This is a genomic window from Motilibacter aurantiacus, from assembly GCF_011250645.1.
GTDB lineage: Bacteria > Actinomycetota > Actinomycetes > Motilibacterales > Motilibacteraceae > Motilibacter_A > Motilibacter_A aurantiacus.
Genome location: NZ_JAANNO010000002.1, coordinates 451,741 through 509,132 on the forward strand (window position 1 = coordinate 451,741; position 57,392 = coordinate 509,132).

The 57,392-nt window shown below is 73.7% G+C and carries 48 protein-coding genes (2 of these 48 only partly in view); 20 read left to right on the forward strand and 28 right to left on the reverse strand.

Annotated features, from left to right (window positions below; translation table 11 throughout):
* Positions 1-862, reverse strand: partial view of a glycosyltransferase family 39 protein gene (locus G9H72_RS06015; protein WP_166168836.1) — the 5' portion only. 608 nt of this gene lie to the left of the window's left edge; the window shows 862 of its 1,470 coding nt (coding positions 1-862); the start codon lies at positions 860-862; its stop codon lies off the left edge, out of view.
* Between the two features lie 133 nt (positions 863-995).
* On the opposite strand from G9H72_RS06015, the gene G9H72_RS06020 reads away from it, so the two are divergent.
* Positions 996-1,844, forward strand: a complete 849-nt coding sequence (locus tag G9H72_RS06020; RefSeq protein ID WP_166168838.1) for a DUF2804 family protein — start codon at positions 996-998, stop codon at positions 1,842-1,844.
* A gap of 4 nt (positions 1,845-1,848) precedes the next feature.
* Here G9H72_RS06020 and G9H72_RS06025 read toward each other — a convergent pair whose 3' ends face one another.
* Positions 1,849-2,949 (reverse strand): type IV pilus twitching motility protein PilT, encoded by a 1,101-nt coding sequence (locus tag G9H72_RS06025; protein ID WP_331272034.1) that lies wholly within the window; start codon positions 2,947-2,949, stop codon positions 1,849-1,851.
* Between the two features lie 71 nt (positions 2,950-3,020).
* On the opposite strand from G9H72_RS06025, the gene G9H72_RS06030 reads away from it, so the two are divergent.
* Both G9H72_RS06030 and G9H72_RS23365 read left to right on the forward strand, forming a co-directional pair.
* Positions 3,021-3,632: a DUF5317 domain-containing protein gene (locus tag G9H72_RS06030; RefSeq protein ID WP_166168840.1), complete on the forward strand. Its 612-nt coding sequence runs from the start codon at positions 3,021-3,023 to the stop codon at positions 3,630-3,632.
* Between the two features lie 39 nt (positions 3,633-3,671).
* Positions 3,672-3,746 (forward strand): 50S ribosomal protein bL37, encoded by a 75-nt coding sequence (locus tag G9H72_RS23365; protein WP_407939554.1) that lies wholly within the window; start codon positions 3,672-3,674, stop codon positions 3,744-3,746.
* Between the two features lie 76 nt (positions 3,747-3,822).
* Here the strand turns inward: G9H72_RS23365 and rsrA are convergent, their stop codons facing one another.
* From rsrA to G9H72_RS06050, 4 genes are all read right to left on the reverse strand, one after another.
* The gene (gene rsrA / locus G9H72_RS06035) at positions 3,823-4,101 is read right to left on the reverse strand and encodes a mycothiol system anti-sigma-R factor (RefSeq protein ID WP_166168842.1); all 279 of its coding nucleotides are present in this window, start codon (positions 4,099-4,101) and stop codon (positions 3,823-3,825) included.
* On the reverse strand, positions 4,098-4,739 hold the full coding sequence (locus G9H72_RS06040; protein ID WP_196790790.1) for a sigma-70 family RNA polymerase sigma factor: 642 nt from the start codon (positions 4,737-4,739) through the stop codon (positions 4,098-4,100). The genes rsrA and G9H72_RS06040 overlap by 4 nt, the downstream gene beginning before the upstream one ends.
* 227 nt (positions 4,740-4,966) lie before the next feature.
* Positions 4,967-5,677, reverse strand: coding sequence for an alpha/beta hydrolase family protein (locus tag G9H72_RS06045; protein ID WP_196790791.1), 711 nt, complete (start codon positions 5,675-5,677; stop codon positions 4,967-4,969).
* Positions 5,655-6,404 (reverse strand): SOS response-associated peptidase, encoded by a 750-nt coding sequence (locus tag G9H72_RS06050; RefSeq protein WP_166168846.1) that lies wholly within the window; start codon positions 6,402-6,404, stop codon positions 5,655-5,657. Before G9H72_RS06050 ends, G9H72_RS06045 begins: the two co-directional genes overlap by 23 nt.
* 44 nt (positions 6,405-6,448) lie before the next feature.
* On the opposite strand from G9H72_RS06050, the gene G9H72_RS06055 reads away from it, so the two are divergent.
* Genes G9H72_RS06055 through rsgA form a run of 3 tightly spaced genes read left to right on the forward strand, consistent with a single transcriptional unit; the run spans position 6,449 to position 9,449 of the window.
* The gene (locus G9H72_RS06055) at positions 6,449-7,057 is read left to right on the forward strand and encodes a DoxX family protein (protein ID WP_231126446.1); all 609 of its coding nucleotides are present in this window, start codon (positions 6,449-6,451) and stop codon (positions 7,055-7,057) included.
* A 19-nt stretch (positions 7,058-7,076) separates the two neighbouring features.
* On the forward strand, positions 7,077-8,381 hold the full coding sequence (gene aroA, locus G9H72_RS06060) for a 3-phosphoshikimate 1-carboxyvinyltransferase (protein ID WP_166168848.1): 1,305 nt from the start codon (positions 7,077-7,079) through the stop codon (positions 8,379-8,381).
* A 12-nt stretch (positions 8,382-8,393) separates the two neighbouring features.
* The gene (rsgA, locus tag G9H72_RS06065) at positions 8,394-9,449 is read left to right on the forward strand and encodes a ribosome small subunit-dependent GTPase A (protein ID WP_166168850.1); all 1,056 of its coding nucleotides are present in this window, start codon (positions 8,394-8,396) and stop codon (positions 9,447-9,449) included.
* A gap of 7 nt (positions 9,450-9,456) precedes the next feature.
* Here rsgA and G9H72_RS06070 read toward each other — a convergent pair whose 3' ends face one another.
* Genes G9H72_RS06070 through G9H72_RS06080 form a run of 3 tightly spaced genes read right to left on the reverse strand, consistent with a single transcriptional unit; the run spans position 9,457 to position 13,726 of the window.
* Positions 9,457-12,573, reverse strand: a complete 3,117-nt coding sequence (locus G9H72_RS06070) for a SpoIIE family protein phosphatase (protein ID WP_166168852.1) — start codon at positions 12,571-12,573, stop codon at positions 9,457-9,459.
* On the reverse strand, positions 12,566-13,297 hold the full coding sequence (locus tag G9H72_RS06075; RefSeq protein WP_166168854.1) for an HAD family hydrolase: 732 nt from the start codon (positions 13,295-13,297) through the stop codon (positions 12,566-12,568). The genes G9H72_RS06070 and G9H72_RS06075 overlap by 8 nt, the downstream gene beginning before the upstream one ends.
* A gap of 24 nt (positions 13,298-13,321) precedes the next feature.
* On the reverse strand, positions 13,322-13,726 hold the full coding sequence (locus tag G9H72_RS06080; RefSeq protein ID WP_166168856.1) for a hypothetical protein: 405 nt from the start codon (positions 13,724-13,726) through the stop codon (positions 13,322-13,324).
* Positions 13,727-13,960: 234 nt separating this feature from the next.
* Here G9H72_RS06080 and G9H72_RS06085 point away from each other — a divergent pair, with 234 nt between their 5' ends.
* Entirely contained in the window at positions 13,961-14,761 is an 801-nt protein-coding gene (locus tag G9H72_RS06085) for an inositol monophosphatase family protein (protein ID WP_407939555.1), read from the forward strand.
* Between the two features lie 55 nt (positions 14,762-14,816).
* On the opposite strand, the gene lepB is transcribed toward G9H72_RS06085, so the two are convergent.
* The 9 genes from lepB to G9H72_RS06130 all read right to left on the reverse strand — a co-directional run bounded on the left by lepB (position 14,817) and on the right by G9H72_RS06130 (position 22,305).
* Positions 14,817-15,380, reverse strand: a complete 564-nt coding sequence (lepB, locus tag G9H72_RS06090) for a signal peptidase I (RefSeq protein WP_331272037.1) — start codon at positions 15,378-15,380, stop codon at positions 14,817-14,819.
* A gap of 471 nt (positions 15,381-15,851) precedes the next feature.
* Complete coding sequence (ppgK, locus tag G9H72_RS06095; protein WP_166168858.1) at positions 15,852-16,667, reverse strand: polyphosphate--glucose phosphotransferase; 816 nt, start codon at positions 16,665-16,667, stop codon at positions 15,852-15,854.
* Positions 16,668-16,743: 76 nt separating this feature from the next.
* The gene (locus G9H72_RS06100; protein ID WP_166168860.1) at positions 16,744-16,932 is read right to left on the reverse strand and encodes a hypothetical protein; all 189 of its coding nucleotides are present in this window, start codon (positions 16,930-16,932) and stop codon (positions 16,744-16,746) included.
* 123 nt (positions 16,933-17,055) lie between these two features.
* Positions 17,056-17,241, reverse strand: a complete 186-nt coding sequence (locus tag G9H72_RS06105) for a DUF4184 family protein (RefSeq protein WP_166168862.1) — start codon at positions 17,239-17,241, stop codon at positions 17,056-17,058.
* A gap of 161 nt (positions 17,242-17,402) precedes the next feature.
* On the reverse strand, positions 17,403-18,653 hold the full coding sequence (locus tag G9H72_RS06110) for an ABC transporter ATP-binding protein (RefSeq protein WP_166168864.1): 1,251 nt from the start codon (positions 18,651-18,653) through the stop codon (positions 17,403-17,405).
* Between the two features lie 47 nt (positions 18,654-18,700).
* Complete coding sequence (locus G9H72_RS06115) at positions 18,701-19,534, reverse strand: carbohydrate ABC transporter permease (RefSeq protein ID WP_166169058.1); 834 nt, start codon at positions 19,532-19,534, stop codon at positions 18,701-18,703.
* Positions 19,535-19,542: 8 nt separating this feature from the next.
* Complete coding sequence (locus G9H72_RS06120; RefSeq protein WP_166168866.1) at positions 19,543-20,496, reverse strand: carbohydrate ABC transporter permease; 954 nt, start codon at positions 20,494-20,496, stop codon at positions 19,543-19,545.
* The gene (locus G9H72_RS06125; protein WP_166168868.1) at positions 20,493-21,836 is read right to left on the reverse strand and encodes an extracellular solute-binding protein; all 1,344 of its coding nucleotides are present in this window, start codon (positions 21,834-21,836) and stop codon (positions 20,493-20,495) included. Before G9H72_RS06125 ends, G9H72_RS06120 begins: the two co-directional genes overlap by 4 nt.
* 148 nt (positions 21,837-21,984) lie before the next feature.
* The gene (locus G9H72_RS06130) at positions 21,985-22,305 is read right to left on the reverse strand and encodes a hypothetical protein (RefSeq protein WP_166168870.1); all 321 of its coding nucleotides are present in this window, start codon (positions 22,303-22,305) and stop codon (positions 21,985-21,987) included.
* Between the two features lie 273 nt (positions 22,306-22,578).
* Between G9H72_RS06130 and G9H72_RS06135 the strand changes: the two genes are divergently transcribed.
* Complete coding sequence (locus G9H72_RS06135) at positions 22,579-23,598, forward strand: chemotaxis protein CheB (protein ID WP_331272038.1); 1,020 nt, start codon at positions 22,579-22,581, stop codon at positions 23,596-23,598.
* A gap of 23 nt (positions 23,599-23,621) precedes the next feature.
* A complete protein-coding gene (locus tag G9H72_RS06140) occupies positions 23,622-25,493 on the forward strand; it encodes a CheR family methyltransferase (RefSeq protein ID WP_166168874.1) in 1,872 nt (623 codons plus the stop codon).
* Between the two features lie 18 nt (positions 25,494-25,511).
* On the opposite strand, the gene G9H72_RS06145 is transcribed toward G9H72_RS06140, so the two are convergent.
* The 4 genes from G9H72_RS06145 to G9H72_RS06160 form a co-directional block, all read right to left on the reverse strand.
* Positions 25,512-26,780, reverse strand: a complete 1,269-nt coding sequence (locus G9H72_RS06145) for an ANTAR domain-containing protein (RefSeq protein ID WP_166168876.1) — start codon at positions 26,778-26,780, stop codon at positions 25,512-25,514.
* Positions 26,777-27,052 (reverse strand): hypothetical protein, encoded by a 276-nt coding sequence (locus G9H72_RS06150; protein ID WP_166168878.1) that lies wholly within the window; start codon positions 27,050-27,052, stop codon positions 26,777-26,779. The genes G9H72_RS06145 and G9H72_RS06150 overlap by 4 nt, the downstream gene beginning before the upstream one ends.
* Positions 27,049-27,393 (reverse strand): hypothetical protein, encoded by a 345-nt coding sequence (locus G9H72_RS06155; protein ID WP_166168880.1) that lies wholly within the window; start codon positions 27,391-27,393, stop codon positions 27,049-27,051. The genes G9H72_RS06150 and G9H72_RS06155 overlap by 4 nt, the downstream gene beginning before the upstream one ends.
* A 222-nt stretch (positions 27,394-27,615) precedes the next feature.
* On the reverse strand, positions 27,616-28,809 hold the full coding sequence (locus G9H72_RS06160; RefSeq protein ID WP_166168882.1) for a zinc-dependent alcohol dehydrogenase: 1,194 nt from the start codon (positions 28,807-28,809) through the stop codon (positions 27,616-27,618).
* Between the two features lie 213 nt (positions 28,810-29,022).
* On the opposite strand from G9H72_RS06160, the gene G9H72_RS06165 reads away from it, so the two are divergent.
* A complete protein-coding gene (locus G9H72_RS06165) occupies positions 29,023-30,264 on the forward strand; it encodes an AGE family epimerase/isomerase (protein WP_166168884.1) in 1,242 nt (413 codons plus the stop codon).
* A gap of 38 nt (positions 30,265-30,302) precedes the next feature.
* A complete protein-coding gene (locus G9H72_RS06170) occupies positions 30,303-30,974 on the forward strand; it encodes an acVLRF1 family peptidyl-tRNA hydrolase (protein ID WP_166168886.1) in 672 nt (223 codons plus the stop codon).
* On the opposite strand, the gene G9H72_RS06175 is transcribed toward G9H72_RS06170, so the two are convergent.
* Positions 30,971-31,357, reverse strand: coding sequence for a hypothetical protein (locus G9H72_RS06175; RefSeq protein ID WP_166168888.1), 387 nt, complete (start codon positions 31,355-31,357; stop codon positions 30,971-30,973). The two genes, G9H72_RS06170 and G9H72_RS06175, sit on opposite strands and share 4 nt — an antisense overlap.
* 224 nt (positions 31,358-31,581) lie before the next feature.
* Here G9H72_RS06175 and pgm point away from each other — a divergent pair, with 224 nt between their 5' ends.
* Together pgm and G9H72_RS06185 are read left to right on the forward strand one after the other, a co-directional pair.
* On the forward strand, positions 31,582-33,222 hold the full coding sequence (gene pgm / locus G9H72_RS06180) for a phosphoglucomutase (alpha-D-glucose-1,6-bisphosphate-dependent) (RefSeq protein ID WP_166168890.1): 1,641 nt from the start codon (positions 31,582-31,584) through the stop codon (positions 33,220-33,222).
* 6 nt (positions 33,223-33,228) lie between these two features.
* The gene (locus G9H72_RS06185; RefSeq protein WP_166168892.1) at positions 33,229-34,527 is read left to right on the forward strand and encodes an aspartate aminotransferase family protein; all 1,299 of its coding nucleotides are present in this window, start codon (positions 33,229-33,231) and stop codon (positions 34,525-34,527) included.
* A gap of 95 nt (positions 34,528-34,622) precedes the next feature.
* Here G9H72_RS06185 and G9H72_RS06190 read toward each other — a convergent pair whose 3' ends face one another.
* Together G9H72_RS06190 and G9H72_RS22270 are read right to left on the reverse strand one after the other, a co-directional pair.
* Complete coding sequence (locus G9H72_RS06190; RefSeq protein ID WP_166168894.1) at positions 34,623-35,549, reverse strand: alpha/beta fold hydrolase; 927 nt, start codon at positions 35,547-35,549, stop codon at positions 34,623-34,625.
* Positions 35,550-35,635: 86 nt separating this feature from the next.
* Complete coding sequence (locus tag G9H72_RS22270; RefSeq protein ID WP_456238352.1) at positions 35,636-45,409, reverse strand: Calx-beta domain-containing protein; 9,774 nt, start codon at positions 45,407-45,409, stop codon at positions 35,636-35,638.
* 375 nt (positions 45,410-45,784) lie between these two features.
* Here G9H72_RS22270 and G9H72_RS06200 point away from each other — a divergent pair, with 375 nt between their 5' ends.
* The 5 genes from G9H72_RS06200 to G9H72_RS06220 all read left to right on the forward strand — a co-directional run bounded on the left by G9H72_RS06200 (position 45,785) and on the right by G9H72_RS06220 (position 52,735).
* Positions 45,785-49,102 (forward strand): ATP-binding protein, encoded by a 3,318-nt coding sequence (locus G9H72_RS06200; RefSeq protein ID WP_166168898.1) that lies wholly within the window; start codon positions 45,785-45,787, stop codon positions 49,100-49,102.
* Positions 49,099-49,521 (forward strand): helix-turn-helix domain-containing protein, encoded by a 423-nt coding sequence (locus G9H72_RS06205; protein WP_166168900.1) that lies wholly within the window; start codon positions 49,099-49,101, stop codon positions 49,519-49,521. The genes G9H72_RS06200 and G9H72_RS06205 overlap by 4 nt, the downstream gene beginning before the upstream one ends.
* A 10-nt stretch (positions 49,522-49,531) precedes the next feature.
* On the forward strand, positions 49,532-49,954 hold the full coding sequence (locus tag G9H72_RS06210; protein WP_166168902.1) for a VOC family protein: 423 nt from the start codon (positions 49,532-49,534) through the stop codon (positions 49,952-49,954).
* Between the two features lie 163 nt (positions 49,955-50,117).
* Positions 50,118-51,557, forward strand: a complete 1,440-nt coding sequence (locus tag G9H72_RS06215; protein WP_166168904.1) for a M20/M25/M40 family metallo-hydrolase — start codon at positions 50,118-50,120, stop codon at positions 51,555-51,557.
* On the forward strand, positions 51,554-52,735 hold the full coding sequence (locus G9H72_RS06220; RefSeq protein WP_166168906.1) for a carboxylate-amine ligase: 1,182 nt from the start codon (positions 51,554-51,556) through the stop codon (positions 52,733-52,735). Before G9H72_RS06215 ends, G9H72_RS06220 begins: the two co-directional genes overlap by 4 nt.
* A gap of 79 nt (positions 52,736-52,814) precedes the next feature.
* On the opposite strand, the gene G9H72_RS06225 is transcribed toward G9H72_RS06220, so the two are convergent.
* From G9H72_RS06225 to pgi, 3 genes are all read right to left on the reverse strand, one after another.
* Positions 52,815-53,513, reverse strand: a complete 699-nt coding sequence (locus G9H72_RS06225; RefSeq protein ID WP_166168908.1) for a TerD family protein — start codon at positions 53,511-53,513, stop codon at positions 52,815-52,817.
* A 1-nt stretch (position 53,514) separates the two neighbouring features.
* On the reverse strand, positions 53,515-54,090 hold the full coding sequence (locus G9H72_RS06230; RefSeq protein WP_166168910.1) for a TerD family protein: 576 nt from the start codon (positions 54,088-54,090) through the stop codon (positions 53,515-53,517).
* 134 nt (positions 54,091-54,224) lie between these two features.
* Entirely contained in the window at positions 54,225-55,859 is a 1,635-nt protein-coding gene (gene pgi / locus G9H72_RS06235) for a glucose-6-phosphate isomerase (RefSeq protein WP_166168912.1), read from the reverse strand.
* A 126-nt stretch (positions 55,860-55,985) separates the two neighbouring features.
* On the opposite strand from pgi, the gene G9H72_RS06240 reads away from it, so the two are divergent.
* Together G9H72_RS06240 and G9H72_RS06245 are read left to right on the forward strand one after the other, a co-directional pair.
* The gene (locus tag G9H72_RS06240) at positions 55,986-57,221 is read left to right on the forward strand and encodes a DUF1015 domain-containing protein (RefSeq protein ID WP_166168914.1); all 1,236 of its coding nucleotides are present in this window, start codon (positions 55,986-55,988) and stop codon (positions 57,219-57,221) included.
* A gap of 119 nt (positions 57,222-57,340) precedes the next feature.
* Positions 57,341-57,392, forward strand: partial view of an MMPL family transporter gene (locus G9H72_RS06245; RefSeq protein WP_166168916.1) — the start only. The gene runs 2,186 nt beyond the window's last position; the window shows 52 of its 2,238 coding nt (coding positions 1-52); the start codon lies at positions 57,341-57,343; the stop codon falls past the right edge of the window.

A 57,392-nucleotide genomic window follows, 5' to 3' on the forward strand; every position in this document is an offset into this window, starting at 1 on the left:
AGTACGGCTTGCCCCCGAGGGCCAGGTGCACGCCGACGAGCACGACGGCCGCGACCCCGATCGACCGGTACGCCCGCAGCCGCCGGGCGCGCAGCAGCGACGTCAGCCCTGCCGCGGCGAGCGGCGCGAGCGCAGGCCCGAGCATGACCAGCTGCATCGGGAGGAACGCCTCCCGCCCGCCCATGGCCGCGTCGTCGCGGATGGCGCCCGCCATCTGCAGCTGCGGCCATCCGTGATGCGCCTGCCAGAGGATGTTCGGCGCCCACAGCAGGAGTGCCAGGGCCGCGCCGGCCCACGGCTCCGGTCGCCGGAGCAGGGGCCGCGGGCCGGCCAGCAGGATCCCCAGCCCGAGCGCCACGGCCACGAAGCCGATGAGCTGCTTGTTCTGCAGGCCCACCCCGAGCACGAGGCCGGCGACGAGCAGCAGGCGCGGGCTGCCCCCGCCGAGCACGCGCGCCACCAGCAGCACGAGCAGGGCCGACAGGGCCAGGTCGGCGGTCGTGGTCGACAGCAGGTGCCCCACCACGAGCACCACCGAGCAGGCGGCTGTCGAGGCGGCCGCGACCGCCTGCGCCGCCCGGCCACCGCCCAGCTCACGCGCGGTCAGCGCCGCGAGGACGACCGTCAGCCCTGCCAGCAGGGCGCTCGGCGTGCGCAGGGCGAGCAGTGAGCCCGGGAGCAGCAGGTCGACCCCGTGCGCGAGCAGCGGGGTCAGCGGCGGCTGGTCCGGGTAGCCCCAGGCCGGATCCGCCCCGGCCCGCAGGAAGTACAGCTCGTCGCGGTGGTAGCCGTAGCGCGCAGCCACCGCGACCAGCAGCCCGACCACCAGCCCGGCGGCGCAGAGCACGGGCGGCCAGGCCACGGGCCGTCGTGCCGGAGCTGCGGAGGAGGGCGGGGCGGCACGTATCAGCACGCCGCCCAGCGAACTCCTGCGCAGGATCCGCACGACAGGGCCGCGAGAGCGAGAGCACTCTCCCCCGCGAGAGGGAGGCACCATGACCGGGCTGCACTACCGGGGCGACGGGACCGGCCGCCCCGCGGGCCTGCCCCTGCCGCCGCAGCGCCTGCCCTGGCTGGCGCGGTCCCGACGACTGCGCCTCGGCAAGTCCTGGCGCTACGTGTCCGTGTGGAGCCCGCAGGTGTCGCTGTGCGTGGCGAGCGTGCAGGTCGGGCCCGTCCCGCAGGAGTTCTGGGCCGTGTGGGACCGCTCGACCGGGCAGCTGACCGAGCGCACCCGCCGCTGGAAGGGCCGGGTCGACGTGACCCCGGGCCGGGTGGTCGTGCGTGACGGCGAGGCCCACGTCGAGCTCACCCTGGACGAGGGGCCGGAGACGGCGTTCGAGGTCGTGACCCCGGTGGACGGCGCCTGGACGTGGACCCGCAAGCAGGCCGTCCGGGCGTACGGCGTGGCCCGGGTCGGGGACAGCGTGACCGAGGTGGACGGCGTTGCCCTCGTGGACGAGAACGCGGGCTACCACCCGCGCCGCACGGCCTGGCAGTGGTGCGGAGGCTGCGGCACCACGAGCGATGGCCGGCGCGTCGCGTGGAGCGTGATCGTGGGGCTCAACGACCGCCCGCCGCACACGGAGAACACCGTCTGGGTCGACGGAGCCCCTCATCAGATCGGCGACGTGCGATTCGGGCAGGACTTGTCGGAGGTCGAGTTCGACGACGGGAGCCGGCGGGGCTTCAGCGAGGAGGCGGCCCGGGAGCGCTCGGACAACCTGCTGCTCGTCCGCTCGAGCTACCGGCAGCCGTTCGGCCGCTTCACGGGCACCCTGCCCGGGGGCCTGTCGATCACCGGCGGCCATGGCGTGATGGAGCGCCACGACGCGCTCTGGTGAGCGGTCAGGCCCCGATGCCCGCCGCCCGCAGGCCGACCGTGAGGTCGTGCGGGCTGCTCGCGGCCTCCAGGGCCGCCTCGACCGCGACCACGCCGTCGCGTACCAGCGCCAGGAGGTGCTGGTCGAACGCCTGCATGCCGTAGAACCCGCCCTCCGACACCAGCTGGGTCAGGGTGCTCGTCCGCGCCGGGTCCGCGACCGCGTCGGCCACCCTCCCGGTCGCGACGCAGATCTCGAGCGCGGCGACCCGGCCGTTGCCGTCGGCGCGCGGCACCAGCCGCTGGCAGACGATGCCGCGCAGCGAGCCGGCGAGCGACAGCCGGGCCTGCTGCTGCTCGTGCGGCGCGAAGAAGTCGACGATCCGCGCCACGGTCTCCACGGCGTCGGACGTGTGCAGCGTCGACAGCACCAGGTGGCCGGTCTCCGCCGCCGACAGCGCCGCGCGCACGGTCTCCTCGTCGCGCATCTCCCCCACGAGGATCACGTCCGGGTCCTGGCGCATCGCGGCGCGCATCGCGACCGCGAAGCTCTCGGTGTCCGTCCGGACCTCGCGCTGGTTGACCATGCCGAGCTTGTCCGGGTGGAGCACCTCGATCGGGTCCTCGATGGTGACGATGTGCGACTCGCACGAGGAGTTGATGGCGTCGACCATGGCGGCCAGGGTGGTGGTCTTGCCCGCTCCCGTAGGCCCGGTCACGAGCACCAGGCCGCGCTTCTCCATCGCCAGGCTGCGCACCGCGGGCGGCAGCCCGAGGTCGTCGAGCCCCAGGGCCGCCACCCCGACGCGCCGGAACACCAGGCCCACCGACCCCCGGGAGCGGAAGGCGTTGACGCGGAACCGGCCCACGCCGCTCATCGAGTAGGCAAAGTCCGCTTCGCTGGTGCGCTCGAACTCGGCCGCGAGCCCCGCGGGGAGCAGCTCGCCGGCCATCGCCGCGGTGTCGGCGGGCGACAGCACGGGCGCCGCCAGCCGGCGCAGCCGGCCGTCGATCCGGATGCGCGGCGGGGAGCCCACCTTGCAGTGCAGGTCCGACCCGCCGAGCTCGCACAGCGCGAGCAGGAACGGCAGGACCGACAGCGGGACCTCGGACGGCGCGGCGCTCACACCGCAGGATCGGCCGACGCGCCGGGCCGGTCGATGCGCCGATCGGGTCGCCGGGCCGGAAGACTGGGACCGTGGGGCTCGTACTGACCGTCGCAGCGCTCGCCGCGGCGCTCGGCGTCGCGACGGGCGGCGCCCTGCGCCGGCTCGGCCACGTCAGGGTGCTCGGCGTCCCACTGCTGGTGGCCGCGGTGGCCCTGCATGCGCTCGCCGCGGTCCTGGGGGCCACCGGCGTGCTGCGCGGCCTGCTCGTGGGGCTCGCCGCGCTCGCGGCCCTCGCGGTGGTCGTCGCGAACCGCTGGCGCCCCGGGGTGCCCCTCATCGGCCTCGGCCTGGTGCTGAACGCCGCGGTGGTCGTGGCCAACGGGGCGATGCCGGTCTCGCTGGTCGCGGCGGAGCGGGCCGGCGTGCCGTACGAGCGGCTCCACCTGGACGCGGACCCGGCCCACGAGCCGGAGACGCCGTCCACCCGGCTCCGGATGCTCGGCGACGTGGTCCCGGTGGCGTCCCCGCTGCGGCGCGAGGTGGTCAGCGCCGGCGACGTGATGGTGGCGGCCGGGGCAGGGTTGTTCCTCTTCTCCGGCACGCACTCGCGCCCGGGCCGGCGGCGGCGCCGGCCGTCACGAGACGTGGCAGCGGGGGCCAGGCGGCCGACCGGCCGGCAGGCGGCTACCGTGGACGCCTGATCGACCGGCCACCGAGGCCGTTCGGCGAGGGAGGCACATATGAGCAAGAGGGGCCGTCGGCGCAAGTCCCGCGCGAAGAGCAACGCGAACCACGGCAAGCGACCCAACGCCTGACGTCGCTCGCGCACGAGCGAACGGCCCGGCCCCTTCCGCGCGGAGGGGGCCGGGCCGTCGACGTTCGCCGGGCTGGTCAGCCCACGGTGGTGTCCGGCGCCAGCTCGATCTGGGCCTGGCGGATGCGCAGCAGCACCTTGGCCTTGAGCTCGTCGGGCGCCGGGTCGGAACAGGACCGCTTCACGACGATCTTGACCTCCTCCTCGATGCCGAACTCGCGCAGGCACGGCCCGCACTCGTCGAGGTGGTGCTTGACGGTCGCGCAGTCGGAGCTGTCGAGCTCGCCGTCGATGTACTCGTAGACCCGTGCCAGGACCTCGACGCACGGGGTCTCGTGGTGCCGACCGCAGCTCATGACGTCACCTCCGAGGACGAGCCGGAGCGGACGAGCCCGCGCTCGCGGGCGTAGTCCTGCAGCTGGGTGCGCAGCAGACGACGGCCGCGGTGCAGCCGCGACATCACGGTCCCGATCGGGGTGCCCATGATGTCGGCGATCTCCTTGTAGGCGAAGCCCTCGACGTCGGCGAGGTAGACCGCGATCCGGAAGTCCTCCGGGATGCTGGCCAACGCGTCCTTGACGTCGGAGTCGGGCAGGTGCTCGAGCGCCTCGGCCTCGGCGGACTTGAGCCCGCTCGACGTGTGCTCCCCCGCTGCCGCGATCTGCCAGTCCTCCACCGTCTCGGTGTCGGCCTGCAGCGGCTCGCGCTGCTTCTTGCGGTAGGTGTTGATGAACGTGTTGGTCAGGATGCGGTAGAGCCAGGCCTTGAGGTTGGTGCCGACCTGGAACTGGTGGAAGGACGCGTACGCCTTCGCGAACGTCTCCTGGACCAGGTCCTCGGCGTCGCTGGGGTTGCGCGTCATGCGCAGCGCCGCCGAGTAGAGCTGGTCGACGTACTGCAGCGCGTCGCGCTCGAACCGCGCGGTCCGCTCGGCCGGCGTCTCCGCCCGCTCGGCAGCTCCGTCGCTCGCGCCCGTGCTCGCATCCTGGGTCATCGAGCCCGAGCTTACTGTGCGGGCTCCGGCGCCACCCGTCGGCCACTCGGGCCACGAGAGGTACGGCGCCTCCCCCCGCTTGAGAGTGCTCGACGCGAGCATCCGGCCTCCGCTCCACCCGGGGCGACATGGAACCGCCGCCCGTAATGCACCGAACAACAGCGGCGCCCGCGCCGGCGATTCCCGCGCCCGGCAGGCGCATCACCGCCCGGCCCGGGGCGTGGTGGTCAGCCGCGGGCCCGGGGCGGGCAGGAGCCGTCGGCCAGGAAGCCGCTCCTCCCCGCCCAGTCGAGCACCGCGCTCACCAGCCCGTCGAGCACGGCCTGCTGGGCGCCGGGGCCGGCCGACCGCAGGACCGCCAGCGAGTGGTCCGCGCCGGGGACCGGCACGACGAGCGCCGTCCCGTCCTCGAGCTCGTCCGGGCGGCCGAAGCTGTCCCGCTCGCCCTGCAGCACGAGTGTGGGACCGGCCGCGCCGGCCAGCTCGTCCGCCCGCGAGCGCTCCGGCCGGCCCGGCGGGTGCAGCGGGAACGCCAGGCACACCGTCCCGGAGGCGCCGAGCCCCCGCCCGGTCCGGCAGGCGACGCGGGCGCCGGCGCTGCGCCCGCCGACGAGCAGCAGCCCCCCGACCGGCAGCTGCGGCAGGGCGGCCAGCCAGGCCTGGTCCAGCGCGACCGGCGTGGGGGCGACCTTCCGCCCGGCGACGACCCACGGCTGGTCCAGCCGGATCACGCCGATGCCGTGCGGCGGCAGCCCGGCCGCCAGCGCGAGCAGGTCCGGGGTGTCGCTGCCGCGGCCGGCGCCGTGCCCGAGCACCAGGGTGGCGCGGGCGTCCGCCGCCGGGCAGACGTACGCCCGGGCCGGCCCGGCCGGCGTCCCGACCTCCAGCGGGTAGGGCGCGGGCGGCGGCGCGGGCTCAGAAGAGCGTCGGCGCGGCACCGTCCACCTCCTCGGCGACGGGAGCCGGCTCGACCAGGTGCGGGCCGTTGTTGCGCACGTTCCCGACCGCAGGCGAGACCGGGTACGCCTCGAGCACGCCCGGCCCGGCCGGGCCCAGGAGCCCCCGCACCTGCTCGGCCGCGTCGAGGGCGGGGTCGAGCCACTCGTGCCACCGGTCGCGCTCGACCAGCATCGGCATCCGGTCGTGCAGCCGGCCGAGCTCGTCCACGGCCGACGTCGTGATGATCGTGGCCGTCCACAGCCACGGGGACCCCTCGCCGGGCGCCCGCCACATCTCGTACAGCCCGGCCATCGCCAGCGGCCGCCCGTCCCGCCGCCGGATGAAGAAGGGCTGCTTCGCGCCGTCGTCACGGGTGTGCCACTCGTAGTAGCCGTCGGCGGGCACCAGGCAGCGCCGCGCGCGGAACGCCGCCCGGAAGGCCGGCTTCTCGGCCACGGTCTCGAGCCGCGCGTTGATCATCCGCGCCGCGCCGGAGGGGTCGCGGGACCAGGAGGGGACCAGGCCCCAGCGCACCGTCCGGAGCTGACGCTCGCTGCCGCCCTGCGCCACCGCACGCTCGAGGACGACGCGCACGGGGTCGGTGGGCGCGACGTTCCACGACGGGGGCACGGCCGCGGCCTCGGCCCCGGCGTCCGCGTCGACGTCGGCCTCGAACTCCTCGACGAGGTCCTCGGGGCGCCTGCTGGCCGCGTACCGTCCGCACACGGCCCCCAGCTTGCCGCGTCGCCGAGGCACCCGCGGCACGGGACATGAGCACGCCCCGACCGGGGAAGGGCACCGCCATGATGATTGCGCGCCGCCTCGCCCGCCCCATGATCGCCGGGATCTTCATCTCCGGCGGCATCGACCAGCTGCGCAACCCCACGTCCAAGGTCGAGAAGGCCGAGGACGTCGCGCCGCCCATCGCCCGTTACCTGCCCTACCTGCCCGAGGACCCGGTACAGCTGGTCCGCATCAACGGCGCTATCCAGGTGACGGCCGGCACGCTGCTGGCCCTCGGCAAGTTCCCCCGGCTGTCGGCGCTCGCCCTGCTCGCGTCCCTCGCCCCCACGACCGCCGCCGGCCACCGCTTCTGGGAGGAGGAGACCCCCGGCGCCAAGGCCCAGCAGAAGGTCCACTTCTTCAAGAACCTGTCGATGATGGGCGGGCTGCTGCTCGCGGCCGTCGACACTGCTGGCGACCCGTCCCTCGCATGGCGGGCGCGTCACCTGGCGAAGGCGTCCAGGCACGCGGCGAGGGCGACCAAGCGCGAGGCGAAGATGGCCGCGCGCGAGGCCCGGTTGGCGGCCAAGGCGTCGGCGCACAAGGGCTCGACCAAGGCGATCAAGGCGGCCGGCAAGGCGCTGCCGGTCGGATGACCCGCTAGCCTCGGCCGGCGTGACCGACGTGCCCGCCGGAACCAGCCAGCCGCCCGCAGCCGCGACCCCGTGGCCGGCCCCGACAGGGACCGGTCCCGTGGACGCGACCGTCCGGCTGCCCGGCTCCAAGTCCGTGACGAACCGCGCGCTGATCCTGGCCGCGCTCGCCGACGGCCCTTCCGTCGTGGCGCGGCCGCTGGCCGCGCGCGACACCCGGCTGATGGCGGGGGCGCTCACGGCCCTCGGCTCCTCCGTCGACGCGACGGGCGAGGACTGGGCCGTGACGCCCGGCCCGCTGCGCGGCCCGGCCGCCGTCGATTGCGGGCTCGCGGGGACGGTCATGCGCTTCGTGCCGCCGCTCGCGGCGCTCGCCGACGGCACCGTGCGGTTCGACGGCGACGAGCGGGCGCGCGTACGCCCCATGGGCGGCGTCCTCGGGGCGCTCCGCGCGCTCGGCGTCGGGCTCGAGGACGCCGGGCGCGGGACGCTCCCCTTCACCCTGCACGGGCAGGGGCACGTCCGCGGCGGGGAGGTGACGATCGACGCGAGCGCCTCCAGCCAGTTCGTCAGCGGGCTGCTGCTGAGCGGCGCCCGCTACGACACCGGCCTCACCGTGCGGCACGCCGGTGACCCGGTGCCCTCGCTGCCCCACATCGAGATGACCGTCGACATGCTGCGCGCGGCCGGCGTCGCCGTCGACGACACCACGACGGACGTGTGGCGGGTCGAGCCCGGGCCGGTCCGCGCCCGCGACGTCGTCGTCGAGCCGGACCTGTCGGGCGCCGCGCCCTTCCTCGCAGCCGCGCTGGTCACCGGCGGCCGGGTCGTGGTGCCGGACTGGCCCGAGCGCACGACGCAGGCCGGGGACGCGCTGCGCGGCCTGCTGACCGACATGGGCGCGTCGGTGCAGCTGCTGCCCGAGGGGCTGGAGGTCCGCGGCACGGGCCGCATCTTCGGCCTCGACGCCGACCTGCACGACGTGGGCGAGCTGACCCCGGTGCTCGTCGCCCTCGCCGCGCTCGCCGACGGGCCCTCGACGCTGCGCAACATCGGGCACCTGCGCGGTCACGAGACCGACCGGCTGGCCGCGCTGGCCAAGGAGGTCAACGCGCTCGGCGGCGACGTCACCGAGACGCCGGACAGCCTGCACATCCGTCCACGCCCGCTGCACGGCGGGCTCTTCGGGACGTACGACGACCACCGCATCGCGCACGCGGCTTCCGTCCTCGGGCTGGCCGTCCCCGGGGTGCTCGTGGAGGACGTCACCACGACCACCAAGACGCTGCCGGACTTCGTGGGCCTCTGGGCCACGCTGCTCGGCTGAGGCGTCGCCCCGATGCCCGGACAGCGCCGCCGCCGCGAGCTCGACGAGGACGACATCCGCGTACGCCCGGGCCGGGGCAAGTCCCGGCCGCGCACGAAGGACCGGCCCGAGCACGCCGGCGCGACCGAGGGGCGGGTGGTGGCGGTCGACCGGGGCCGCTACACGTGCGTCGTCGACGAGGAGAGCGAGCCACGCGAGCTGACCGCGATGAAGGCGCGCGAGCTCGGCCGCAAGGGCGTCGTGGTCGGCGACCGGGTCGCGCTCGTGGGCGACCTGTCCGGCGGGGCCGACGCGCTCGCGCGCGTGGTGCGGGTCGAGCCGCGGTCCAACACGCTGCGCCGCACCGCCGACGACACGGACCCCGTCGAGCGGGTCCTCGTGGCCAACGCCGACCAGCTCGTCGTCGTCACCGCCACGGTCAACCCCGAGCCCCGCCCCCGGCTGCTCGACCGCTGCCTGGTTGCGGCGTACGACGCCGGGCTGGACCCGCTGCTGTGCATCACGAAGACCGACCTGAAGCCGCCGGCCGAGCTGATCGAGGCGTACTCCGCCCTGGACGTCCCCTGGATCGCGAGCCGTCCGGGCGACGGGCTGGCCGAGCTGCGGTCCCGCCTGCGCGGCCGGACGAGCGTGCTCGTCGGGCACTCCGGGGTCGGCAAGTCGACGCTGGTCAACGCCCTCGTGCCCGGCGCGAGGCGCGCAGTCGGACACGTGAATGCCGTTACCGGAAGGGGACGTCACACGTCGTCGTCCGCCATCGCGCTGCGGCTCCCGGACGGGTCCGGCTGGGTGATCGACACACCGGGTGTGCGCAGTTTCGGCCTCGCGCACGTCGACCCCTCGCGCGTCGTCGGCGCCTTCCCCGACCTCGCCGCCGGCATGGAGGAGTGCCCGCGCGGGTGCACCCACGACGAGCCCGAGTGCGCGCTCGACGAGTGGGTGGGGAGCGGCTCGGCGGGGCCGGCGGGGCCAGCCAGGCTGGAATCGCTGCGGCGGCTGCTGCGGGCACGGTCGGGGGCCGTCGACGACGTGCCGGAGACGGACGACCTGCCGCAGGCCGAGGACTGAGCCAGGCTCAGGCCCCCGGCATGGGCTCCGGCGGCAGGTCGACCTCGAACCAGATCCGCTTGCCGACGGGCAGCCGGTCCACGCCCCAGCGGCTGGCCAGCAGCTCGACGAGCCGGAGGCCGCGCCCGCCCTCGGACACCGCGTCGAGGGCGTCGGCGGAGTCCTGGGACTGCCCCCGCGGCGCGGGCAGCCGCGGGCTCTCGTCGGTCACCGCCACCCGCACGTGCTCCGTCGTCGCGCTCAGCTCCAGCAGGAGCGGGGAGTGGGCGTGCACGACCGCGTTGGTGACCAGCTCGTCGGTGAGCAGCACGACTGCGTCGACGGCCTCGAAGCCCCCGGGGCCGCCGGCGTCCTCGGATCCGCCGTGCCCCCACTCGGTGAGCGCGGTGAGCACGCGCCCGCGGGCAGTGCGCGCGGCGTGCAGGCTGGGTGAGAGCTCGACCTCGAGCGCGCGCCGCTGCCCCGGCGTGCCGGGCTGCTCGCCCGCCGCCCGCACGGCGAGCACCGCGACGTCGTCCTGCCCGGCCGGCGCGCTCAGCCGCTGAGCGGCCTCGAGGGCCAGGTCGAGCAGCTCGCGCGGGCCCCGGTCGGCCTGCCCGTCCAGGGCGTCGCGCAGGGCCGCCATCCCCTCGTCCGCGACGACGTCATGGCGCTCGACCAGCCCGTCGGTGTAGAGCAGCACCGTCGCGTCGGGCCGCAGCGCGACCACGTGCTCGCGGTACGGCTCGTCCTGTGCCGACAGGCCGGGCCCGACGCCCAGCGGCAGGCCCGGGTCCAGGTCGAGGAAGCGGGCCGGACGCCCCGGCTCGAGCACCAGCGGCGGCAGGTGCCCGGCGGACGCGACCGAGAGCCAGCGGGTGCGCGGGTCGTAGACCGCGTAGACGCAGGTGGTGAGGCGCAGCTCGTCGAAGGCCTGCACGACCAGGTCCAGGCGGCGCAGCACCTCGGCCGGGTTGTGGCCCTCCAGCGCGTAGCCGCGCAGCGCCGCGCGCACCTGGCCCATGACGGCGGCGGCGGCCACGCCGCGGCCCATCGTGTCGCCGACCGCGATGCCGACCCGGCCGCCGGGCAGCTCGAACGCGTCGAACCAGTCGCCGCCGACCTCGGTGCCGTCGGCCCCGGGCACGTAGTGCGCGACGAACTCCAGCCCCTCGACCGCGGGCAGCGTCTGCGGCAGCAGGGAGCGCTGCAGGGTCACCGCCGCCTCCCGCTGGGCGGAGTAGAGCGTGGCGTTGTCGACGGCGAGCGCCGCCCGGCGGGCCAGGTCCTCGGCGAACACCAGCTCCTCCGGGCCGTACGCCCGGCCGCCCCGGGCGAGGGTCAGCGCGCCGAACGCCCGGCCGCGTGCGGACAGCGGGACGACGAGCGTGCTCGGGCGCGCGCCGAGCGCGGGCGGCAGCGGGCCAGGCCCGCCCGCAGGCGTCACCGGCCCGCCCTCGAGCCGCTGCGACCGGCCGGTCGCGACGACCGCGCCGGCACCCTCGGGCTCGCCCACGGCCACGGGGAACTGGTCGAAGAAGAGGCGCAGGTCGGCGGCGACGACCGGGTCCTGCGCGGCCACGGCCGTGGCCCGCAGCGCCGGCCCCTGGCCCTCGACCAGGTGCACGACCGCCCAGTCGGCCAGCTGCGGCACGACCAGCGCGGCCAGCTCCTCGAGCACCTCCTCGCGCTCGAGGCTGCCGGACAGCCGGTCGGCCGCGTCGAGGAGCAGGGTCTGGCGGGCCGCGCGCTCGGCCAGCTCGTCGTAGAGCCGGGCGCGAGCCACGGCCGAGGCGCACTGGGCGGCGACAGCGTCGAGGAACGCCCGCTCCTCGTCCGAGCGCTCCCGGACGCCCGGCCACGTCAGGGCGATCGCCCCGACGGGCCCGGCGGGGCTGGGCAGCGGCAGCAGCGCCCAGGTCGAACCGCCGGCCCCCAGTGCCTCGGCGAGCGGGTCGCCGGGCGCGGCGAAGCGCGCAGTCCCGCCGCGCACGATGGCGGCCAGAGCGTCGGCCAGAGCGCCCGGCATCCGCGCCTCGGGCACCGCGCTGCGCTCCCCCGCCAGCACCAGCGCGCAGCGCTCGGCGGCCAGCAGGGAGCGCGCCGGCCCGATGACGACGGCCCGGACGTCCGCGGTGGTGAGGGCCTGGGCGAGCGCCGCGGTGACCTGCTGCAGGATCTCGACCCGCCGGGTAGCGGCGGCTGCGAGACCGGAGAGGTCCCGATGCGCCCGCTCGGCCAGCACCAGGTCGGTGATGTCGCTGCAGCCGCCCACCCAGCCGGCCACCGGGCGCTCCTCGCCCTCCTCCCCCACGACCGGCACGCCGCGCGCGCGCAGCCAGCGCTCGCGCCCGTCGCGGCCGGTGACGCGGTACGTCGCCTCGTAGCGCTCCCCGCCGGCGACCGCCCGCTCGACCGCCGCGACGACGGCCTCCCGGTCCTCCGGGTGCACGGCGTCGAGCCAGCCGAGGCCGAGGTCCTGCCCCGGCTCCTGGCCGGTGAGCGCGCGCCAGGACGGCTGATCGCCCACGATGCGGAACCCCGCGTCGACCGTCCACACCGCGTCGCTGGTGGCAGCGACCAGGGCGCGGTAGCGCTCCTCGCTCACGGCGAGCGCCTCGGCGTCCTCGCGCGACTCGATCGCGACCGCGAGCAGCTGGGCCAGCTGGGCGGCCACCGCCTCGTCGGCGGGGGTGAACGCGCCCGGCTTGTCCGACAGCTGCAGCACGCCGAGGTTGCGCCGGTCGCGCGCCACCAGCGGAACGGCGAGCAGCCCACGGACGGGCGGCTCCTCCCTCGATCCGCCGTCCCCGGCCGCGCCGCTCCAGGCCGGGTGCGCCCGCAGCTCCGCCTCGTCCAGGCGCAAGGGGGCGTTCGTGCGCACCACGACCTCGTGCAGGGCGCGCAGCGGCCCGGTCAGGCTCGCGGCAGCATCGTCCCCGCCCCCGGCCGCCGACGCGGCCAGCGGCTCCCCGCCCACCCCACCGGCCGGGACGAGCACGGCGTGCGCGGCACCGACGATCTCGCGGGCACGCTCGACGATGCGGCGCACCTGCTCGTCGGCCCCGGAGATCGAGCGCAGCTCGACCGCGGTCTTGGCCAGCACCCGCAGCTGCGCCGCCGGCGGCGGGCTCTGGTCAAGCACCCGGGCCACCTCCGCTGCGTACGCCGACCTCGTGCAGGTGCAGGAGCATCTCGGCCGGGTCCGCGTAGACGCGAAAGGCCCCGGACCGCTCCAGCTCCTCCCGACCGTAGCCGCCGGAGAGCACCCCCACGCCCAGCGCTCCCGCCCGCCGGGCGGCGAGCAGGTCCCAGACGCTGTCGCCGACGACGAAGGTCGTGGACGGAGCCACCCCGAGGGCGGCCGCCGCGGCGAGGAACAGGTCCGGGTCCGGCTTGGCCCGGCGGACGCGGTCGCGGGTGACGACCGGCACCTGCGGCGGCACGCCGAGGGCGTCGAGGCCGGGGCGGGCGGTGGCCTCGCGCCCGCTCGTCGCGATCGCCCACGCGACCCCGCGCTCGGTGAGCTCGGCCAGCAGCTCGCGGGCGCCGGGCAGCGGGCGGACCGTCCCGTGCAGCTGCGCGAAGGCCTGCGCGTGCGACTGCTGCAGCTGCTCGATCTCCTCGCCGGACAGCCGCACCCCGGTCTCGGCCAGCAGCGCGTGCACGAACAGCCCACCGCTCATGCCGATCCGGCGGTGCAGCCGCCACACCGCGACGTCGATCCCCACCGACGCGAGCGCCTGCCGCCAGGCGACGACGTGCTGGTAGACGCTGTCGATGAGCGTGCCGTCGAGGTCGAACAGGAACGCCGGCGGCGCCGGCTCGACATCGAACGTCCGCTGCGGCGCACCCGGCTCACTGCTCACGAACGGCCCTCCCGGTCCCGGCCCTCACCCGTTGGCCCGCTCGACGTCGAGCTGCCGCTCGCTCGACGCCAGCCGTCCCTCGACGCGCTCGTGCGTCCTCGTCAGCGAGCGCGTGGCGGCCGCGTGCTCGGCCGCCCGCGACGCCGGGTGGCGCAGCCAGGCCGAGGTGACCGCGTGCGCCTGGGCGAGCTCGCCCACGGACAGCAGTATCTCGGCGGCCCGCGAGTACGTCCACGGGGTGTCGACGCGCCCCGCGACGCTGTGCAGCAGGTGCGCGAGCTCGCGCTGGTCGCCGCGCGGGACGCTGCGGGCCAGCCCGGTGCCGTCGAGGACCCAGCCGTCCAGGGTCTGCCGGGGAACGACCAGCGGAGCGGGCTCGACCGGGCCCGCGGCACGACGGCGTCCGAAGATGCGCCCGAGTGCAGCCATGTCCCCTCCCCTGCCCCGCGAGCCCTGCTCGCCGCTGTCCGGCTCCGGCCGGCCCTGCTCGTCCCTGCTCGCCGGGCCCGGCTCGCGCCGAGCCGGCCCGAGCCAGTCGTGCGCCCATGGTTCCGGCCGAGCGAAGTATGCGCCAGCCCGCGCCCGGTGGGCGGCAGCACGGTCGATAGCGTCCCATCCGTGTCCTCCTCCGTGACGCCGCCCGGCGGCGCTCCCGCCCCCTCTGTGCCCGCGCCGTCGCCCTGGCTCGCCGGCGCGTACGCCGACGACCTCGCGCTCGCGCTGCGGCTGGCCGTCGCGGCCGACACGATGACGCTCGCCCGCTTCCGCGCGCTGGACCTGCAGGTCGAGGCCAAGCCGGACGCGACCCCGGTCACGGACGCCGACCGCGCCGTGGAGGAGCAGGTGCGCAGAACGCTGGCCGCCGAGCGCCCGCATGACGCGGTCCACGGCGAGGAGCTGCCCGACACCGGCCAGGGCCCGCGCCGGTGGGTGGTCGACCCGATCGACGGCACGAAGAACTTCGTCCGCGGCGTGCCGGCGTGGGCGACGCTCATCGCCCTGCTGGACGCCGACGCGGTCGTCGCATCGGTCGTCTCGGCCCCCGCCCTCGGCCGCCGCTGGTGGGCGGCCGCGGGCGCCGGGGCGTGGGCGCAGGACGGGCAGGGCGCGCCGCGCCGGCTCGCGGTGTCCGCGGTGGCCCGGCTGTCCGACGCGTCGGTGTCGTACTCCTCGCTCGACGCCTGGGGGCGGCGCCGCCAGGCGTTCCTCGGGCTGCTCGACACCGCCTGGCGCACCCGGGCGTTCGGCGACTTCTGGTCCTACTGCCTGGTCGCGGAGGGCGCGGTCGACGTCGCTGCCGAGCCCGAGGTGGCGCTGCACGACCTCGCCGCCCTCGACCTGCTCGTCCGGGAGGCGGGCGGCCGGTTCACCGACCTCACCGGGCAGCCCGGCCCCGCGGGGGGCAGCGCGCTGGCCACCAACGGCCTGCTCCACGACGACGCGCTGGCCGCCCTCCGCCCCTGAGCCGAGCCGCCCTCCGCAGAAGCGGGCATCGGGCGATGCGCCGGTCGGACGAGGCTCAGTGCAGCAGGCCGAGCCGGCCGAGCGGCCAGACCCGGACGAAGGCCCGCCCGACCACGTTGTCCACGGGGATCGGGCCGACGTAGCGCGAGTCCTGCGAGTCCCCGCGGTGGTCCCCCATGACCCAGAGCTGCCCCTCGGGCACCGTCAGCGGCCCGAACGCCAGGTGGTTGTCCTGGTAGACGTACGGCTCGTCCAGCGGCTCGCCGTTGACGACGACCCGCCCCTCCACGTCGCAGCAGCGGACCTCGTCGCCGCCGACCCCGATCACCCGCTTGATCACGTCGCGTTCGGACGAGACCTCGGCGTACCTCGTCCCCTCGGTGCCGAAGACGACGATGTCCCCGCGCTCCGGGTCGCCGAGCCGGGCGCCGAGCTTCCACACGAGCACGCGGTCGTTTCCGGAGCAGCCCTCGCAGCCGTGCAGGGTCCGCTCCATGCTGCCGGAGGGGATGTAGAACGCCTCGACCAGGAACCCCTTGATGAGCACCGCGCCGAGGACGGCCGCCAGCACGAGGAAGACGGTCTCGCGGACGGCCAGCGCCCGGCGCCGCCGGGCCACCCGTCGGGCGCGTGCCCGGCGGCCCCGGGGCCCCAGCGGCGAGCGGGCCGGGGCGGCCGGCCCAGGCGTGGTCGGCTCCGTGACGGGAGGCTCCGTGACGGGAGGCTCCTTGACGCGTGCCTCAGTGACGGGAGGCTCACCCACGGGCGGCTCGACCGGGGCCGGAGGAGCGACGGGCTCCGGCCGGGCACGCCGCGGGACGTACGTCGGCGCCGCGGCGGCCGCCTCGTCGGCGCGCGGCGCCCGGTCGCCACGCGGCCAGACAGCACGCGCAGCGGCAACAGGCCCGTCGACCGCGGGCGCGGCGACGTCGGGCTCGTCGACCACCGGCTCCGGGCGGCGGTGCCTGCCCCCACTCACGCGGCCTCCCCGTCCGTCCGTGCCCACGATCGAGGGGACGACGACGCGCGGCCCCCCCGGCGTTCCCGGCCGCGCGCCGCTCGTCGGGCCGGAGCCTCCCGCGACGATCTCCTAGCCGCGGCTCGCGGCGAGCAGCGCCGCCCCGGCGATGCCCGCGTTGTTGCGCAGCTCGGCCGGGATGACCGGCGTCTGCAGCGTGAGCAGCGGGAGGAACTTCTCGGACTTCTTGCTGACGCCGCCGCCGAGGACGAACAGCGACGGCGAGAACAGCATCTCGACGTGCGTGAGGTAGCGGTCGAGGCGTCCCGCCCACTCCTTCCAGGACAGGTCGTCGCGCTCGCGGGCGGCGTCCGAGGCGCGCTTCTCCGCGTCGTGCCCGTCGAGCTCGAGGTGGCCGAGCTCGGTGTTCGGCACGAGGACGCCGTCCACGACGAGGGCGCTCCCGATGCCGGTGCCCAGCGTCAGCATGATGACGACCCCGCCGCGGCCCTTCGCGGCGCCGTACGCGACCTCCGCGATACCCGCGGCGTCGGCGTCGTTGACGGCGGCCACCGAGCTCGAGCCGGTCGCCTCGCGCAGCAGTGCCTCGACGTCGGTCCCGATCCACGACTTGTCGATGTTGGCCGCGCTGCGGGCCACACCGGAGGTGACGACCGCCGGCACGGTGCAGCCGAGCGGGCCGGTCCAGTCGAAGTGTGCGCACACCTGCGCCACGGCCTCGGCCACCGCCTCCGGCGTGGCTGGCTGCGGGGTCGGGATCCGGTAGCGCTCGTCGAGCAGCTCCCCCGTGGCGAGGTCGACGGGGGCGCCCTTGACGCCGCTGCCGCCGATGTCGACGCCGAAGCCGCGGCCCGTCGCGGGGGCGGCGCCGCGCCCCGCGGTTCCCGCGGTGGCAACGGATGTGGGAGGAGCGATCTCGTCGGCCATGGCACATGCATACCCGACGACCCCGGGTCGCTCTCCTCCGGTCGGCTGCGCGTCGGCCGCAACCGGGGGCGGACGGCTACCGGCGCCGCAGGCGCCACCCCAGGGCGGCCGTGGCAAGCGTCCCTGGCAGCACCGAGCCAGCGCTCGTGATGCCCTCGAACGCCGCTTCCCGCAGGTCTCCGGCGCGCACCTCCCCCGCCACCGCAGGGCCCGCGACGGCCACCGCCGCCGTCAGCGCGGCGCCGACGGTCAGGACGGCCGGCAATGGCCACGAATACGGCCGCTCGAGCCCCTGCCGACGCCATCAGGCCGCCGCCCGGGCCAGCAGCACCAGCAGCCCGAGCGGGCCGCTGGCGTACTGCGCCCGGCGACAGCCCTCCAGCGGGCCCTACTCGCGCGCGAGCACGCCGAGGTGGGCCGTCCCCCAATGGCCGGCGTGGGTGAGCTCGTCCCACAGCACGTGCGTGGCGGCCCCTGCTGCGGGACAGCCGAGGACGCCCCCGGTTCGTCGCAGCGGGCGCAGCCGCCGGGCCAGGGGCAGCACCGCCGCGGCGTGGCTGAGCGTGAAGGGCACGCGGGCAGGCTCCCGGAGGTCCCCGAAGGACGGGCGGAACCAGGAGGGCTCGCGCTTTGGGCGGGAAGGAGGCGTCCCCGCGCCAGCAGGAGCTGGGGCCTCGGGCGAGCGCAGGACGAGCGGCCCGACGCCAGGTGCCGTCGGGCCGCTCGTCGAGTGGCTCAGCCCGTGGCGACCCGGCCGCCCTGCACGGCGCCGAGCTGCTCGGCGCGCTCCTGGGCCACTTCCTCGGTCATCCGGGCGCCGGCCTCGGCGTCACGGGTGAGGTTCTCGCCCGTCGCGGGGTCGAACACGTGTGCCTTGCGGGTGTCCACCCAGAACTCGGCCTCGCGGCCCTCGCGCAGCCGGCTCATCGCGTCGATCTCCACGATGGCCTGCGTGCGCAGCTGGTCGCTGTCGAGCTCGCGGCTGAGGTCGCGCAGCTGGCTGGTGATCTCCGCCGGCGCCTCGAAGGGGATGTAGGCGTACTGCTGGTCACCCAGCCACTCGGTGACGTCGACCATCGCGCGGAAGACCGAGCCGTGGCGCCGCTTGTCCTCCTCCACCAGGGCGGCGTCCTCGAAGTGGCCGGGGCGGAGCCCGACGATGACCAGGTCCTTGCCCGCGACCGCCTTGGCGCGCCGGTCGTCCAGGTGCAGGTCACCGAAGGGCGTGCGCAGCGCGTTGCCGGCCACCGTCGCCGGCAGGAAGTTCATGGGGGGCGAGCCGATGAACCCGGCGACGAAGAGGTTGACCGGCTGCTCGTACAGCTCGCGCGGCGACGCGACCTGCTGCAGGACACCCTTGCGCAGCACCGCGACCCGGTCGCCGAGGGTCATGGCCTCGGTCTGGTCGTGGGTGACGTAGACGGTGGTCACGCCGAGCCGGCGCTGCAGGCGCGCGATCTCGGTGCGCATCTGCCCGCGCAGCTTCGCGTCGAGGTTGGACAGCGGCTCGTCGAAGAGGAACGCGTCGGCCTGGCGGACGATCGCGCGCCCCATCGCAACGCGCTGGCGCTGGCCGCCGGACAGGTTGGCGGGCTTGCGCTTCAGGTGCTCCTGCAGCTCGAGGACGTCGGCGGCCTCCTCGACGCGCTTCGTGACCTCGCCGTCGGGGACCCCGGCCAGCCGGAGCGGGAAGGCGATGTTCTCGAAGACGGTCAGGTGCGGGTAGAGCGCGTAGTTCTGGAACACCATCGACAGGTTGCGCTCGCGCGGGGACTTCTCGTTGACGCGCTCACCCCCGATGAGCATGTCCCCGGACGTGATGTCCTCGAGGCCGACGATCATCCGCAGCAGGGTGGACTTCCCGCAGCCGGACGGCCCGACGAGGATCATGAACTCGCCGTCGGCGATGTCGAGGCTGACGTCGTTCACCGCAGGGAAGCCGTCGCCGTACCTCTTGACGATGTGGTTCATCGTGATGGCAGCCATGTTCTGCTCCTGTGTCTGCTCGGCTGGCTGGTCGACCGGGAAGGCGATCAGCCCTTGACGGCGCCGTTGGTGAGGCCGGCGACGATGCGCCGCTGGAAGAGGATGACGAGCAGGACGACCGGGATCGTGACCACGACGGCGGCCGCCGTGATCGCGCCGGTCGGCTCCTCGAACTGCGATGCGCCGGTGAAGAACGCCAGCGCTGCGGGAACGGGGCGGGACGCCTCCGTCGAGGTCAGCGAGATGCCGTAGATGAAGTCGTTCCACGCGATGAAGAACGAGATGATCGCGGTCGTGAACACACCGGGCGCGGCCAGCGGGACGATCACCTTGCGGAACGCCTGCCACGACGTGGCGCCGTCGACCTGGGCCGCCTGCTCCATCTCCCACGGGATCTCCCGGAAGAAGGCCGCGAGCGTCCAGATCGAGATCGGCAGCGTGAGGGAGAGGTACGGGATGATGAGCCCGGGCCAGGTGTCGTAGAGGCCGATCCCCCGCCACAGGTTGAACAGCGGGGTCACGATCGAGATCGCCGGGAAGATCGCGACGACGAGCGCGGTCGACAGGATGAGCCGCTTGCCCGGGAAGTCGAGCCGGGCGATCGCGTACGCCGCGAACATCGCCAGCACCACCGATACGAACGTCGCGATGAGGCAGATGCCGAGGGAGTTGCGCAGCGCGGGGAGGAAGAGGTCCTTCGCATTGCCCGAGAAGATCTCCTGGTAGTTGTCCCAGGAGGGGTTGCGCGGCAGGAAGTTCCGGTCGGTGAGGTCGCCCTGGGACTTGAAGGAGAGCGACAGGATCCACGCGACCGGGAAGAGCGCGTAGATCACGATCACGATGGCGCCCAGGATCCAGAGGACCCGCTCGCGCCGGGACATCACGCCCATCACCGCTCACCCCTCGCCGAGGCCAGGTCCACCTTGAAGCCCTTGATGAAGATGACGGCTATGAGCACCACGCACAGGAACACCAGCACCGAGAGCGCCGACCCGAGCCCGATCTCCAGCCGGCTGATGGTCTGCCGGTAGGCCAGGAACGACACGGACTCGGTGTTGTTGTTGCCGCGCGTCATGATGAAGATGTTGTCGAAGATGCGGAAGGCGTCGAGCGCGCGGAAGAGCAGGGCGACCATGATGGCCGCCTTCATGTTCGGGATCGTGACCTTCCACAGCCGCTGGAGCCACGTCGCACCGTCGACCTTCGCGGCCTCCTGCAGCACCTCGGGCACCTGCGCGAGCCCCGCCAGCAGCAGCAGCGAGATGAACGGGGTCGTCTTCCAGATCTCCGACAGGCAGATGACGGCCAGCGCCGACCACTGGTGGCCGAACCAGTCGTAGTCCCCGAGCCCGGTCCAGGTGTTGACGAAGCCGGACGTCAGGTTGAAGGCGTACCACCACGAGAAGGCCGAGACCACGGTGATGATCGCGTACGGGATGAGGATCGCCGTGCGGACGAGCGGCCGCACCGCCTTGAGCGCCTTGTGCATGACCATCGCGAGGGCGAAGCCGAGCACGAGCTCGACGGCGACGGTCACCACCGTGATGAAGAGGGTGACCGCGAGCGCCTTCCACCAGATCGAGTCACCGAGGATGACGGCGTAATTGCTGAACCAGGTGAACTCCCGGTTGTCCGGGTCGGTCAGGCGGTAGTCGAAGAGGGACTCGTAGAACGCCTGCAGGATGGGGTACGCCGTGACGAGCAGCATGACTGCGAAGGCCGGCCCCGCGAGCATCCACCCGAGCCGGCGCTCGCCCTTCGCGCGGTCGCTCAGCGCGCCCTTCGGAGCGGACTTCGGCTCGGTCTTCGGCGCCTTGGTCGGAGGCATCGTCGTGGTGCTCATAGCAGCTTCTCCTTGCGCAGGACACCCTGGATGAGCGAAGTGGCCTCCTCCGGCGTGCTCTCGGGGGTGACCGCCTCGGGAGGCGACCAGGTGCGCTGGATGCCGACGGAGACCTCGTTGTAGTACGGCGTCTGCGGCCGGGGAGCCGCGTTCTGCAGCGACTCACGGATGACCGGCGCCTGCGGGAAGTTCTCGAGGACCTCTGGGTCGTCGTACGCCGCCTCCTTCGCCGCCGGATTGCCGTTGGTGATGAAGTAGTAGGCCTGGTTCTCGGTGCTCGTGATGCACTGCGTCGCCTCGAGCACGAAGTCCTTGTGCTCGCTGAAGGCTCCCACGCCGAGGTTGATCCCGCCATAGGGCGGTCGGCTCCGCTCGCCCTCCACGACCGCGGGGTAGAGCGTCCAGCCGTAGTCGTCGAGCTGCTCCTGCGTCATCGCGCCCTCGGCCACCTTGCCCTGCGCGCGGGGCCAGACGAAGGGCCAGTTGACCATGAAGTCGGCGCCGTCGCTCTCGAAGAGCGTCGCGGAGGCGTCCTCGTTGCGGTTGGACAGGCCGGGCCCGGCGACCCCCTCGTCCACGATGCTCTGGATGACCCGCGCCGCCTCCTGGCCGGCCTCGGTCTCGAGGCCGAGCGTGACGTCGTCCGGGTTGGCCTCCGGGTTCTCCAGGATCTGGCCGCCGGCGGAGGTGACGAGCGCGTTGACCCACACGGTCAGCGACTCGGCCCGGATGCCCTGCGCGGCGATCGACGAGCCGTTCTGCTTGGCCGCGGCGATGATCTGGTCCCAGGTCACCGGGCGGTCCATGTCGAGGCCGGCCTGCTCGGCCGCCGACTTCTTGTACCAGAGCAGCTGGGTGTTGGCCCAGAACGGGACGGTGACCAGCTTGCCGTTCCAGGTCGCCCCTTCGACGGCGCTGTCCACCACTCCCTCGGTCACCTGCGCGGCGACGTCCTCGGGGATGTCGGCGAGGAAGCCCGCCTCGGCGAACTCGGGGATGAAGGGGGGGTCCAGGCTGATCAGGTCGATCGAGGAGTCGTTCGCGGCCAGCCGGCGTACCAGCTGCTCGCGCTGCGAGCTCGCGTCCCGGGGCAGCAGCGTCGTCTCGATGCTGTAGCGCCCACCGGACGCCTCGGTGCACCGTCGGGCGAGCTCGGCCTGCCCACCGGAGTCCGGGTTGATGTACCACGTGAGGGTCGGGGGCCCGGTCTCTCCCCCGCAGGCGGTCAGGAGCCCGGCACTGATCGCTCCGACCGCGAGAATGGAAATCGGGGCTCGCCTGCGGCGCCGGCTGATTCCGGCCCCACGGTGCCCACGGCTCGTCCTTGCGCCAGGACCCATCGGATCGCCTCCTTGCGGCAACAGGAGGTCAATCCCCTAGAGGTGGCCCGCCGACACCATGATTCAGGATCAAGGTTTCGTCACAGCGACACCAGCCGTTCATGACGGCGTGACACGACGCGAACGACGCGCTCCCCGACGGGTGCGGCTACTTGGTGCGGCGCGAGGCCCCCGGAGGCGGCACCGGGTCCGTGCGCTTGCGGTCGCGCAGGTCCAGGCCGGTAGCACCCGGCTTGGTCGCCAGGTCGACGACCTTCTGCAGGGGCAGCCGCTCCGCGCCCTCCCACCAGGACCGGGTGTCGCAGTTGCTGCAGCTGATCATCGTGACCGGCGTGCCGTCGGTCAGCGTCATGGCCAGGTGGGTCACCTTGGCGCTGCGACAGTCCGGGCAGGCCTTGGGCACGTCGGGGGCGGGCACCGCGGGCGTCGGCGCCGCCTTGGCCGTGCTCCTGCGCCTGGGCGTGGTCATGCGTCCGCTCCAATGCCGGGATGGCAGCGACACCTTCTGTGCTCACTGCTTGTCATCGCAAGATACCTCTACGTGCAGAGGCTGGCTCCCTCATTCCCCGGGAGGGTGGGCACTCACGCCTTCGGGTTGCCCACGTCGCGGCAATTCACCGTATGGCAAGCTGACGACGTCCTCCTCGGGGCCATTCGTCGGCTCGGCCGCGTGTCGGCGGCCGGGGCGAGAGCGGACGTTGTGCGAGCGCGTCCGGCATCGGCTTTCGGACGAGGAGACGGCGTGGCGCAGCGGGACATCATCACAGTGGCCGCCTCGGCCGGAGGCCTCGAGCCGCTGCGCGCCCTGGTCGCCGGGCTGCCGCCGGACCTTCCCGCGAGCGTTCTCGTCGTCCTGCACGTCCCCGCGCACGGGGTGAGCGCGCTGCCGGCCATCCTCGACCCTGCCGGTCCGCTCCCGGCCGGCACGGCCGTCGACGGGGAGCCGCTCGGACGGGGCCGCGTCCACGTCGCCCCGCCCGACCACCACGTGCTCGTGCTCGACGGACACGTCACGCTCTCGCGCGGCCCTCGCGAGAACGGGCACCGCCCGGCGGCCGACCCGTTGTTCCGCTCGGCGGCACTGGCGCGCGGGCCGGGCGTGGTCGGCGTCGTCCTGAGCGGAGCGCTGGACGACGGGACCGCGGGGCTCGCGGCGATCCGGGCCCGCGGAGGCGTGGCCGTGGTGCAGGACCCGGAGGAGGCGGCCTACCCGGGCATGCCGCGCAGCGCGCTGGAGACCGCCGGCGCCGACCACGTCGTGGCCGCACGTGACCTGCCCGCGCTGCTCGACCGGCTCTGCCGTGAGGACGTCGCCGGCGCCGCGCGCGCCGAGCCTGCCGCTCTCATGGACGCCGAGGCCCGGGTTGCCCGGCCGGGCCCCGACGCCCTGCACGACCCCCAGCGGCCCGGCGTCCCTGCCGGCCTGGGCTGCCCGGACTGCAACGGCGCGCTCTTCGAGGTCCCGGGCGAGGGCGCCCTGCTGCGCTACCGCTGTCGGGTGGGGCACGCCTGGTCGCCCGACAGCCTGCTCGCCCAGCAGGGGCTCGAGCTCGAGGGCGCGCTGTGGGTCGCGCTGCGCACCCTGGAGGACAAGGTGGCGCTGAACGTACGTCTCGCACAGGACGCCGAGCTGCGCGGGCGCGCGCTCACGGCGGGGCGGTTCGAGCAGGCGGCCGAGGAGACCCTGCGCGCCGCCGACTCGATCCGCCGCCTCATCGCCGCCCTGGGCGCCTCGGGCAGCACCGCCGAGATCGTCGGTTGATCAGGAGACGTGGGGACGACGACATGGACCAGCCCGACCCCGACTTCGAGGCCCTCCTCGTCCACCTGCGGGAGACGCGCGGGTTCGACTTCACCGGCTACAAGCGGACCTCGCTCATGCGTCGGGTGGACCGGCGCATCAACGACCTCGAGGAGGTGGCCGGGTACGCCGACTACGTCGACTACCTCGAGGTCCACCCCGACGAGTTCACCCTCCTGTTCAACACGGTGCTCATCAACGTCACCGACTTCTTCCGCGACGCCGACGCGTGGGAGCAGCTCGGACAGGAGGTGGCGCCGCGGCTGCTCGCGCTGCGGTCGAGCGAGCCGATCCGGGTGTGGAGCGCGGGCTGCGCGACCGGGCAGGAGGCGTACTCCATCGCGATCATGCTCGCTGAGCTCATGGGCGTCGAGGAGTTCCGCGACCGGGTCAAGATCTACGCCACCGACGTGGACGAGGACGCCCTCGCCTACGCACGGCAGGGCGACTACTCCGAGCGTGAGGTCGCCGGCGTCTCACCCGGCCGGCTGCAGGAGTGGTTCGAGCCGCGGCCGGACGGCAGCTACGGGTTTCGCAAGGACCTTCGGCGCTCGTTGATCTTCGGCCGCAACGACCTGGTGCAGGACGCGCCGATCTCCCGTATCGACCTCCTGCTCTGTCGCAACACGCTGATGTACTTCAACGCGGAGACGCAGGGCCGGATACTGCAGCGGCTGCACTTCGCCCTCAAGCCCGGCAGCGTGCTCTTCCTCGGCAAGGCCGAGGTGCTGCTCAGCCATTCGGCGCTCTTCGCGCCCGTCGACGGCCGCCGACGGTTCTTCAGCCGGTCCACCCCGGGAACGGAGGGACAGCGCGCGCCCGCCGGCCTCGCCGCCGCCCGCGCCCACCCCACCGGCACCAGCGGTGAGCAGGACGACCGGCTGCGCGACACGGCCTGGCTGACCACCCCGTCGGCGCAGGTGGTCCTCGACGCGCGCGGGCGGCTCGCCCACAGCAACCACCGGGCCGAGACCGTCTTCGGGGTCAGCTCCCGCGACCACGGCCGGCCCTTCCAGGACCTGGAGCTCTCCTACCGCCCGGTGGAGCTGCGGGCGCACCTGGAGCAGGCAAGAGCCGACCGGCGGCCCGTGTGGGTCAAGGACGTCGAATGGGCCCGCCCGAGCGGCGAGCGCACGTACTTCGACGTCCAGGTCACCCCGCTCCTCGCCGACGACGGGCGCGCGCTCGGCACCGCGCTCGTCTTCAACGACGTCAGCCGCTACCACCAGCTGCACGCAGAGCTCGAGTTCGCCAACCGCCAGCTGGAGGCGGCCTACGAGGAGCTCCAGTCGACCAACGAGGAGCTCGAGACGACCAACGAGGAGCTCCAGTCCACGGTCGAGGAGCTCGAGACGACCAACGAGGAGCTCCAGTCCACCAACGAGGAGCTCGAGACGATGAACGAGGAGCTGCAGTCGATGAACGACGCGCTCCAGTCGACTAACGAGGAGCTCCGCGCGCGCACGGGTGAGGTGAGCAGCCTCAACGGCTTCCTCGAGTCGATCTTCCGCAGCCTGCGCTCCTGCGTCATCGTCGTCGACGCCGACTGGGTCGTCCGCGTCTGGAACCGGCGGGCGGAGGACCTCTGGGGCGTCCGCAGCGAGGAGGCGGTCGGCGAGCACCTGCTCAGCCTGGACATCGGGCTGCCGCTGGAGGCCGTCAAGCCGCTGGTCCGTGCAGTCCTGCATGACGGCCCGGCCACGCAGGGAGGCGACGCCCACCCGCACGACGTCGAGCTCGCCGCCGTGAACCGGCGCGGGCGGTCGATCCGCGTACGCGTGACCTGCTCCTCGTTGAGCGAGGCCGACGGCGGGTCCAGCGGGACGATCCTGCTCGTCGACCAGATCGAGCCCTGACAGCCCTGCGGCGGTCCCTCAGCGACGGCTGCGGGCGGTCGCCGAGTCCACCAGCTGCTGCGCGACGACCCGCACCCGCACGTTGCGCCGCTGGCTCACCTCGACCAGCGCGGCGAACGCCTCGTCGGCGGAGCAGCCGCGCTGGATCATGATGATGCCCTTGGCCTGGTCGATGACCGCACGGCTCTCCAGCGCCTCCTGCAACTGGCGGGCGTGCGTGCGTGACTGCTCGGTCCGGCGCCTCGTCGTCAGCAGGGAGCCGACCGCCGTCGCGTACGCCCCGAGCAGCGGCGCGAGGCCCGCCAGGTGGGCCACGGGGCCCTCCGCGCACTCCTCGTCGGCGTAGACGGCGAGGCTGCCGACGACCGACGTCCCGTCATCGAAGGGCAGCGCGAGGACCGCCGCCGGCCGCGGGTCGGCCGAGAGGTGCCACCGTGGCCACCGACGGGCGGCGTCCGCGGCGACGGCGGACCGCGCGGCCGCCTGCCGCAAGGCGTCCACTGCCGGCCCTTCGGCGAGCCGGGCCTGCTCGCGGTTGAGCCGTCGCGCCCACCCGGAGGAGGCGCCGAGCGCCGCGAGATCGCCCCTGCCGTCGAGGCCGGTGATCGTGACGTGGGCGGCCCCCGGGACGGCAGCGACCGCGATCTCGGCGATCCGCTGCCACGGGAGCCGCGCGGGGCCGGTGCTCTCGACGACCGGGACCGCTGCCAGGTCGGCGTACGCCGCGGCCACGGCGAGCACGTCCGGGGACTGCGGGGCCGGGGCCGGCTGACCGGGGGCCGCCGGCAGGAGGACCCACTGCAGGGCAAGGCCCGTGGGCAGCTGGGTGACGCCGATCGCCGCCAGCACCTCGTGCGGCAGGCCCGCGCGGGGCGCGAGCTCGAGCCGTACCCGCCGGGACCCGCGGCCGGCCTCCGCCAGCTCGTGGAGCGCCGTCCGCAGCAGCGGCCGGTGACGCAGCGCGACGTACGCCGGCAACGGCTTGCTGGTGGCGTGCTCAGCGCGCAGCCCGAGCAGCTCGAGCGCTTCGGCGTTCACCTGCAGGATGCCGCCCACGCGGTCGGTCAGGACGGCCGCCACCGGCAGCCCGTCCATTGGCCAGCCCGGCTGCGGCGACGGCTCGGCGACCGGGCCCGCCGACTGCTCGAGCAGGGCGCGGAGCTCCTCCTCGCACGTCCCGAGCTCGGCGGCGAGGGCCTCGTCCGCCGGCAGCCTGCCCCGGCGGAGCGAGCCGAGCCGGCGCTCGAGCTCCACGAGCCCGTCGCCGCGGTGCGGCGCCGTGGTCATGAGCCCCGCTGGCTGCGGCTGCGGGCCGCCGGCTGCGTCGGCGGGGCGGCCGGCCCGGGCGGCTGCTCCTCGACCACGAGCCGGACGCAGGCGTGGCCGGCGAGGTCGTGACGGGCCAGGAACCCGGTCACGGCCTCGTGCCGGGCCTCCCAGGTGTTGCCGGCGAGGACGACCGGCTCCACGTCCGTGACGGCCGAGCCGTCGGGCAGCTGGCCCCACACGTAGCGGCGGACCGGCTCGGGCGCCGGCCGCGACCGGAGGGCGAAGCTCATGTCAGGGCTCCCGTCCGCAGGTCGGCGATGAGCTCGTCCAGCTCGAGCGAGGCGCAGGCGGTGACGCCGGGCGGGCCGTACGCGGACAGGAGCCGCGCGAGGTCGGCGCGCGCCCGGAGCACCTCGTCACAGGCGTCCAGCACCAACGCGTGAGGCGTGCGTCCAGCGGCGGCACGTAGCTCTGCCTCGGCCTGGGCGAGGGCCACCCGGGCCCGCTCCAGCCGGAGCGCGGCCGCCGACACCACGTCGCCCGCCGGGCGTGCGATCCCCAGGCGCTCGCTCTGGGCGGGCGCGGTGTCACGATCCGGGAACGTGTGGGCGATGCTCGACTGGGTTGTCATCCGCGGCTCCTCGAAATCCCACGGCCTCAAGCGAGTGCGCGTCCTTGGACAGCTCGCCGATCAGCGCCGCAGAACCCCTCTTCTGGAGCCCTTCGACCACCCGCCCGCACACGTTCTGAACGGACAGGCGCGGCCACCCTACCCGGCACCGGGACCCTGTACCAGGGGTGTGGCCGCACCCGGCCTGCCTGCTTTGTCGAGGCCCGTGGGCGGCCCGGCGCATCAGGGCTGCAGCACGACCTTGACGCAGTTGTCCTCCTTCTTCTGGAACATCTCGTAGCCGCGCGGAGCGTCCGCGAGCGGCAGCAGGTGCGTCGCGAAGTCCTCCGTGCCGAGCGGGTCGGCGTCGTCGACCACCAGCGGGAGGATGTCCGGCACCCAGCGCTTGACGTGGGCCTGGCCCATGCGCAGCTGCACCCCCCGGTCGAACATCTCCATCATGGGCAGCGGCTCGACCTCACCGCCGTAGACGCCGGAGACGGAGACGGTCCCGCCGCGGCGTACCCCCTTGAGGGCGGTCAGCAGGGCGTCGATCCGGTCGACCCCCGCCTTGTCGATGAGCGGCTTCGCGACGGCGTCGGGCAGCAGGCCGGCCGCGGTCTGGGCCGCCTTGGCCGCCGTCGAGCTCGCGCCCCCGTGCGCCTCCATCCCGACCGCCTCCACGACGGAGTCCGGCCCGCGCCCGTCGACCAGCTCGATCAGGGTGGACGCCACGTCGTCGACGCTCGAGATGTCCAGCGGCTCCGCGCCGTACTTCGCCGCCATCGCGAGCCGCTCGGGGACGAGGTCGACGCCGATCACGCGCTCGACCCCGAGGTGCTTGGCGACGCGGACGGCCATCTGCCCGATGGGCCCGAGGCCGAGGACGGCGAGCGAGCCGCCGGCGGGAACGTCGGCGTACTGCACCGCCTGCCAGGCGGTGGGCAGGACGTCGGACAGGTAGAGGAAGCGCTGGTCGGTCGGGCCCTCGGGCACCTTGATCGGCCCGAACTGCGCCTGCGGCACGCGGAGGTACTCCGCCTGGCCGCCCGGGACCTGTCCGTAGAGCTCGGTGTAGCCGAAGAGCGAGGCGCCCTTGCCGAACTGGCGCACCTGGGTCGTCTCGCACTGGGCGAAGAGGCCGCGCGAGCACATCCAGCAGTGGCCGCAGGAGATGTTGAACGGCACGACCACGCGGTCGCCGGGCTTGATGTGGGTGACCTCCGGGCCGACCGCCTCCACGATCCCCATGGGCTCGTGGCCCAGGACGTCGCCGTCGTGCATGTACGGCCCGAGCACCTCGTAGAGGTGCAGGTCCGACCCGCAGATGGCGGTCGAGGTGATGCGGACGATCGCGTCCGTCGGATCGACGATCGTCGGGTCCGGCACCTCGTCCACCCGCACGTCCCGCTTGCCGTGCCACACGAGCGCCTTCATCTGGCTCCTCCAGTCCTCAGCCGTGACCTGCCCCTCTCGCCCTACCCGCGGCGCGTTGGCCGGAACGTCCGCAGGTCGTTGCCGGGACAGGCCGCCTCGCCTACGCTTCCTCGCGCTGACACCGTTGTCAGGAGCAAGCGGGCGGACGCTCGCCGCCGACCGCGCTCCGGGAGCGACTGACAGAGTGGCAGTCGGCTGCAGAGAGGAATCCCGATGACCTGGACCGCGCTGCCGTCCCACCTCGCCTGGCTCGACGAGGAGGGGCGCCGCCTCCTCGCCTTCGCGGAGGCGTCCCGGCACCCGGCCGGTGGGTTCGCGTGGCTCGACAACGCCGGCAAGCCGGAGCTCCACCGCCCGGTCGAGACGTGGATCACCGCGCGCATGACCCACGTCTTCGCCCTGGCACACCTGCGCGGCCTGCCCGGGGCCGGCGACTGCGCAGACGCCGGCGTTGCCGCCCTCTGCGGCCTGCTGCGCGACGCCGAGCACGGCGGGTGGCACTCCGCCGTCTGGCCGGACGGGCGTCCCGCCGGCACGGCCAAGGAGGCGTACGTCCATTCCTTCGTGGTGCTGGCGGCCGCCAGCGCAGCAGCCGCAGGCCGGGCAGGAGCGCAGCAGCTCCTGTCCGAAGCGCTCGAGGTGATGGGGCGCAGCTTCTGGGACGAGCAGGCGGGCCGGTGCGTGGAGGCGTGGGACGCGTCGTGGGAGCAGTTGGACGCGTACCGCGGCGCCAACAGCAACATGCACGCGGTCGAGTGCTTCCTCGCGGCCGCCGACGTGACCGGCGAGGGGGTGTGGCGCCGGCGCGCGCTGTCGATCGCCGGGCACCTCGTCCACGGCGCCGCCCGGGCGCACCGGTGGCGGCTGCCCGAGCACTTCGACGCCGACTGGCAGCCGGTGCTGGACTACAACGTCGACTCGCCCGCGGACCAGTTCCGGCCGTACGGCTCGACCGTGGGCCACTGGCTCGAGTGGTCACGCCTGCTGCTCAACCTCGAGGCCGCGCTGCAGCGGGCGGGCGAGCCCGTCCCCGGGTGGCTGCTGGAGGACGCCGTCGCGCTGTTCGACGCCGCGGTCGAGGTCGGATGGCAGCCCGGTGGGGCGCCCGGCTTCGTCTACACCGTGGACTGGGACGACCGGCCCGTCGTCCGGGCGCGCATGCACTGGGTCCTGGCGGAGGCCATCGGCGCGGCGGCGACCCTGCTGGCCCGCACGGGCCAGGCCCGCTACGAGCAGTGGTACCGCACCTGGTGGGACACCGCGGCGTGCTCGTTCCTCGACCGGGAGCACGGCAGCTGGCACCACGAGCTCGACAGCGACAACCTGCCGGCCGCGACGGTGTGGGACGGCAAGCCCGACGTCTACCACGCCTACCAGGCGACGCTGCTCCCCCAGCTGCCGGCGGCGCCGACCCTGGCCGTGGCGCTGCGGGACCTGGCGGGCACGACGGGCTGACCGCGCGACGGGCGGGCCGGCACGACACACTGGCCTGCATGACACGAGCCCGCCCGGCGGCCGGTGGCGGCCGGTGGGTCACCGTCGAGGTGGGCCGGCTCGCCCGGTGGCTCGACGGGTTCGAGGAGCGGCACGGCCCCGTGCTCGTGAGCGGGGACGGGCAGCAGGTGCGGGTGGCCGGAGCGGACGGCGCCACGGCGACCTGCGAAGTCCCCTTCCCTCCTCTCGCGGTGGACGGGGAGGACGCCCGCGCCGCCCTGGTCGAGCACGCCCTGCGCCCGCGCCGGGTGGGGGTGCTGCTGGCCCGGCTCGGGGGGTACGCCGTGGGCGTGGCCGACGGCCCGCAGGTCCTCGCCGTCAAGGCGGGCCAGCGTCACGTCCAGGGCCGTACGGCCGCCGGCGGCTGGTCGCAGCAGCGGTTCGCCCGGCGCCGGGAGGGGCAGGCGCGGGTGGCCTACACGGCCGCTGCCGACGCCGCCGTGCAGGTCCTGCTGCCGGAGGCGGGACGTCTCGAGGGCGTGGTGTGCGGAGGCGACCGCCGTGCTGTCGACGCGGTGCTCGCCGACGTGCGGCTCGCTCCCCTCCGCTCCCTGGTGACCGGCCCGTTCCTCGACGTCCCGGACCCGAAGCGGCGCGTGCTCGAGGAGTCGGTCGGCACGGTCCGCTCGGTTCGGGTCCGGGTCGAGGACCCGCCCGCCCTCGTGGGCTAGCAGCAGATCTTCGTGCTGCTCGGCGTCGCGCCGGCGCCGTTGTGGGCCACGACGCGGAAGTACTGCCCGAGCTTGGCGCTGCTCGAGCGGAGCGTTGCCTGGCTTCCCGTGCCTGCCATCGCCGAGCGCCAGGCACCCTCCACCGGAGCCCACGACGCGCCGTGGCTCAGGCTGGTCTCGAGCCGGAACCCGTCCTCGTTGTCCGAGTTGTCGGTGAACCAGAGCGTGAACGAGGAAGAGACGGTCTGGTTGTGCACGAGAGGAGCGGCCGGAGCGACGCCGTAGTCCGGGTCGGCGAGGGCCGAGGACACGGACAACGGCGAGAGCAACAGGCCACCGGCGGCGAGCGTGACAGAACCCGCTCGGCGAAGGGCAGACGTCATCGAAAACCCCCTGAGGACCGGAACTCGCGACGGCGGAGGGCCACTTCCTCCCGGCCGAGCCGGCGTTCCGGACGGCGGGGCCTGTGGCACCCGGACGGGTGGGGACTTCCCCTGCTGCCCGAGTTCCAATCCCGCACGTTCGCGGTCACCCCGGTAGTTGGCAGCGAGGGGCAGGGGAAGCAGAATTCCGCCCAGCAGCAGCCCTGAGCTAGGAGGCTCTCCCGATGGTCCACGAGCGCGCCGGCAAGCCCGCCCAACCGTCCGATCTCGTCGACGTGGCGCGACTCGTGACCGCGTACTACACCGAGGCCCCCGACCCCTCCGTGACCGAGCAGCGCGTCTCGTTCGGCACGTCCGGGCACCGTGGGTCCTCGCTCGCGACCGCTTTCAACGACGCCCACATCGCCGCCACGAGCCAGGCCATCTGCGAGTACCGCGCGAGCCAGGGCATCGACGGCCCGCTCTTCCTCGGCAAGGACACCCACGCGCTGTCCGAGCCCGCCTGGGCGACCGCGCTGGAGGTGTTCGCTGCCAACGACGTGACCGTCCTCGTCGACTCGGCCGACCGCTACACGCCGACTCCGGCGGTCTCGCACGCCATCCTGCGGCACAACGCGACCGGCCCGGCCCACCGGGCGGACGGCGTCGTCGTGACCCCCTCGCACAACCCCCCGCGCGACGGCGGCTTCAAGTACAACCCGCCGGACGGCGGCCCCGCGGGCAGCGACGTGACGGGCTGGATCCAGGACCGTGCCAACGAGCACCTGACGCACGGGCTCGCCGACGTCCGCCGCATCCCGCTGACGAAGGCCCGTTCGGCCGATACGACCAGCGCGTACGACTTCCTGGGGTCGTACGTGGACGACCTGCCCTCGGTGCTCGACATCGACGCCATCCGGTCCGCCGGCGTGCGCATCGGCGCAGACCCGCTCGGTGGTGCGAGTGTCGACTACTGGGGGGCCATAGCCGAGCGCCACGGGCTCGACCTCACGGTCGTCAACCCGCTCGTCGACCCGACGTGGCGCTTCATGACGCTCGACTGGGACGGCAAGATCCGCATGGACTGCTCCTCGCCGTACGCCATGGCGTCGCTGATCGACCGGCGCTCGGAGTTCCAGATCGCCACGGGCAACGACGCGGACGCCGACCGCCACGGCATCGTGACTCCTGACTCCGGGTTGATGAATCCGAATGCGTATCTTGCGGTCGCGATCGAATACCTCTTCGCGCACCGGGAGTCCTGGCCGGCGGATGCGGCGATCGGCAAGACGCTGGTGAGCTCCGGGATGATCGACCATGTCGCCCGGAGCCTCGGCCGGCGGCTGGTCGAGGTCCCCGTGGGCTTCAAGTGGTTCGTCCCCGGGCTGCTCGACGGCTCCGTCGCCTTCGGCGGCGAGGAGAGCGCGGGCGGCTCGTTCCTGCGCCGTGACGGCAGCCCCTGGAGCACCGACAAGGACGGCCTCCTGCTCTGCCTGCTGGCCTCCGAGATCCAGGCGGTCACCGGCTCCTCCCCCGGCGAGCACTACGCCCAGCTCGTCGAGCGCTTCGGGGAGCCGGCGTACGCGCGGATCGACGCGGCCGCGACCCGGGAGGAGAAGGCGGTGCTGTCGAAGCTCTCGCCCGAGCAGGTGGCGGCCACCGAGCTCGCCGGCGAGCCCATCGTCGACAAGCTGACGACCGCGCCCGGCAACGGTGCCGCCATCGGCGGGCTGAAGGTCACGACGGAGTCCGGATGGTTCGCGGCGCGGCCCTCCGGCACCGAGGACGTCTACAAGATCTACGCCGAGAGCTTCCGCGGCAAGGAGCACCTCGCCCGGATCCAGGAGGAGGCCCGCGAGGTCGTCTCCGCGGCGCTGGCGGGCTGACGGCGCGTGGCCGACGACCTGCTCGCCCGGCACAGGTCAGTCCTGCCGGCGTGGCTCTCGCTCTACTACGAGGACCCGCTCGAGATCGTGTCGGGCTCGGGCAACCGGGTCACCGACGCCGGTGGGCGGACGTACCTCGACTTCTTCGCCGGCATCCTCACGAACTCGCTCGGCTACGGCCTGCCCGAGCTGCGCGAGGCCGTCCTCGAGCAGGTCGGGCGGGGCGTCGTCCACACCTCGACGCTCTACCTGCTGCGCTCGCAGGTCGAGCTGGCCGAGAAGATCGCCCGGCTCTCCGGCATCCCGGACGCCAAGGTCTTCTTCACCAACTCGGGGACCGAGGCCAACGAGGCCGCGTTGCTGCTGGCCACGACGTACCGGCGCAGCAACCAGATCCTCGCGCTGCGCAGCGGCTACCACGGGCGCGCGTTCGCCACGACGGGCGTCACCGGCAACCGGTCCTGGTCCGCGACGAGCTTCTCCCCGTTCCAGGTGACCTACCTGCACGGGGGGTACCGCTTCCGCAGCCCCTTCCGGCACCTGGACGACGAGGCGTACGTCGCGGCGTGCGTCGCCGACCTGCGCGAGCTGCTCGCGGTCGCGACCGCGGGCGACGTGGCCTGCCTCATCGCCGAGCCGATCCAGGGCGTCGGCGGCTTCGCGGTGCCGCCGGACCGGCTGCTGGCGGCGTACAAGGAGGTGCTGGACGAGACCGGCACGCTCTTCGTGTCCGACGAGGTGCAGACCGCGTGGGGCCGCACCGGCGAGCACTTCTGGGGGATCTCCGCTTCCGGGGTCGTCCCCGACGCGATGACGTTCGCCAAGGGGCTGGCCGGAGGCTGGGCCATCGGCGGCGTCGTGGCGCGGGCCGACGTCATGGACTGCATCGAGAGCAACTCCATCTCGACCTTCGGCGGCAACCCCGTCGCCACCACAGCCGCCAACGCCGTGCTCGACTATGTCCTCTCCCACGACCTGCAGGCCAACGCCGCGAAGCTCGGCGCCCGGCTGCACGAGGGGCTCGGGGACGTCGCGGCGCGCTGCGCGAGCATCGCAGAGGTACGCGGGCGGGGGCTCATGGTCGGGGTGGAGCTGGTCGGCCCCGACGGCTACACCCCCGACCCGGCCGCGGCCGCCCTGGCGCTCGAACGGGCGCGCGCGGCGGGGCTGCTCATCGGCAAGGGCGGGCTGTACGGCAACGTGCTGCGCGTCGCCCCGCCGCTGACGCTGACGGAGGCCGAGGCCGAGGAGGGGCTGGGCATCCTGGCCGACGTGCTGGAGACGGTGGACCGGGACACGCGCTGACCCAGCGCCCCCCGCCCCTCCCCGCGCTGATCATGCACGTATGGCGAGTTGCCCACGGCGTCCGAGGCTGTGGACAACTCGCCACCTGCGCATGATCAGCGCGGGAGGGCCGGGGTGGCGGGCGCTCCCGCTCGGCGCGCGGCCGGGACCCGCTCGGCGCGGACCTCCACCCGCTCGCGCAGCGCCCGCAGGATCAGCTCCGCGTGCGTCCAGAGCAGCGCGCCACCGGCGTCGGGGACCACCGTTCGGCGGGCCCCGGGGATACGGCGGGCGAGGCTCGCCCCGTGGTCCGGGGAGTGCGAGCGGTCGTGCGCGCCGTACCAGAGGTCGACCGGCACGGCGATGCTGCCGAGGTCGATGCCCCACCGCCCCATCGCCAGCACCGTGTCACGAGCGTAACCGTCGGTGCCCTGGGCGAACCCCTCGCGCAGTGCCAGGCAGTACGCATCACGGAACCGGGGTTCGGTGTAGACGGCCAGGTCGCACTCCGGGCTGCCGGAGAGGACCATCTCGAGCATCGCCTCGGGCGTGAAACCGGCGAACTGCAGTTCGGCCGCGATCGGGTCGTCGAGCACCAGCCGCACCAGCCTCTGCAGGTCGTCCGGCAGCGACTGCAGGTGAGTCGGCGAGGCGACCTCGTCGGCCCCCGACACGACGGCGACCGCGCAGACGGCCCCAGCCGAAGCCGCCGCGAGCGCGAACGGCGCGCCCTGCGAGCTCGCGACCATCGCCGGACGCGCCAGGCCGAGCGCCTCGGCCAGATGGCGCACGTCGGCCGCGAACTCGGGGAACCCACGCGGCGGGTGCGGCGACGACGCCCCGAGCCCCGGCCGGTCCATCGAGACCAGTCGGATCCCCAGCGCAGCAAGGCAGTCCGCCCCGAACCCCAGCCGCCGACTGGTCGCCGCGCCGGGAGAGAGCAGGACCGGCGTCCCGTCCGACGGGCCCCACTCGGCCCAGCCGAGCAGACGGCCGTCCGGCAGCAGGGCCTCCCCGAGCCGTGCCGGGGCCGTGATTGCCACTCTCATCTCCTCTTCCTCTCCTCCATCCGCGATGGCCGCGGGAGCGCACGCCGGGCGTGCGCTTCCGCGGCCCCTGTGCCGACGGCTCAGTCGTCGTTCTTGATCGTGCCGATCGCGGACTTCACCTTCAGCGTCGCGCCGGTCGGCTTCGAGAGCGTGACCTTGAGCGTCTCGTTCTTCTCCTTGGCCTTGTCACCGAGGACCGTGACGGTCACCGTCTTGGACTTCTGGCCCTTCGCGAAGGTGACCGTCCCGGCGGCCTTGGCGAAGTCGCTGCCAACCTTCGCCGAGACGCCGGCCGCCGCCCACGCCACCGTGACCTTGCCCTTGGCCGGACTGGAGAGCGTGATCGTGAAGGTCAGCTTCTTGCGCTGGCCCTTCTTGCCCTCCGTGACCGTGCCGCCCTTCACCGAGACCGTCGGCTTGGCCGCCGCCGGCGGTGCCGGCGTGGTCGGCTGCGGCACCTGCGTCTCCACCGGCGCGGGCTGCGTCGGCTGCGGGGCCGGCTGGGTCGGCTGCGGGGCCGGGGGGGCCGGCTGCGTCGGCTGCGGCTCGACCGGGAGCGGATTCGGGTTGCCACCGCCACCGCCACCGCCACCGCCACCGCCACCGCCACNAGGCTGCGGCTCCACCTCGCCGAGCCGCGAGCCCTCCACGTCGGCCCGGACGTTGTCCGACTCACCCGCCGCGCCGTCGTTGGCGACGTCGTCGAGGCTGACCGCCACCGATCCGCGCAGGCGCAGGGCGTAGCTCACCGAGTCAGCGCCCTCGCCGCCGGACAGGTCGTCCCCACCGTTCGGGGCAGCCCCCTGCAGGAAGGTGTCCGCAGCGCCCCACCCCTGCTCGACGTCGTTGCCCTCGCCGCCGTCCAGCACGTCCGGCCCCGCGCCTCCGGCGAGCGTGTCGTCGCCGCGGCGCCCCTCGAGGACGTAGCCCTTCGTCTCCCGCACCCCGACCGTGATGCGGTCGCCACCGGCGCCGCCGATGACCTTCTCGACGTCGGTGCTGACGCCGTCCCTGTCGGTACGGCTCGGGTCGGCGTGCGCGTCGCTCGCCCCCCCGTCGTCGTGCTGCCCGTCGATGTCGATGACGAGCGGCTCGGTGCGGTCGGCGTAGCTGACCGTGTCGTAGCCCTCGCCGCCGAACATGTGATCGGCTCCGGGCCCGCCATCGATGACGTCGTCGCCGGCGCCGCCGTTGAGCTGGGTCTCGTCGCCCGGCCCGGCGGACAGCGTGTCGTTGCCCTCGTTGCCGTCCAGAGTGTCGACACCACCGTTGCCGATGAGCACGTCGTGCCCGTCGTTGCCGTGGAACGTGTCGTTGCCCTCGCCGCCGGTGATCGTGTCGTTGCCGTCCTGCCCGCGCACCGTGGCGCCCTCGTTGCCGAGGGTGTCGATGACGTCGTCGCCGGCACCGCCGAAGATCGAGTCGTCGCCGCCGCCGCCGGTGATGACGTCCTTGCCCTCACCGCCGGTGAGATGGTCGCGGAGCGAGTCGGACCCGGAGCCACCGATGATGCGGTTCTCGCTGAGGTCCGGCCGGTGGAGCGTGTCCCCGCCGCCGTAGACGGAGCCGCCCCCCTCGCCGGTCTCGATGTAATCGGCACCGAGCTCGCCGGAGATCGACTCCCCGCCGGAGCCACCGTAGATCCGGTCGTTGCCGTCCCCGCCGAGGATGCTGCCGCCGCCCTCGCCGCTGCGGATCACGTCGTCGCCGCCGCGCCCGTTGAACGTGTCGTAGTCGGTGTCCTCCCCACCGGTCAGCAGGTCGTCGCCGTGACCGCCGTAGAGCGTGTCCCTCCCGGGCCCGCCGTCGACCGTGTCCTTGCCGCCCTGGGCGTACACCCAGTCGACGCCGGGGCCGCCGAGCAGCACGTCGTCGGTGTCGTTGTCGCGCGTGTCGAGGGTCTGCACGTTGTCGTAGATGACGTCGCCGCCCTCGCCACCGTCGATGCGGTCGGAGCCGAGGCCGCCGTTGAGCCAGTCGTCGCCGGGGCCGCCCTCGACGACCTCGTTGCCCTGCCAGCCCCAGAACTCGTCCCTGGCCGAGCTGCCGATGTACTTCTCGACGTCCTGCAGGACGTTGTCCGTGGCGCCGCCGTCGTAGGACGAGTTGCCGTCGTTCGGCTGGTTGTCCTTGTAGACCTGGAGCACGTCGGTGCGGTCGGAGTAGTCGACGGTGTCGAAGCCGGCACCGCCGTTGAACTCGTCGCCGCCCCTGCCGCCGCCGAGGAGGTCGTCACCCGCCTCGCCGTGCAGGGTGTCCTTGCCCGCGTCGCCGCGCAGCTCGTCGTCGCCCTCGCCGGCGAGAAGGGTGTCGTCACCGGGCCCGCCCTCGAGCAGGTCCTTGCCCTTGCCGCCCTCGATCCGCTCTCCGGCGCTGCCGCCGGACAGCACGTCGTCGTGCACGCCGCCGAGGATGATGTCGACGTCGACCACGTTGTCCGGCAGCGCGCCGACGACGCCGTCGTTCGGCAGGCCGTCGATGTGCACCCGCACCGGGCCGCTCGCAGCGGTGTAGTCCGCCGTGTCCGTGCCGGACTGGCCGATGAACGAGTCCGAGCCCGGCCCGTCGATCAGCCTGTCGTCGTCGGGGCCTCCGACGAGCTGGTTGCCCCCCTCGCCGCCGGTGAGCGTGTCGTCGCCGGCACCGCCGAGCAGCAGGTCCACGACCTTGCCGCCGGTGAGCGTGTCGTCGCCGGCACCGCCGTCCAGCTGGACGTTCTCGGTCTGCGGGCCGTTGAGCGTGTCGTTCCCGGTGCCGCCGATGACCTTCTCGATCCCCTGGATCGTGTCCTTCTCCTCGCCCGAGCCACTGGTGCCGGCCATGTTCACCGTCACCGCGGCCTCGTGGTCGCTGTAGTCGGTCGTGTCGTCGCCCTGGCCACCGTCGATGGCGTCCGTCCCGAGCCCACCGCGCAGCGTGTCGGCCCCGGAGCCCGCCTTCAGCGTGTCCTTGCCGTCGCCGGCCTTGAGCACGTCGTTACCGGCCCCGGAGTCCAGGGTGTCGTCGTACGCCCCCGCCTCCAGGTCGTCGTCGCCGCCGTCGCCGGGTCCCGCACAGGGGTAGCTCTGCTCTCCCACCTTGATGCCCGGCCCGCCGTCGCCGTAGAGGCCGGCCTGCCCGCTGGTCGCGCTCAGCACGTCGTTGCCCGGGCCGCCGCAGAGCACGACGTCCATGCGAGCGGTCACGCCCTCGGCGTTGCTGACCGCGGCGCGGTCGTTGCCGGCCTGCAGGTCACCGAAGACCCGGGTGACGCCCGTGAACTCCTCCTGCAGCCCCTGGCCGGAGACACGGACCGTGCCGGCGCTCAGCTGGACCACGGTGAGCTCGTCGTCGATGCCGGAGGCCTTCAGCGCCAGGGTCCCGTCGGCCAGCTTGGTCGCCAGCTTCGGGACGTACTGGTCGCCCGCGGGGTTCGTCGCGCAGAACTTGAGCAGGTCCTTCTCCTCGTAGATCGTCTTGTTCACGATCGGGTAGACCGAGTTGCCCAACGGCGTCTCGAGCTTGGCCCGGATGAACGCGTCGATCTTGGCGGAGGCGTCGAACAGGCAGATCGGGTTCGGGTTCTTCTTCAGCTGTGCCCCGATGTCCTCGAAGCGCACCTTGCCGTCGTCGTCCTTGAGGTTGATGTCGACCTGGCCGCCGACGCCGCCCTCGGCGGAGACGGACAGCAGCGGGATGCCGACCGAGGCGCCCGCGGTGAGCTCGGCCCGGAAGGTGATCTCCGGGACGTCGTTGCCCTTGCTGTCCAGGTCGTTGATGTAGAAGCCCTGCAGCATTCCCTCGGCGACGTTCCAGACGCCGTCGTTCTCCGAGATGCCGTCGTTCAGCAGCTCGAAGGACTTGCGGATGCCGTAGGTGTCGTATCCGGCGACGAACCGCCCCTCGAGGCTGGCGCCACCGCCGATGTAGAGGCTGATCGGCCCCACCGGGAACGCGAACTGGAAGTTGCGGGAGATCGCGAGCCGGCCCGCGTCGAACTCGACGAGCGAGACGTCCTGGCCCACGAGCAGCCCGAACAGCTTCGCCGGGTCGTCGAATGCCGGGAAGGTCAGCCCGCCCGCCGTCTTGGCCTTCGCCAGCTCGTCCGACTGCGGGATCGCGATGCGGTCGAACACGCTCTTGGAGTTGCCGGGGCCGGTCACGACGGACGCCCCGCTCACGAGCTCCCCGAGCTTCTCCGCGGGGACCGGCCGCGTCACCTTCGTCGGCTCGACCGAGAACCTGCCCAGCGACAGCTCGCCGCTGACGCCGGCCGGCTGGTCGAACGCCTTGACGACCCCCACCAGCGCGGAGACGTGCTTGATCATCTGCAGGCCGCTGGCCTTGCCCTGGTCGGTGTTGAGCTTGTCGACGGCCTCGAAGAGCTCGAGCCAGGTGGGCGGGTCCATACCGGCCCACTCGGCCGCTTCGGCGACCCCGGGAATGGGCTTCTGGATGGCCTCGATGGTCGGCTCCAGCGGCTTGGTGTACTTGCGCAGCTCCGCTGCCACGGGGCGCACGAAGTCGCTGATGAAGCTGCCGGCGTCCAGCCTGACGTTCTGGAACGCGATCGTGGCGTTGTTGGCCACGTTGCCGCCCGCGGACCAGCCGATCGACCCGCCGATCATCAGATCTGCCTTGAGCTTGGGCAGCGACGACTTCGCCGACTGGATCTGGGTCTCGAGCCCGAGCTCGATCGCGGCCTTGGCGCTGACCGAGGCGGCCAGTGTCGCGCTGTTCAACGACTGCATGCTGAGCACGCCACCGGCGTCGCCACCTCGCAGGTCCACCTCCAGGCCCACGGTGAGGTCGTCGCCCGCGTGCAGGTCACGGATGCCGATGGGGAGGAACGCGATGTCGGCGTTCATCTCCTCGGGCAGCGCCGCGCCGGCGGTGACCCGCAGCTCGGCCGCCGGCCCGTTGGTCAGCACGTAGAACCCGTGCGCCTGGTCCAGGCCGAACCCGAGGTCGAGCTCGTAGCCCGCATTGCCGGTGACCTGGCCGGAGCTCTTGAGGCGCAGGCCGGGGAAGCCGATGTCGAACGCCGACGTGCCGCCCGTGATGCTCTGGCCCAGCGGAAGCTTGCGGACCTCGAAGCGCACGATGTCGGTGAACGTGCTCTGGTCCTCACAGGCGCCGACGCCGCTGCCGCGCTTGCACTGCAGGTCGAGGACGATGTCGTCCGCCGTCGTGCCGTTGCGGTTGACGTCGCGCAGGATCGAGATCTGGGACAGCAGCCGATGTGCCTGGGCCCCGAACTCCTTCGCGCTGAGCGGGTTCTCCGTCTGCTTCAGGATGTCCTGCGCCCGGGCGAGGACCTCGGTGTCGAACGTGTTGAGCACGTTGACGCCCGCGGTGAGGTTCGTTCCGAGCAGCGGGACCTTGGTGCCCGCCGGCAGGGACTGCAGGGCACCGGCCAGCTTCTGCGACAGCGAGCGCAGCCCGTCGAGCAGGAGCGAGAACTGGATCGACTGGCTGGACAGCTTGCTCTCGATCTCACTGGTGTCGAACGTCCACCCGTTCGCACCGGTCGGCTTGAGCAGGTCGGGCGCGGCGAACTTCGCCGTGCCCAGGAAGGTGCCCCCGGCGTACACCGGAAGCACAGCGCAGGCGTCCGGGTTCCCGGGGACACCCGGGCAGGAGGCCTTCAGCTGGTCGACGGTCTCGTGCACCGTGATACCGCCGTTGGCCCGGGGCAGCAGGGACTCAGCCCAGGTGGTGAACTCCCCGCTGTCCAGCCAGAGCCGGGTGTTCTTCTGCACCGGCGCCGCCGCCCTGAAGCGCGCGGACAGCGCGGCCTTCGCCTTGTTGTCCGCACGGCCAACGCTGACCTGCACCGGGCCGAGCGTCGCGTCGAGGGTGGCGTCCACCTTCGTGCCGAGGCCGAGGTCGAAGGTCGTGCTGTCGAGCACGAAGGGCCGCACGATCCCGGTGACCTGCACGGGCTCCCCCGCCTTGGCCGCGATGGTGACCGACGGGAGCTGGACCCCGAAGTCGAGGACTGCGCGGGCGTCGAAGCCGACCGTGACCTTCCCGCTCGTGCCGACGCCGGCGAGGCCCCTGGCCGCCTCAGTGCTGCCGAGCCGCAGGTTCAGCGGGAGGCTGAGCGGGGCGGCGTCGATCGTGCAGCCGCTGAGGGCGGCCTTGCGGTCGGACGTGCACACGCCGACGGCCAGCTTGACGAGCAGGGCCGGCTTGTCGGACTCGGTCGCGGGCGGCTGGTAGCTCAGCGTCAGCAGGTCCGGGACCGTGCTCCCGGTGACCCCGAGTGCCTGGGCGAGCGCCTTCTCCGCCGCCTTCTCCGCCTCGGCGAGGGTCAGCGAGCTGTTCGCGGCGATGAGCTTGTCGAGCGTCGACGTGAGCTTGGCCAGCATCGGGTCCAGCTCGGCGGCGCTCCGGCCGACGAGCGGGAGGCTCTGGGCCATGGCCGGGTTCTTCTCGATGGCCGTGCGGAGCTTCACGACGGTGTCGCGCGCGGCGGAGAGGAACTGCCCCACGATCGCGGTGGGGTGCTCCGGGTCGTACGCGAACGGCAGGAGGTTCTGCTGGAACGTGGCGTCCCCGGAGATGAGAAGCCGGTCGTCGCCGTCGGTGGCCCTGAGGTCTGCCCAGCCGAAGGTCACCGATCCACCGGCGAGCCGGGTGCCGCCGAAGGACGCGTCCACCGAGAGCTTGTTGGTCGGCACCTTGGCGTTGACCGTGACCTTGATGGGGGACTGGCTCTGCGCGACCGCCCGCGCGAGCTCACCGAGGGTCAGCTCGCTGCGGTCGTTCGACCCGTCCGTGGTGGTCCTGTTGTCGACGAGGTCGACGCGGAGCATGGGCTCGGCCGGGACGCGCCGTTGCAGCAGCGTCACCGGGCCGCTGGGGTTGGAGTCGGCCAGCTTGACGTCGAGGACGGCGACCTGACCGGTGAGGTCCACGTTCGCGGTCACGACCCCGTCGAGGCTCAGCTCCGGCTGGTTCTCGTCGAGCTTGAAGAAGAAGCGGTCGGCGAACTCCACGTCGGGGCGCAGGTCGACGCCGACGGTGAGGTTGAGCGAGTACGCCGGGTCGATCGTGGCCTTGGCCGAGCCCGACAGCGAGATCAGGCCGGTGTTCTTGAACGAGTCGTTGAAGTCCAGCTCGCCGGCCTCCGGCTTCGCGGCCGGGTCCGAGGCGAGCTTGATGTCGAACAGCAGCTTGCGGCCGGCCATCCGCGGCTTCAGCGTGGACGGGTCGATCCCGAGGGCGGACGCGAGCTTCGGCACGATCTCCTGCAGCGTGTCCAGGTCGGGTCGCTTGGCCGGATCGATCGTGATGCTGCCCATGGGGTTGTTCGGGTCGGTGAGCCCGTTGTCCACGAAGAACCTCACCAGCCGCTCGTTGACCTCGATGACCGACGACAGGCCCTCCTTGACGAAGGGGATGTCCAGGTCGCCGGCCTGCTGCGCGGTCTTGAGCGCGGTGGTCACCTGTGCGAGGCCGTTGACGAAGTCGGCGACGGTGACGTTGCGGAAGTCGCCGAGCTGCGCCAGCTCGAGCTCCGGCGCCTTGAGCCCGTCGCAGAGGTTGCGGTCGTCCAGCGTGACCTTGCCGATCCCGGCGTCCAGGCCGGCCAGGCTCCCCGTGACCGCGAGGTCGAGCTTCGCGCCTCCGGAGGAGCAGGCGACCTTGAAGAGCCGGCCGGGGCTGTTGAGCTCGGTCGCGTCGATGACCCCGTCGTTGTTCGGGTCGACGAGCTTCGCGGCGACCGCGATGTCGGCCTTCGCGGTGCCGGTCGCGGACGCACCGAGCAGGCCGACGTTGACCGCGAGCGGGTTGTTGGCGCCGGCGAACGTGCCGTTCAGGTTGAGCCCGAGCTTGCCGAGCTCGACGCCGGCCGCCGGGATCGTGAAGCGGTCCTTCTCCGGCAGCGCGGGCCGCAGCTTGAACGTCACCTCGGACTTCCATCCGAGGTCGCCGCCGAGCGGCTGGCCGTTGAGGTTGAGGCCGTCGGCGAGGTAGGCGATCGGGCTGTTGCCCGCGACCCCGGCCTTGAGCTTGACCGTGACGTCGTACTCCGTCGCGGGCAGGTGCGGCGTGATGTCGACGTCCAGGTCCACCTTGAGCCCGTCGACGACCGGGACGTCGCTCGTGCTGTCCCCGTTGCCGTCGATGTCGTCCAGCGCGGCGTCGAGTGTGGTGATGCCCTGGCCGGCCCGGGCGGAGACCTCCTGGATCTTCTGCTGAACGAGCCCGATCCACTCGAAGGGCTTCTGCCACCACGAGTTGATGTTGCGCTGGTCCACGAGCGGGATCAGGTCCTTCAGCTGCGCGAAGGCGTTGATCTCGTCGAGCAGGCCGATGAAGTTCGAGATGCCTTGGCCGGCGGCGAGCGACGCCGACGGCAGCTCGGCCGGGACCGGCGTGCCGCCGATACCGAGCGCGGGCGCCGCGACCTCTTCGATGCGCAGCCCGTAGCCGTACAGGTGGCCCTCGGCGTTCGGGTGGAAGGCGCCGTTCTTGTCGTGCTGGTAGGCGAAGGACTCCATCAGCTGGCGGACCCAGCGGTCCTTCGCGCAGTAGCCGTGCTTGGCGTACCGCTCGGCGATGCCGTCGACGAGGGCCCACTGGGCGCCGCCGTTCGCGTTGCCCGCGGTGACCGCCGCCTTGACCGCCGCGTTGATGCCGGGCGACACGACGTCGTGTGCCCACTGGTGCTCGCTCTGGGAGAACCCGTCGTAGACCGTGCCCTCGGGGTCGGTGTTCGCGGCCTTCTCCAGCGCGGTCTGGCCGGTGCAGGTGGTGCCGTCGTCGAACTGGGAGACGTCGAAGTACTGGGTGGCGAACACCTTGCCCAGCAGGCCCTTGGCGGCCATGTCGTCGAGCTTCGCGTCGACCTTCGCGTAGAGCCCGGGCAGCTTCGGCATGCCCGTGTCGTAGATCTTCCTGGCGTTGTCGACGCCGGGGATGGACGAGGTGTTGCAGTTCTGCTGGGTGATGCACGCGAGCACGATCTTCGCGAAGCCCATGTCGTTCGCGCCGATGGACATGAAGAGGCCGTCGATCTTGCGGCCACCGGCCAGCCGGACCGCCTCGTCGAGCTGCGCGGGCTTCTTCGGCTTGTCCTTCGGCTCGATGCCCTCGTAGTCGCCGAGCAGGCCCTGCTCGACGGTGGCACCCGAGCACGCGAGGTGCAGGAAGGTCACCGACGTGTGCGGGTCACGCTTCTCCAGCCGGATCGCGGCCTGGGCGGGGCCGGCGAGCGCGGTGCGGTGGCACTGCTGGTCCTGCCAGACCGGCGCGTAGAACGGGAAGGGGCCGGCCTTCGCCGGGCCGAGCGTGTCCGGGTTGCCCTCGCCCGATGCGACGGAGTCGCCGACCGACACGAGGAGCACGTCCTTCAGCGTGACGGTCTGCGTGACGGTGACGTCGGCGTCGGACGCCAGGGCGGCGGTCGCGGAGTAGGCCCCGAGCGCAGGGAAGGACTGCTCGATCCGGCACGTGCCGGTCGCCGTCGCGGTGAACGCGCCGCCCGCGAAGGACCACTTCACGGGAGTGGAGGCGCCGCGCGCGGTGATCGCCGGCGCAGCACAGGCGTCGAACGTCACCTTCCATGAACCGGGCTTCACATAACTCGGGCTCGTGTCGTAGTCGACTCTCCCGTCCTTGTCCGCGTCCTGGCCTATCCGGTCGGCCATCGCCCACTGGAACGTCATGTCCGCGGAGCCGGGCGCGGCGCCGGCACGCATCGCGCCGGCTACGCCCACGGCGGCGAGCACCGCGAGGAGCAGGAGGAGCAGACGGCGCGGTGCGGACGGCCGTGCCGCCCGGTGGGCAGCCGGGGACCGGAACGGTCGAGGCAGGCGGACAGGCGTGACGGACACGGCGAGGTCTCCATTCGAAGCGGGCATTCCGGAGCCGACGGCGCGGTGCGGGCGGTCGCGACGACAAAGATCGCGTCCGTCGATGGCGGCCGGCGACCGTGCCTCCCGGCGCTTCGGGGTGGGGCCAGCACCACCGAGGCCCGGGCGGCGAGGCCCACCGCCTTCGTTCCACTCCCACGGTCGTGGGCGTCCGAGCAGACCTTCCTGCGCCTCGCTTGCCGCCGTGTTGTCACCCGCTTGTCATGCACGCCGTGGCGGGGCATACCGGGCAGAGGACCACGTACATCGGGTGGGGATTGTCCGTATCAGGCCTTTCGTCCCGTCCGGCCGGCCGACCGGGCACTGGGCGTGCACGGGGTCTATTGCGAGCAGGGCAAGGGCCCCTCGGCCTACCCTGGGGGGATGCCGACCGAGGACTCCGTGCACTTCGCCGTCCTCGGGCCGTTGACCGTCTCGACCGCCGGCCGGCCCGTGGAGCCCGCGGCACCCGCCCAGCGGGCCCTGCTCGCGGCCCTCCTCGTCGACGCGCCCCGGGTGGTGTCGCTGGAGACGCTGGCAAACCGGCTGTGGGAGGACCGGCCCCCGGCCGCGGGCGTGCGCAACCTGCACGCCCACGTGTCCCGGCTGCGGCGCGCGCTGGAGCCGCACCGCCCCGACGACTGGACCGTGCTGGTGACCCGGGCACCGGGGTACCAGCTCGACGTCGACCCCGACTCCGTCGACGCCGTCGTGTTCGAGAGCGAGGCGCGCAGGGCGCGGCAGCTGGCCGACGCCGGCGACACGGTGGCCGCACGCGAGCGGCTGGCCGCTGCCCTCGCCCTGTGGCGCGGGACGGCGTACGCCGACGTGCCGCAGCTGTTCGCCCGTGCGGAGGCGGCCCGGCTGGAGGAGCTGCGCCAGGGCGCGTTCGAGCTCGCCTGCGACCTCGACCTCGCGCTCGGCCGGCACGCCGAGCTGGCCGAGCAGCTGCCGTCCCTCGTGCGCGCCCAGCCGCTGCGCGAGCCGCTGCGGGCCGCGCTCATGCTCGCGCTCTACCGCTCGGGCCGGCAGGCCGACGCGCTCGCGGTCTTCACCGAGGGGCGCGAGGCGCTGGCCGACGAGCTCGGCGTCGACCCGGGCCGCGAGCTCAGCGAGCTGCACACCCGGATCCTGCGCCAGGACCCGGCCCTGGACCTTGCGAGCACGGTGAGCACGGTGAGCACGGCGAGCACGGCGAGCGCGGCGCCACCGCCCGCTCCGGCCGTCGCCGCCGCGCCTGCCGCGGCGCCGAGCAGCGCGCCGGCCCCCGCGGCCGAGCCGGCCCCCGGGCCGGCTCCGGCCTCTCCCCACGCCCCCGGCGTCCTCGTCGGCCGGGCGGACGAGCTCGTGGCGCTCACCGGCGCCCTCTCGGCGGCAGCGGGGGGATCGCCGCGCACGGTCGTGCTCGTCGGGGAGGCCGGCATCGGCAAGACCCGGCTCGCGGAGGAGGCAGCGGCGGTGGGGGCGGCGGACGGCGCTGTCGTGGCGTGGGGCCGTTGCTGGGAGCACGAGGGCGCCCCCGCGCTGTGGCCGTGGGCGCAGGCCCTGCAGAGCCTCGCGGAGTCGGTGGGCCCGGAGGTGACGCGCGCAGCCCTGGCCGGCCGGGCCGCGGACGTCGCCCAGGTCGTGCCGGGGCTCCGGCCGCTCGTCGACGAGCCGGCGACCGACGCGCCGTCGCCGGACGTGGCGCGGGTGCGGCTCTACGACGCCGTCGCCGCCTTCCTGACCGTGCTGGGGCGCGACCGGCCGCTGCTGCTCGTCCTCGAGGACCTGCACTGGGGCGACGCCGCCTCCCGGCAGTTGGCCGAGTACGTCGCCGCCACGTTGCGGGACACCAGGGTCGCGGTCGTGGTCACCGTGCGGCTGCCCAACGACTCCCGGGACCCCCAGAGCGCACGGATGCTGGCGGAGCTGGCACGCGGGGCCGGGACCCTCCGGCTGGACCTCGCGGGCCTCGCCGCGAGCGACGTCGAGGCGTACGTCGCCGCCGCGTCCGGCAGCGAGGTCCCGCCCGGCGTGGCGGACGCGATCCGCGGGCGCACGGACGGCAACCCCTTTTACATCGCCGAGCTCGTCCGCGCCCTCACCACGGAGGGCACGCTGGCCTCGCCGGCGGAGGCAGCCGTGCCCGGCACGGTCCGCGACGTCATCACGTCCCGGCTGCGCGCTCTGGGGCCGGAGGAGGGCGAGCTGCTGCGGGCGGTGGCCGTCACCGGACGGGCGTTCGACCTGGCGCTGCTGCAGGAGGTCACCGGCCTCGCCGACGCCGACCTCGACGACCGGCTCGACCGGGCGACCGCGGCCGGCATCTTCGTGTCGGAGCCGGACCACCCCGGGCGCTACCGCTTCGCCCACGCCCTCGTCCAGGAGACGCTGCTCGAGCAGACCGGGCCGGCCCGGCGCGCCCGGCTGCACGCGCGCGCCGGCGCCGCGCTGGAGCGCCGCCACGCCGACGACCTGGCCGGGCACGCGGAGGAGCTGGCCCACCACTTCCGGGCGGCCGGCAGCGCCGCGACCGCGCCGCAGGCCGTGCGCTACAGCCTGCTCGCCGCCGAGTCCGCCCGCTCGCGCTGGGCCTACGAGGACGCCGAGCAGCACCTGCGGGCAGCCATCGTCGCCGCGCAGCTGTTGCCGCCCGGCGACCGCGCCGAGCAGGAGCTCGCCGCCCGCGTCGCGCTCGGCTCGCTGCTCACCCACACTCTCGGCTACAACGCCCCGGAGGTGGGCGCCCAGCGCCGGCGCGCGCTCGAGCTCGCCCGCGAGGCCGGGTCTCACGGCGAGCTGCTCTCCGCGCTGTGGGGGACGTGGGGCCACGCCCTCGTCGGCGCGGACCTCGACACCGCCGACCAGCTGACCGACGAGATGAGCCAGGCCGCGCAGAGCACCGGCGACGACATGCTGCTGCTGGCGGCGCACCATGCGCGCGGCCAGGTCCGCTGGCACCAGGCGCGGCTGGCCGAGGCCGACGCCGAGCTGCTCGTCGCCCTCCCCCTCGCCGATGCCGCGGGCCCGAGGATCCCGCTCGAGCTCTTCCTGCAGCACCCCGTCGCGGTGCTGCGCGGCTGGCGGTCCATCGTGCTGGCGATGATGGGCCGGCTGGAGGAGTCCGCAGCGGCGGCCGCGGAGGCGTGGGACCGCGTCGACGAGCAGGCCGACCCCTACACCGCCTCCTACATCAAGGTCCTCGAGTCCTGGCGGCACGTGTGGCTCGACGACCCCGAGCAGGCGACGGCGCACAGCGAGTACGGCCTTGCGATCGCGACCAGGCACGGCTTCGCCCAGATGCAGGCGTTCTCACTGCCCCCACACGGCTGGGGCGTCGCCCGGTCCCAGGGACGCGTCGAGGAGGGCATCGGCGAGGTGAGGGCCGCGCTCACCGCGTTCGGGCAGCTCGGCCGGCACATGTTCGCCCACCTCATGCTCGGCGTGCTCGCCGAGCTGCAGCTGCTCTCCGGCGCACCGGAGGACGCGGCCGCGACCCTCGAGCGGGCGTTCGCCGAGTCGGCGTCCACCGGCGAGCGGTTCTTCCTGGCCGAGCTGCACCGGCTGCGCGCCGCCAGCCGGCAGGCGCTGGGCGCGCCGAGCCGCGACGTGTCCACGGAGCTGCGGACGGCGGTCGCGGTCGCCCGCGAGCAGGGGGCCGGCCTCTTCGAGGCCAGAGCTCGCGCCCTCCTGCCCATGTCGGTGGTCAGCTCGGCGTGAGCCGGGCCGCGGAGGAGTCCAACCGGCGCATGCTGCGCGCCCGCGACGCGATGGACAGGGCGTACGCGCAGCCGCTCGACATCGCGGCGCTCGCCCGGATCGCACTGACCTCCGAGGCGCACTTCATCCGTACGTTCCGGGCCACCTTTGGCGAGACGCCGCACCGCTACCTGCAGCGGCGCCGGGTGGAGCGGGCGATGGTCCTGCTGCGCGAGACCGACCGCCCGGTGACGGACATCTGCCTGGAGGTCGGGTTCACCAGCCTGGGGACGTTCAGCCGCACGTTCCGCGACATCGTCGGCGAGCCGCCGAGCGCGTACCGGCGGCGCGGGCCGGTCCCCCCGGTCCCGACGTGCTTCACCCGGGCCTGGATGCGGCCGAGCAGTTTCGGAGAAGCCGCGCCGCCGGACGGCCGCTAGCGTCGTCGGCATGTTGAACACCCTCGCGATCTCGTCCATCTACGTCCTCGACCAGGACGAGGCCCTCGACTTCTACGTCGGGAAGCTCGGCCTCGAGGTCAACACCGATGCCGATCTCGGCTTCATGCGTTGGCTCACCGTCAACGCTCCCGGCGAGCCGGGCCGGCAGATCCTGCTGGAGAAGCCCGGCCCCCCGTCGATGGACCCCGCCACCGCGGAGACCGTCCGCGAGCTGGTGGCCAAGGGCGCGACGGGCGGGCACCTGTTCTTCCAGACCGACGACGCGCAGAAGACGTACGACACGCTCAAGGAGCGCGGGGTGGAGATGACCGACGAGCCGACCCAGCGGCCGTACGGCATCGACTTCGGGCTGCGCGACCCGTTCGGCAACAGCGTGCGGATCAGCCAGCCGACCCCGCCGCCGGCCGGCTGAGCAGGCGGGCGGCGGCGGGCAGGCCGCGACAGGAGGGTTACACCGGGGGCGCACCGGGGAGGAGCGGGCCACGGTCCAGCCCGCGGCCGTCGGCCCCAGCCGACACCCGTCCCACCCGCCCGCGCAGGACGCGCGGGCGCACGGCCTTGATCGGACCCCCCACGTGCACGACACCGCTGCCGCGCCTGGTTGCCGCCCGTCCGTCACCGCGTACCTCGAGGACACCACCGGGGAGCTGCTGGAGCAGCTGACCGGGTGGCTCCGGCTGCGCTCGGTCTCCGCCGAGGAGGAGCACTTCCCGGACCTGCTGCGGTCGGCCAACTGGCTGGCCGGCACCTTGCGCGACACCGGGTTCCCGGTCGCCGAGGTGTGGACGACGGACGGCGCGCCCGCGGTGTACGCCGAGTGGTGTGCGGCCCCGGGCGCGCCGACCGTCCTCGTCTACAGCCACCACGACGTGCGCGCCGCCAAGGACGCGGACTGGGAGCAGACGCCGCCCTTCGAGCCGGCGCTGCGCGACGGACGGCTCTACGGCCGCGGCGCCTCCGACGCCAAGGGGCAGGTGCTGTGCCACGTCTGGGCGCTGCGCGCGCACCTGGCCGCGACGGGAAGGAACGCGCCCGCGGTCAACCTCAAGATGCTCGTCGAGGGCGAGGAGGAGGCCAACTCCACGCATCTGGAAGCGCTGCTGGAGGACAACCGGGAGCGGCTCGCCGCCGACCTGGTGGTGCTGTCGGACACGATGCTCTGGGCGGCCGACGCGCCGGCGGTCTGCACCGGCGTGCGCGGGATGCTCGGCGCGCAGCTGCAGGTGCTCGGGCCGCTGCGCGACATCCATGCCGGGGCCGTATCGGGCCCGGCGCCCAACCCGGCGGTCGAGCTGAGCCGGCTCCTCGCGCAGCTGCACGACGACGACGGCCGGGTCACGCTGCCGGGCTTCTACGACAGCGTGCAGGAGCCGTCCGAGCGCGAGCGGGCCGCGCTCGCCGCGCTCCCCTTCACCGAGCAGGGGTGGGTCGAGCGGACGCACACGCGCAGCATCGGCGGCGAGGCCGGGTACTCCGTCCCCGAGCGGCTGTATCTGCGGCCGGCGGTGGAGGTCATGTCGCTGATCGCCGGCGACCCCGTCGGGGCCTCGCGGGCCGCGATCCCGTCCGTCGCCACCGCGGACCTCAGCATCCGCACGGTCCCCGGGCAGACCGTCGCCCAGGCTGCGGAACAGCTGCGCCGGTGGGTGGCCGAGCGGATCAGTGACCGGGTCGACTACGAGCTCACGGTCTCGGAGGCGGACGGGCAGGAGCCGTACACCACCCCGGCCGGCCTCCCGGCGCTCGCCGCGCTGCGCGAGGCGATGGAGGAGGGCTTCGGGATGCCGGTCGGGCAGATGCGCGGTGCGGGCAGCGCCCCGGCCGAGCTGATGTCGCGGGTGCTCGACATCCCGGTGCTCTTCTTCGGCACCGGGCTGCCGGAGGACAACTGGCACGACAGCGACGAGAGCGTGCACGTCGCGACACTGCTGAACGGCGCGGCCTCAATGGCGCACTACTGGCCGCGCCTGGCCGCGCTCGGCACGGCCGACCTGTCCCAGGAGGGGGCGGCGTGACCGCCGAGCTGGCCGCGCCCACCCCGCCCGTCCTGACGAGCACCACGGCCCCCGCCACCGCCCGCGGCCCCGCGGAGGTGGGCCTCACCGTCGGCGTCGAGGAGGAGTACCACGTCGTCGACGCGACGACGCTGGAGATGCGCGACGACGCGGCGCTCAACCGGGCCGCGCTGCGGGGCGCCCTCGGAGCGAGCGTGCACGCGGAGATCGCGACCACCCAGCTCGAGGTCGCCACCGAGGTGTGCACGTCGCTGGCCGACGTGCGGCAGGGGCTGCGAACGGTCCGCGCGCAGGCGGCGGACGCGGCCGCCGGCGTAGGAGCGACCATCGTCGCCGCGTCGACCCACCCGTTCGCCTCCTGGGAGCAGCAGCGCCTGACCGCACGCCCGCGCTACCTCGAGCTGTTCGAGAAGTGGGCCCTGCTCGCCCTGCAGCAGGTCATCTGCGGCTGCCACGTGCACGTCTCGGTCCCGGACCTCGACACGGCCGTCGCGGTGATGGACCGGGCGCGACCGTACCTCCCGGCCCTGCTCGCCCTGACCGGGAGCTCACCCTTCCACGAGGGGGTCGACACCGGCTACGAGAGCTACCGCACCCAGTGGTTCGCCCGCTGGCCCATCACCGGCGCGACCGAGCCGCTCGGCGACGGGGCGGCCTACCGCCGGGTCGTCGAGGGCCTGCGCACGGCCGGCTGCGTCGACGACGCGTCCAACCTCTACTGGGACGTGCGCCCGTCCGAGCGCTACCCCACGCTGGAGTACCGCATCGGGGACGTCTGCACCAGCCTGGACGACGCGGTGCTCCACGCCGCGCTGGCGCGGGCGCTCACCCGGACGCTCGCGGCCCGGGCCCGGGCCGGCCTGCCCGCGGAGGAGGTACGCCCCGAGCTGCTGCGCGCGGCGCGCTGGCGTGCCGCCCGGCACGGGCTGCAGGGCAGCCTGTTCGACCCGCTGCGCGGCGAGCTGGTACCCGCCCCCGCCGCCGTCGGCGACCTCCTCGCGATGCTGCGCGACGACCTCGAGGACAGGGGTGAGTGGGACGAGGTGCAGGCGCTGGCCGGGCAGGCCCTGGCCCGCGGGACGTCCGCGGCCCGCCAGCGGGCGGTGCTCCATCGACAGGGCGACCCGGTCGCGGTCGCCCGCATGCTGGTCGACGAGAGCCTGCGCGGGGTGCGGTGACGGCCCGGCGACGGCCGACCTGACACCGGACGAGCCCGGCGCCGCTCGAGGCGGCGCCGGGGCTCGCTGCTCGGACGAGCTACTTGCGGCCGGGCCGCCAGTTCAGCCCGAAGCCGTACGCCTGGTCCAGCACGTCCTGGGCGCCGTGGATGTAGCGCACCTCGCGGCGTACCTGCAGCTGGCCGCCGACGTTCTCCAGCAGCGCGATCGCGCAGATCGGGGCGGAGGGGTCCGTCTCGTCGAGGCGGACCTCGATCTGCGGGCCATCGGTCGGGTAGAGCGTGACGACGCCGGCGGCCTCGGCCCAGTTGGGGGTGCCCTGGTAGATCAGCGCGAACACCAGGATGCGCCGGATCGCCTCGAGCTGGGAGAGGTCGACGAACATGTTCTCGCCGCCGGAGTTGCTGCCCGAGCGGTCGTCGCCGTCGAGCCGGATGACCGGCGTGGAGCCGTGGGCGCGGGCCTCGAACGAGTTGCCGAGCGCCTGCACGACGCCCTTGGACCCGTCGCTGAACTCGTAGAGGCAGCCGAGGTCGAGGTCGATGCCGGGCGTCGCGGCCGCGGTCAGGCGCTTGAGGAAGCCCTTCGCCTGCTGCTGGCCTCCCGGACGGGAGTTCCAGTTGAGGTTGACCCGCAGCGACCCGGAGCCGCCCGCGCCCTTGCTGAGGTTGACGGTGGGCGCCGACTTGGTCAGCGTCACCTTGCTCAGCGAGACGTTGCCGCCCGCCGGCGGGGTCGGCTGGGGGGCCGGCTGCCGCTTGTTGTAGTCGATCGCCATGTCAGACCCCCACGCCGAAGTCGAGCGCGATGCCGCGCAGCCCGGAAGCGTAGCCCTGGCCGACGGCCCGGAACTTCCACTCGCCGTTGTGCCGGTAGACCTCGCCGAAGATCATCGCCGTCTCGGTGGAGGCGTCCTCGGCCAGGTCGTAGCGGGCGATCTCCTGCCCCGTGGGCTGGTCGACGATGCGGATGAAGGCGTTCTGCACCTGGCCGAACGTCTGCCGGCGCGGCTCCGCGTCGTAGATCGAGACCGGGAACACGATCTTCTGCACCTCGGGCGCCACGCGCGCGAGGTCGACGATGATCGTCTCGTCGTCGCCCTCGCCCTCGCCGGTGAGGTTGTCGCCGGTGTGCATGACCGTCCCGTCCGGGCTCTTGAGGTTGTTGAAGAACACGAAGTGGCTGTCGGACAGGACCCGCCCGTCGGCCCCGCACAGGATCGCGCTCGCGTCGAGGTCGAAGTCTGCGCCCGTGGTCGTGCGCACGTCCCATCCCAGGCCCACCACGACCGAGGTGAGGTTGGCCACCCCCTTGGTGAGCGAGACGTTCCCGCCCTTCGCCAGGCTGACGCCCATCGGCGCATCTCCTTCCGTGTCGAGCAGGGCGCCTCAGGCGCCCGACGGGTCCCGCGACCCGAAGCCGTCGCAGGCTGGCACGCTATCGGCGCCGTGGCGGCCGGGTCCATGTGCCGGAGGGCACGCCGTCCCCCTCAGCGGCCGCGCAGCCTGCGGTACGTGCGGATCAGCGCGTTGGTGGAGCTGTCGTGCGCGAGCTCGATGTCGGCCTCGGTGAGCTCGGGCGCGATGCGCTTGGCGAGGACCTTGCCGAGCTCCACGCCCCACTGGTCGAAGCTGTTGATGCCCCAGATGACGCCCTGGGTGAAGACCTTGTGCTCGTACGTGGCGACGAGCTGGCCGAGGACGCGCGGCGTCAGCTCGGGGGCGAGGATCGTCGTCGTCGGGCGGTTGCCCGGGAAGGTCTTGTGCTGCACCAGCTCCTCGGCGACGCCCTCGGCGCGCACCTCCTCCGGCGTCCTTCCGAAGGCCAGCGCCTCGGTCTGGGCGAAGAGGTTCGCCACCAGCAGGTCCTGGTGCTCGCCGAGGTCCTCGGCCGGGCGGGCGATGCCGATGAAGTCGGCCGGGATCAGCGTCGTGCCCTGGTGGATCAGCTGGTAGTACGCGTGCTGGCCGTTCGTGCCGGGCGTGCCCCACACGATCGGGCCGGTGTCGACGGTCACCAGCTCACCGTCCTTGCGGACGTACTTGCCGTTGCTCTCCATGTCCAGCTGCTGCAGGTAGGACGGGAGCCTGCCCAGGTAGTTGCTGTACGGCAGGACGGCGTGGGACTGGGCGCCGAAGAAGTCGCGGTACCAGATGCCGAGCAGCCCGAGCAGGACCGGGACGTTGCGGTCCAGCGGCGTCGTGCGGACGTGCTCGTCGACCTCGCGCATCCCGGCCAACAGCTCCCGGAAGCCGTCCGGGCCGATCGCGATCATGAGCGAGAGGCCGATCGCCGAGGGGAAGGAGTAGCGGCCGCCGACCCAGTCCCAGAACCCGAACATGTTCTCGGTGTCGATCCCGAACTCCGCCACCGCCGCCGCGTTGGTCGACACCGCGACGAAGTGCTTGGCCACCGCGGCGTCGTCGCCGAGCTTGCCGAGCAGCCAGTCCCGTGCGGTGTGCGCGTTGGCCAGCGTCTCCTGCGTGGTGAACGTCTTCGAGCTGACGATGAAGAGCGTCTCGTCGGCCTCGATGTCGCGGGTCGCCTCGTAGATGTCCGCGCCGTCGACGTTGGAGACGAAGCGGAACTGCAGGTCGCGCTGGGTGAAGGGCAGCAGGGCGTCGTACGCCATCGCGGGGCCGAGGTCGGAGCCGCCGATGCCGATGTTGATGACCGTCCGGATGCGCTTGCCGGTGAAGCCCTTCCACTCCCCCGACCGGACCGCGTCGCTGAACCCGGCCATCCTGTCGAGCACCTCGTGCACCCCGGGCACGACGTCGACGCCGTCGACCTCCACCACGGTGCCGCGCGGGGCGCGCAGCGCGGTGTGCAGGACGGCGCGGCTCTCCGTCGTGTTGATCTTCTCGCCGGTGACCATGGCGGCGAACTGCTCGGGGACCCCGCGCTCCTCGGCGAGCGCGACCAGCAGCTCGAGCGTCTCCGCGGTGACGCGGTGCTTGCTGTAGTCGACGTACAGCTCACCCACGCTCGCCGTGAAGGTCTCGCCGCGGGTGGGGTCGGTGTCGAACAGCTCGCGCAGCTGCAGGCCGCGGGCCGTCTCGTAGTGCTGCTGCAGCCGCTGCCAGGCAGGCCCGGCCGCCACGTCGCCCTGTGCGCTCGCCATGAGTCCTCCATGCTGGTCGCCCGGGTCCTTCCGCGGTCCGCGGAGGCCGACACGTCATCCTCCCCGCGCACCGCGCCCCGCGCCCAACCGGGGCCCGACGGCAGGGGCCGGGCGCAGAATCGGCCCATGGTCGCCCTCTCACCCTTCGCCGCCCTGCGCCCGCCGCCCGAGCTGGCCGCACGCGTCGCCGCCCCGCCGTACGACGTGGTGGACGTGGCCTCGGCGCGGCGGCTCGCCGCCGGCAACCCGGACTCGTTCCTGCACGTCTCCCGGCCGGAGATCGACCTGCCCGACGGCACCGACGCCTCCGCGGACGAGGTGCACGCCCAGGGCCGGCGCAGCCTGGACGGCTTCGTCGCGCGCGGCGTGCTGCGCCCGGACCCGGAGCCCCGGCTGTACGCCTACCGGCAGCGGGTGGGCGGGCGCACGCAGACCGGGGTCGTGGGCTGCGTCGACGTCGAGGACTACGCCTCCGGGGCGATCGCGACCCACGAGCTCACCCGGCCGGACAAGGAGAACGACCGCGTGCGGCACCTCGACGCGCTCGACGCGCACGACGAGCCGGTGTTCCTGCTGGCGCGGCCGGAGGAGCGCGTGCGACGGGCCCTCGCGGACGCAACCAGCCGAGCCCCGGAATACGAGTTCAGCACTTCCGATTCCGTCGAGCACGTGCTCTGGGTCGTCCCGCCCGACACCACGGCCGAGCTGGTGGGGCTGTTCGCCGACATCCCGCGGCTGTACGTCGCGGACGGCCACCACCGCAGCGCCGCCGCCGCACGCCTGCACCAGCTGCGCCGCTCCCGTGGGGACGTGGGCGCCGACCGGGGGAGCGTGGCCCGCTTCCCCGCGGCCGTCTTCCTCGCCGACGAGGTTGCGATCCTGCCCTACGACCGGGTCGTCTCCGGGGTGCCCGACGCTGCCGCGCGCGTCGCCGACGCGCTGCGGGGCCGGTTCGAGGTCACGCCGGCGGACGGCCCGGCCCAGCCGGCGCAGCGCCACGTCTTCGGGGTGTACGCCGGCGGCGGCTGGCTCCGGCTCACCCCGCGGCAGGGGCTGGTGGACGAGGCCGACGTCGTCGCCCGGCTCGATGTCTCGGTGCTGCAGCAGCACGTGCTCGGGCCCGCGCTCGGAATCAGCGACCCGCGGACCGACGGACGGCTCGGCTTCGTCGGCGGCTCCGACGGTGTCGAGGAGCTGGTGCGGCGCGTGGACTCGGGGGCGTACGACGTCGCCTTCGCCCTGCCGGCGACGACCGTCGAGGAGCTGCTGGCCTGCGCGGACGCGGGTGCGGTGATGCCGCCGAAGTCGACGTGGTTCGAGCCGAAGCTGCGCAGCGGGCTGTTCGTGCACCCGCTGCACTGACCTCTCGGGCGCCGGCCAACCCCTGATACAGACGGGTATCGGATACGTTGGTGTATCGAACGCGCCGCTGGGTAGTCACGCGGCGTATCTGCACGAGCACCCTCGAGAGGAACATCTCCGTGGCCGCACTGCTCTACCGGCTCGGGCGCTTCTCGGCGTGCCGGCGCCTGC

What these genes read in the sequence shown, in the direction of transcription:
- G9H72_RS06170 (WP_166168886.1), top strand. Translation starts at nt 30,303, where the DNA reads ATGACACGAGCCCGCCCGGCGGCCGGTGGCGGCCGGTGGGTCACCGTC.
- rsrA (WP_166168842.1), bottom strand. Translation starts at nt 4,101, where the DNA reads ATGAGCTGCGGTCGGCACCACGAGACCCCGTGCGTCGAGGTCCTGGCA.
- G9H72_RS06110 (WP_166168864.1), bottom strand. Translation starts at nt 18,653, where the DNA reads ATGGCTGCCATCACGATGAACCACATCGTCAAGAGGTACGGCGACGGC.
- G9H72_RS06145 (WP_166168876.1), bottom strand. Translation starts at nt 26,780, where the DNA reads ATGACCACGGCGCCGCACCGCGGCGACGGGCTCGTGGAGCTCGAGCGC.
- G9H72_RS06230 (WP_166168910.1), bottom strand. Translation starts at nt 54,090, where the DNA reads ATGGGCGTCAGCCTGGCGAAGGGCGGGAACGTCTCGCTCACCAAGGGG.
- G9H72_RS06055 (WP_231126446.1), top strand. Translation starts at nt 6,449, where the DNA reads ATGAGCACGCCCCGACCGGGGAAGGGCACCGCCATGATGATTGCGCGC.
- G9H72_RS06150 (WP_166168878.1), bottom strand. Translation starts at nt 27,052, where the DNA reads ATGAGCTTCGCCCTCCGGTCGCGGCCGGCGCCCGAGCCGGTCCGCCGC.
- G9H72_RS06165 (WP_166168884.1), top strand. Translation starts at nt 29,023, where the DNA reads ATGACCTGGACCGCGCTGCCGTCCCACCTCGCCTGGCTCGACGAGGAG.
- G9H72_RS06140 (WP_166168874.1), top strand. Translation starts at nt 23,622, where the DNA reads ATGGACCAGCCCGACCCCGACTTCGAGGCCCTCCTCGTCCACCTGCGG.
- G9H72_RS06040 (WP_196790790.1), bottom strand. Translation starts at nt 4,739, where the DNA reads ATGACCCAGGATGCGAGCACGGGCGCGAGCGACGGAGCTGCCGAGCGG.
- G9H72_RS06240 (WP_166168914.1), top strand. Translation starts at nt 55,986, where the DNA reads ATGGTCGCCCTCTCACCCTTCGCCGCCCTGCGCCCGCCGCCCGAGCTG.
- G9H72_RS06155 (WP_166168880.1), bottom strand. Translation starts at nt 27,393, where the DNA reads ATGACAACCCAGTCGAGCATCGCCCACACGTTCCCGGATCGTGACACC.
- pgi (WP_166168912.1), bottom strand. Translation starts at nt 55,859, where the DNA reads ATGGCGAGCGCACAGGGCGACGTGGCGGCCGGGCCTGCCTGGCAGCGG.
- G9H72_RS06225 (WP_166168908.1), bottom strand. Translation starts at nt 53,513, where the DNA reads ATGGCGATCGACTACAACAAGCGGCAGCCGGCCCCCCAGCCGACCCCG.
- G9H72_RS06080 (WP_166168856.1), bottom strand. Translation starts at nt 13,726, where the DNA reads ATGGCTGCACTCGGGCGCATCTTCGGACGCCGTCGTGCCGCGGGCCCG.
- G9H72_RS06115 (WP_166169058.1), bottom strand. Translation starts at nt 19,534, where the DNA reads ATGTCCCGGCGCGAGCGGGTCCTCTGGATCCTGGGCGCCATCGTGATC.
- G9H72_RS06200 (WP_166168898.1), top strand. Translation starts at nt 45,785, where the DNA reads ATGCCGACCGAGGACTCCGTGCACTTCGCCGTCCTCGGGCCGTTGACC.
- G9H72_RS06130 (WP_166168870.1), bottom strand. Translation starts at nt 22,305, where the DNA reads ATGACCACGCCCAGGCGCAGGAGCACGGCCAAGGCGGCGCCGACGCCC.
- G9H72_RS06120 (WP_166168866.1), bottom strand. Translation starts at nt 20,496, where the DNA reads ATGAGCACCACGACGATGCCTCCGACCAAGGCGCCGAAGACCGAGCCG.
- G9H72_RS06160 (WP_166168882.1), bottom strand. Translation starts at nt 28,809, where the DNA reads ATGAAGGCGCTCGTGTGGCACGGCAAGCGGGACGTGCGGGTGGACGAG.
- G9H72_RS06210 (WP_166168902.1), top strand. Translation starts at nt 49,532, where the DNA reads ATGTTGAACACCCTCGCGATCTCGTCCATCTACGTCCTCGACCAGGAC.
- G9H72_RS06020 (WP_166168838.1), top strand. Translation starts at nt 996, where the DNA reads ATGACCGGGCTGCACTACCGGGGCGACGGGACCGGCCGCCCCGCGGGC.
- G9H72_RS06175 (WP_166168888.1), bottom strand. Translation starts at nt 31,357, where the DNA reads ATGACGTCTGCCCTTCGCCGAGCGGGTTCTGTCACGCTCGCCGCCGGT.
- G9H72_RS06125 (WP_166168868.1), bottom strand. Translation starts at nt 21,836, where the DNA reads ATGGGTCCTGGCGCAAGGACGAGCCGTGGGCACCGTGGGGCCGGAATC.
- pgm (WP_166168890.1), top strand. Translation starts at nt 31,582, where the DNA reads ATGGTCCACGAGCGCGCCGGCAAGCCCGCCCAACCGTCCGATCTCGTC.
- rsgA (WP_166168850.1), top strand. Translation starts at nt 8,394, where the DNA reads ATGCCCGGACAGCGCCGCCGCCGCGAGCTCGACGAGGACGACATCCGC.
- ppgK (WP_166168858.1), bottom strand. Translation starts at nt 16,667, where the DNA reads ATGGCCGACGAGATCGCTCCTCCCACATCCGTTGCCACCGCGGGAACC.